At 67.6% G+C, this 41,176-nt stretch carries 39 protein-coding genes and 3 pseudogenes (1 of these 42 running past the window's edge); 21 read left to right on the top strand and 21 right to left on the bottom strand.

Annotated features, from left to right (window positions below; genetic code table 11):
* Positions 1–73 precede the first annotated feature (73 nt).
* Positions 74–793: pseudogene (locus tag G5V65_RS06485) on the bottom strand (sulfotransferase family protein); the annotation flags it as partial.
* A 146-nt stretch (positions 794–939) separates the two neighbouring features.
* On the opposite strand from G5V65_RS06485, the gene G5V65_RS06480 reads away from it, so the two are divergent.
* The 3 genes from G5V65_RS06480 (at position 940) to G5V65_RS06470 (ending at position 3,434) form a co-directional block, all read left to right on the top strand.
* Positions 940–2,517, top strand: a complete 1,578-nt coding sequence (locus tag G5V65_RS06480) for a DUF5928 domain-containing protein (protein WP_165048067.1) — start codon at positions 940–942, stop codon at positions 2,515–2,517.
* 4 nt (positions 2,518–2,521) lie between these two features.
* A complete protein-coding gene (locus tag G5V65_RS06475) occupies positions 2,522–2,902 on the top strand; it encodes an HIT domain-containing protein (RefSeq protein WP_165048066.1) in 381 nt (126 codons plus the stop codon).
* 70 nt (positions 2,903–2,972) lie between these two features.
* Positions 2,973–3,434: a DUF1203 domain-containing protein gene (locus G5V65_RS06470; RefSeq protein WP_165048064.1), complete on the top strand. Its 462-nt coding sequence runs from the start codon at positions 2,973–2,975 to the stop codon at positions 3,432–3,434.
* A 461-nt stretch (positions 3,435–3,895) separates the two neighbouring features.
* Here the strand turns inward: G5V65_RS06470 and G5V65_RS06465 are convergent, their stop codons facing one another.
* The 8 genes from G5V65_RS06465 to G5V65_RS06430 all read right to left on the bottom strand — a co-directional run bounded on the left by G5V65_RS06465 (position 3,896) and on the right by G5V65_RS06430 (position 10,601).
* Positions 3,896–4,255 (bottom strand): MmcQ/YjbR family DNA-binding protein, encoded by a 360-nt coding sequence (locus G5V65_RS06465; protein ID WP_165048062.1) that lies wholly within the window; start codon positions 4,253–4,255, stop codon positions 3,896–3,898.
* On the bottom strand, positions 4,252–4,821 hold the full coding sequence (locus G5V65_RS06460; protein WP_165048060.1) for a YdeI/OmpD-associated family protein: 570 nt from the start codon (positions 4,819–4,821) through the stop codon (positions 4,252–4,254). Before G5V65_RS06460 ends, G5V65_RS06465 begins: the two co-directional genes overlap by 4 nt.
* A 142-nt stretch (positions 4,822–4,963) precedes the next feature.
* Positions 4,964–5,392: a DUF2306 domain-containing protein gene (locus tag G5V65_RS06455; RefSeq protein ID WP_165048058.1), complete on the bottom strand. Its 429-nt coding sequence runs from the start codon at positions 5,390–5,392 to the stop codon at positions 4,964–4,966.
* Between the two features lies 1 nt (position 5,393).
* Entirely contained in the window at positions 5,394–8,228 is a 2,835-nt protein-coding gene (gene polA / locus G5V65_RS06450) for a DNA polymerase I (protein ID WP_165048137.1), read from the bottom strand.
* A 49-nt stretch (positions 8,229–8,277) separates the two neighbouring features.
* Positions 8,278–8,703, bottom strand: coding sequence for a GNAT family N-acetyltransferase (locus G5V65_RS06445; protein WP_165048056.1), 426 nt, complete (start codon positions 8,701–8,703; stop codon positions 8,278–8,280).
* Positions 8,704–9,001: 298 nt separating this feature from the next.
* On the bottom strand, positions 9,002–9,187 hold the full coding sequence (locus G5V65_RS06440; RefSeq protein ID WP_101921354.1) for a zinc-finger domain-containing protein: 186 nt from the start codon (positions 9,185–9,187) through the stop codon (positions 9,002–9,004).
* Between the two features lie 61 nt (positions 9,188–9,248).
* Positions 9,249–10,025 carry a hydroxypyruvate isomerase family protein gene (locus tag G5V65_RS06435; protein ID WP_165048053.1) on the bottom strand — a complete coding sequence of 259 codons (777 nt, stop codon included), beginning with the start codon at positions 10,023–10,025 and terminating at the stop codon, positions 9,249–9,251.
* Positions 10,026–10,601 (bottom strand): DUF1285 domain-containing protein, encoded by a 576-nt coding sequence (locus G5V65_RS06430; protein ID WP_165048135.1) that lies wholly within the window; start codon positions 10,599–10,601, stop codon positions 10,026–10,028.
* 84 nt (positions 10,602–10,685) lie between these two features.
* Between G5V65_RS06430 and G5V65_RS06425 the strand changes: the two genes are divergently transcribed.
* Genes G5V65_RS06425 through G5V65_RS06410 form a run of 4 tightly spaced genes read left to right on the top strand, consistent with a single transcriptional unit; the run spans position 10,686 to position 17,447 of the window.
* Positions 10,686–11,690: an AAA family ATPase gene (locus G5V65_RS06425; protein WP_165048051.1), complete on the top strand. Its 1,005-nt coding sequence runs from the start codon at positions 10,686–10,688 to the stop codon at positions 11,688–11,690.
* On the top strand, positions 11,687–12,574 hold the full coding sequence (locus G5V65_RS06420; RefSeq protein WP_343162825.1) for a DUF58 domain-containing protein: 888 nt from the start codon (positions 11,687–11,689) through the stop codon (positions 12,572–12,574). The genes G5V65_RS06425 and G5V65_RS06420 overlap by 4 nt, the downstream gene beginning before the upstream one ends.
* The gene (locus tag G5V65_RS06415) at positions 12,574–15,372 is read left to right on the top strand and encodes a DUF4159 domain-containing protein (protein ID WP_165048049.1); all 2,799 of its coding nucleotides are present in this window, start codon (positions 12,574–12,576) and stop codon (positions 15,370–15,372) included. Before G5V65_RS06420 ends, G5V65_RS06415 begins: the two co-directional genes overlap by 1 nt.
* A complete protein-coding gene (locus G5V65_RS06410) occupies positions 15,369–17,447 on the top strand; it encodes a hypothetical protein (protein ID WP_165048047.1) in 2,079 nt (692 codons plus the stop codon). Before G5V65_RS06415 ends, G5V65_RS06410 begins: the two co-directional genes overlap by 4 nt.
* Here the strand turns inward: G5V65_RS06410 and G5V65_RS06405 are convergent.
* Positions 17,431–18,120: a DUF599 domain-containing protein gene (locus G5V65_RS06405; protein WP_165048045.1), complete on the bottom strand. Its 690-nt coding sequence runs from the start codon at positions 18,118–18,120 to the stop codon at positions 17,431–17,433. The two genes, G5V65_RS06410 and G5V65_RS06405, sit on opposite strands and share 17 nt — an antisense overlap.
* An 83-nt stretch (positions 18,121–18,203) precedes the next feature.
* Between G5V65_RS06405 and G5V65_RS06400 the strand changes: the two genes are divergently transcribed.
* From G5V65_RS06400 to G5V65_RS06370, 7 genes are all read left to right on the top strand, one after another.
* Positions 18,204–19,637 carry an FAD-linked oxidase C-terminal domain-containing protein gene (locus G5V65_RS06400; RefSeq protein WP_165048043.1) on the top strand — a complete coding sequence of 478 codons (1,434 nt, stop codon included), beginning with the start codon at positions 18,204–18,206 and terminating at the stop codon, positions 19,635–19,637.
* Between the two features lie 104 nt (positions 19,638–19,741).
* Positions 19,742–20,833 (top strand): FAD-binding protein, encoded by a 1,092-nt coding sequence (locus tag G5V65_RS06395; RefSeq protein WP_165048040.1) that lies wholly within the window; start codon positions 19,742–19,744, stop codon positions 20,831–20,833.
* Position 20,834: 1 nt separating this feature from the next.
* Positions 20,835–21,146: a hypothetical protein gene (locus G5V65_RS06390; protein WP_165048038.1), complete on the top strand. Its 312-nt coding sequence runs from the start codon at positions 20,835–20,837 to the stop codon at positions 21,144–21,146.
* 9 nt (positions 21,147–21,155) lie between these two features.
* The gene (glcF, locus tag G5V65_RS06385; RefSeq protein ID WP_165048036.1) at positions 21,156–22,445 is read left to right on the top strand and encodes a glycolate oxidase subunit GlcF; all 1,290 of its coding nucleotides are present in this window, start codon (positions 21,156–21,158) and stop codon (positions 22,443–22,445) included.
* A gap of 277 nt (positions 22,446–22,722) precedes the next feature.
* The gene (locus tag G5V65_RS06380; RefSeq protein ID WP_165048034.1) at positions 22,723–23,514 is read left to right on the top strand and encodes a trypsin-like serine peptidase; all 792 of its coding nucleotides are present in this window, start codon (positions 22,723–22,725) and stop codon (positions 23,512–23,514) included.
* Positions 23,515–23,671: 157 nt separating this feature from the next.
* Positions 23,672–24,145, top strand: coding sequence for an Hsp20 family protein (locus G5V65_RS06375; protein WP_165048031.1), 474 nt, complete (start codon positions 23,672–23,674; stop codon positions 24,143–24,145).
* Positions 24,146–24,333: 188 nt separating this feature from the next.
* Positions 24,334–25,158: a trypsin-like serine peptidase gene (locus tag G5V65_RS06370; RefSeq protein WP_165048029.1), complete on the top strand. Its 825-nt coding sequence runs from the start codon at positions 24,334–24,336 to the stop codon at positions 25,156–25,158.
* Positions 25,159–25,284: 126 nt separating this feature from the next.
* Here the strand turns inward: G5V65_RS06370 and G5V65_RS06365 are convergent, their stop codons facing one another.
* Positions 25,285–25,815: a peptidoglycan-binding domain-containing protein gene (locus G5V65_RS06365; protein ID WP_165048027.1), complete on the bottom strand. Its 531-nt coding sequence runs from the start codon at positions 25,813–25,815 to the stop codon at positions 25,285–25,287.
* A gap of 107 nt (positions 25,816–25,922) precedes the next feature.
* Complete coding sequence (locus tag G5V65_RS06360) at positions 25,923–26,204, bottom strand: hypothetical protein (RefSeq protein ID WP_165048025.1); 282 nt, start codon at positions 26,202–26,204, stop codon at positions 25,923–25,925.
* A 114-nt stretch (positions 26,205–26,318) separates the two neighbouring features.
* On the opposite strand from G5V65_RS06360, the gene G5V65_RS06355 reads away from it, so the two are divergent.
* Positions 26,319–26,945, top strand: coding sequence for a TetR/AcrR family transcriptional regulator (locus G5V65_RS06355; protein ID WP_165048023.1), 627 nt, complete (start codon positions 26,319–26,321; stop codon positions 26,943–26,945).
* Positions 26,946–27,027: 82 nt separating this feature from the next.
* On the opposite strand, the gene G5V65_RS06350 is transcribed toward G5V65_RS06355, so the two are convergent.
* Positions 27,028–28,506, bottom strand: coding sequence for an NAD-dependent succinate-semialdehyde dehydrogenase (locus G5V65_RS06350; protein ID WP_165048021.1), 1,479 nt, complete (start codon positions 28,504–28,506; stop codon positions 27,028–27,030).
* A gap of 120 nt (positions 28,507–28,626) precedes the next feature.
* Here G5V65_RS06350 and G5V65_RS06345 point away from each other — a divergent pair, with 120 nt between their 5' ends.
* Positions 28,627–29,436, top strand: a complete 810-nt coding sequence (locus G5V65_RS06345; protein ID WP_165048019.1) for an alpha/beta hydrolase — start codon at positions 28,627–28,629, stop codon at positions 29,434–29,436.
* A 138-nt stretch (positions 29,437–29,574) separates the two neighbouring features.
* On the opposite strand, the gene G5V65_RS06340 is transcribed toward G5V65_RS06345, so the two are convergent.
* The 4 genes and pseudogenes from G5V65_RS06340 to ubiA all read right to left on the bottom strand — a co-directional run bounded on the left by G5V65_RS06340 (position 29,575) and on the right by ubiA (position 33,537).
* A complete protein-coding gene (locus tag G5V65_RS06340; RefSeq protein ID WP_165048017.1) occupies positions 29,575–29,904 on the bottom strand; it encodes a hypothetical protein in 330 nt (109 codons plus the stop codon).
* A gap of 23 nt (positions 29,905–29,927) precedes the next feature.
* Positions 29,928–30,437, bottom strand: a pseudogene (locus tag G5V65_RS22985) (OmpA family protein); the annotation flags it as partial.
* A gap of 72 nt (positions 30,438–30,509) precedes the next feature.
* A pseudogene (locus G5V65_RS06335) lies at positions 30,510–32,414 on the bottom strand (OmpA family protein); the annotation flags it as partial.
* A gap of 157 nt (positions 32,415–32,571) precedes the next feature.
* The gene (ubiA, locus tag G5V65_RS06330) at positions 32,572–33,537 is read right to left on the bottom strand and encodes a 4-hydroxybenzoate octaprenyltransferase (RefSeq protein WP_165048013.1); all 966 of its coding nucleotides are present in this window, start codon (positions 33,535–33,537) and stop codon (positions 32,572–32,574) included.
* Between the two features lie 12 nt (positions 33,538–33,549).
* Here ubiA and G5V65_RS06325 point away from each other — a divergent pair, with 12 nt between their 5' ends.
* The 4 genes from G5V65_RS06325 (at position 33,550) to G5V65_RS06310 (ending at position 36,957) form a co-directional block, all read left to right on the top strand.
* Complete coding sequence (locus tag G5V65_RS06325; protein WP_165048011.1) at positions 33,550–34,272, top strand: 16S rRNA (uracil(1498)-N(3))-methyltransferase; 723 nt, start codon at positions 33,550–33,552, stop codon at positions 34,270–34,272.
* Positions 34,269–34,811 carry a hypothetical protein gene (locus G5V65_RS06320; RefSeq protein ID WP_165048009.1) on the top strand — a complete coding sequence of 181 codons (543 nt, stop codon included), beginning with the start codon at positions 34,269–34,271 and terminating at the stop codon, positions 34,809–34,811. The genes G5V65_RS06325 and G5V65_RS06320 overlap by 4 nt, the downstream gene beginning before the upstream one ends.
* A 96-nt stretch (positions 34,812–34,907) precedes the next feature.
* Positions 34,908–36,254 (top strand): glutamate--cysteine ligase, encoded by a 1,347-nt coding sequence (locus G5V65_RS06315; protein ID WP_165048006.1) that lies wholly within the window; start codon positions 34,908–34,910, stop codon positions 36,252–36,254.
* Positions 36,255–36,615: 361 nt separating this feature from the next.
* Positions 36,616–36,957 carry a DUF6693 family protein gene (locus G5V65_RS06310; RefSeq protein WP_165048004.1) on the top strand — a complete coding sequence of 114 codons (342 nt, stop codon included), beginning with the start codon at positions 36,616–36,618 and terminating at the stop codon, positions 36,955–36,957.
* A gap of 28 nt (positions 36,958–36,985) precedes the next feature.
* Here the strand turns inward: G5V65_RS06310 and plsY are convergent, their stop codons facing one another.
* The 4 genes from plsY to G5V65_RS06290 form a co-directional block, all read right to left on the bottom strand.
* Positions 36,986–37,597, bottom strand: coding sequence for a glycerol-3-phosphate 1-O-acyltransferase PlsY (plsY, locus tag G5V65_RS06305; RefSeq protein WP_394352231.1), 612 nt, complete (start codon positions 37,595–37,597; stop codon positions 36,986–36,988).
* Positions 37,598–37,602: 5 nt separating this feature from the next.
* Entirely contained in the window at positions 37,603–38,874 is a 1,272-nt protein-coding gene (gene pyrC, locus G5V65_RS06300; RefSeq protein ID WP_165048000.1) for a dihydroorotase, read from the bottom strand.
* Complete coding sequence (locus G5V65_RS06295; protein ID WP_165047998.1) at positions 38,871–39,251, bottom strand: hypothetical protein; 381 nt, start codon at positions 39,249–39,251, stop codon at positions 38,871–38,873. The genes pyrC and G5V65_RS06295 overlap by 4 nt, the downstream gene beginning before the upstream one ends.
* Before the next feature lie 109 nt (positions 39,252–39,360).
* On the bottom strand, positions 39,361–40,323 hold the full coding sequence (locus G5V65_RS06290) for an aspartate carbamoyltransferase catalytic subunit (protein ID WP_165047996.1): 963 nt from the start codon (positions 40,321–40,323) through the stop codon (positions 39,361–39,363).
* Between the two features lie 135 nt (positions 40,324–40,458).
* Between G5V65_RS06290 and G5V65_RS06285 the strand changes: the two genes are divergently transcribed.
* Positions 40,459–41,176 carry the 5' portion of a uracil-DNA glycosylase gene (locus G5V65_RS06285; protein ID WP_165047994.1) on the top strand. Its footprint extends 143 nt past the window's final position, so only the first 718 of its 861 coding nucleotides appear in the window; it begins with the start codon at positions 40,459–40,461; the stop codon falls past the right edge of the window.

Genomic DNA, 41,176 nt, shown 5'->3' with positions numbered 1-41,176 from the left:
GGTGGCCACGGCTGCGTTTGCACTTGTGTTCGAGAAGCACAGCGCGGGCGAGGTTGCCTCACCAGGCGGATATCTGCTTGTAGATTTCCCACATCAGGTGGTGGGACAGATCGTCGAAGTAATCCTCGACCGGGTGCAACCGTTTCGGACCGTGCCCTTCGCTTTCGTTGAATTTCGGGATCTTCTTCAGGTTGATCTTGTGGCGGGTCTTGATGTTGTTCAGCACGACCTGCATGCCGTCATCGAACTTTTCGGTGAAGAAAATGTGATCGTAGCGCCCGCCATTCACGATGAAGGTGGAGATATGGCCTGACATGGCGGACCAGTGGATGTCCGGCTCCATCGGCTTCTTGAAGCGGATGGTGTCGCGGGCGAAGAGCAGGAAACGGCGGAACGAGGCGATCTGGTCGAAGTCCTGCTTGCCGTCATCGCCGCCGACCTGAACCCCGTATTTCTGCACCAGCATGGGCACGAGGTTGCCGCGATAGCGTTTGCCGTTGCGCTGGATGCCGCAGATCTTGTCGAAGAAGGAGGACAGGATGCGCGTATAGGGGTTGCGCACGCAGGTGAAGGCAAAGGATTTGTGCGCCTTCACATTCGTCTCGATCAGCTTCTGGCTTTCGTCCTGCGCCCATTTGTGCAGGCCGGTGGTCGAGTCATGGATGTCGCCATCGTAGAAACGCCCGTGATCGGAATAAAACATGATCTGGCCGATGGAAGAGCAGGCGCATTTCGGCACCACGCGATAGACCACGCTTTCGCTTTCCGTCATCCAGGTTCCAGGGAAACCCATTTTACAAACTGCCTCCGACACCGGGCGATCTGACGTGCCCTTGACCCAACGGCCACAAAAAAGCAAAGAAATCCTGTCTATTCAATGACCGTTGATGTTATTTGTCCAGTCAGTGACACATAGCGCACCGTAGGGCACCCGGTTCCATGGCAAAGATCGCCTATATTCTTTTGTGTCACAAGGATCCCGAAGGCATCATCGCCCAGGCGCAACGCCTGACGGCGACGGGGGATTTCGTGTCGATCCATTTCGATGCCCGCGCCCCGCGCGAGGCGTTCGAGGCCATTCGAACGGCCTTGGCGGCAAATCCTTCGGTGACTTTCGCGCGCAAGCGGATCAAGTGTGGCTGGGGGGCATGGTCGCTTGTGGAGGCGACGCTGCTGGCGGTGCAATCGGCGGTGGATGCCTTTCCGCATGCGACGCATTTCTACATGCTTTCAGGGGACTGCATGCCGATCAAGTCGGCCGAGTTCGCCCATGCCTTTCTGGACAGGGAAGAGGTCGACTATATCGAAAGCTTCGATTTCTTCACCTCGGACTGGATCAAGACGGGGATCAAGGAAGAGCGGCTGATCTACCGGCACTGGTTCAACGAACGCACGCACAAGCGGCTTTTCTACGGATCCATGCATCTGCAGCAGAAGCTGGGCCTGGCGCGGCAGATCCCTTCGGACATCCAGATGCAGATCGGCAGCCAATGGTGGTGCCTGCGGCGGCGCACCGTCGAGGCGGTGCTGGATTTCTGCAGGCTTCGAAAGGATGTGATGCGCTTTTTCCGGACGACCTGGATCCCGGATGAGACATTTTTCCAGACCCTCGTGCGCCATCTGGTGCCAGAGGCGGAGATCCGGTCGCGGACGCTGACCTTCCTGATGTTCACCGATTACGGGATGCCGGTGACATTCTATAATGATCACTATGACTTGCTGGTCAGCCAGGATTATCTTTTCGCGCGGAAGATCTCGCCGGATGCGAAGGATCTGAAGGAGCGGCTTGGCAAGCTTTATGCGGCCAGGGGCGTGCGGTTCACCATATCGAACGAGGGGCGCAGCCTGTTCCGGTTCCTGACCGGGCGGGGGCGCGTCGGGCGGCGGTTCGCGCCGCGCTTCTGGGAGCGGGAGTCGACGCTGGGGCGCGAGCGGACGCTGATGATGGTGACCTGCAAGAAGTGGCATGTCGCCAAGCGTCTGGTGGAGCGGGTGCGGGATGTCACGAACCTGCCCGCGATGGACTATCTGTTCAACGAAGGATCGACCCCGCTGCCCGATCTGGGCGGCATCCAGACGACCCTGGAAAAGCGGACGCGGCACCGGCGGGCGCTGGTCAGGATGCTGTTCGATTACTGGCAATCGGACCGGCTGTTGTTCTGCATTGATCCGGCGAATGTGGATCTGATGCAGGATTTCTATAACGACAAGGCGCAGGTTCGATTGCTGGAGATCGAATGCGATTTCACCGATGACTATCTGGTCGGCCATGCGCGGCGCGTTGGTCTGGCGGGGGACCGGACGCCGAAGGAGACCATCGACCGGCTGCTGCCCACGATCCGCTATGACGTGAAGTTCGAAAGCGACCGGATCCGGGATGCGAACTTCCCCGGCTTCCACCGCATCCGGCAAAGCGCGAGCGTGGATGAAAACACCCTGCCTTTGGCGGAATTCCTTGATATTCCTGTCGAAAAGGCGCGAGAGATCGCGGCGACAGGACACCTTTTCGTGGATTGAGACCATGGCCCATAGCTACGACCAGACCAATATCTTCGCCCGCATCCTGCGCGGCGAGATCCCCAACAAGACGCTGATCGAGACCGAGCATACGCTGGCCTTTCACGACATCAACCCGCAGGCGCCGCAGCATGTGCTGGTGATTCCGAAGGGGCCCTATGTGACCTTCGATCACTTCTGCGCCGAGGCCAGCGATGCCGAGATCGTGGATTTCCACCGCACGGCGGCGAGTGTCTGCGCGATGCTGGGGGTGAGCCTTGGCGATGGCGGGGCGGGGTATCGGGGGATCACCAATGCGGGGGGGCATGGGGGGCAGGAAGTGCCGCATTACCACCTGCATATCCTGGGTGGGGCGCCCCTGGGGCGGATGCTGTCGCGCGATTGAAAGCGCAAGGAACGGGTCGCCAGAGCGGCGGTCCGGGCGGCAGGGTGGGGCCTTCCGGAGGGAGGTTCCAATGCCGAGATTTGTTCCGATACCGACCGAGATCGTCCGCGCCTATCAGGCGGATGGCGTTGATTCCTATGGGCTTTTGCCAGAGCGGCGGGTGTCTGAGGGGGGTGGCAATCCCTGCCGGCATTGCCTGCGGATGATCCCGGAAGGGGCGGCGATGCTGGTGCTGGCGCACAGGCCCTTTGCCAGCTTGCAGCCCTATGCCGAGACGGGGCCGATCTTCCTGTGCGCAGCGCAATGTGAGGCGGGGGGTGGGGCGGAACTGCCTGAAATCCTTGCTTCTTCCGATTACATCGTCCGGGGCTACGGGGCGGATGAGCGGATCGTCTATGGCACCGGGGGCGTGGTGGAGACGGCGCGGATTCCGGCGCGGGCGGCGGAGTTGCTGGCGCGGGCGGATGTGGAATTCGTGCATGTCCGGTCGGCGCGGAACAACTGCTTTCAGCTGCGCGTCGAGCGGGACTGAGGGGCCTGTTCGCGCCGTCCTTCCCCCCGGAACGGCGTGCAGCGCCCGGTGCAGACGGGCAGTGCAGCAGGGCGTATGCACGCAGCGCGCGCCGGGGAGAGGGGGCGTTCATCTTTTGGGAACATCTTCTCGTGGCGCATGTCACCCGCCCGGAGGCGAGGCGGGGAGCCTGTCTGGTGCGGGGCTGTGGGGGGATGGCGGAGGTCCCGGGTCAGGCCCGGGACGGGGGGGCGCGGGACGGGCGGCGTTGCGCGGGGTGGGGATGGGGCAGATGGGTATTTGGGCCAAGATGAAGGGGCAGGGTCAGGGCTGCGGGTGGCGGGGCGTTTGGGTGGTGCGGGTGCTGTGGGGGGATGGGGGAGGTCCCTTGTCAGGCCCGGGATGGGGGGCGCGGGACGGGACGCGTTGCTCGGGGAGGCGATGGGGCAGATGGGTATTTGGGCCAAGATGAAGGGGCAGGGTCAGGGCTGCGGGTGGCGGGCGTCCCAGGCCTTGAGCCAGCGCTTCGGGGCGGCGTCGCGCCATTGGCGGATGAGGCGGGCGCGGGCCCAGTCTTCGTCGATCCGGCCCGCGCGGACGAGGACGAGGGGGTGGGGGGCGTAGTGCGGGTGCAGGAAGAAGGTGTCGGGATCGGCCTGCATCAGCATTTCGCGTTCGTCCCGGTCGGCCTTGAAGACGGCGGCGTCTTCATAGGCGGACCAGTAGCACCAGAGCCTGCCATGGGCCTTGAGCGCCTCATGCCCCCAGGGGGTGGCGAGGGTGACCTCGGGGAGGGAGAGGCCGAGGGCGAAGGCGCGGAGGTCGGGCCAGGTGTGGATCATCGGGGCGGGGTCGTGGTGAGGGAGGCGATGAATTCGGCGATGCGGCGGGCGCGGGCCTTGGGCGACTTGGCGGTGGCGAGACGGAAGGCCAGCGCCGCGCGGGGTTTGGGCGGCAGGGCGGTAAAGGCGGCCTGTGCGGCCTCGGGTGCGGCGGCGAGGGCGGTGAGGAAATCGTCGGGGATCTGGCTGGGTGCTTCCGCCGCATGGGCGGCGTCCCAGCGGCCATCGGCCTGGGCGCGGGTGACTTCGGCCAGACCCGGCGCTTCCATCCAGCCGCCCGCGATCAGCCGTTCCGCCGTGGCGCGGGCCTTGGGTGACCAGGGGCTGGCCGGGCGGCGCGGGGTGAAGCGGTGGAGCATGTGATGGGGGCCATCGGGTTTCGACTGCGCATCGACCCATCCCCAGACCAGCGCCTCTTCCAGGGCCTGGTCACGGTCGATGGAGGTTTCGCCCGCGGATTTCTTCGGCAGGCGCAGCCAGACCTCGGCCGCCTTGTCATGGCGCATGGAGAGCCAGAAGTTCCATTCGTCCTGCGTGGCGAAGGTGAGGGGGGCGGGGTGTTTCATGGCAGACCTGCCCGGTTGCGGCCCTGATCGGCAATGGCGGTGAAGGGGGAGGGACGGGTGGCGGACAGCACGGCGTCTGGCGCGCGGTGGATGCGGGAGGGGCCGGGACAAGGCGGTCCTGATTTGGCAAGGGGCGGGTGGATCACGATCCCCCCAATTGGCAGATCGTGCCGGGGGCGGTTAAGGCCACGCAATGCATGAGGCGGCCCGGCAAGAGGGTGAAGGCCCCGGTGATGACGAGCGCAGCAATGAAGAGCCAGAGGGCGGCGCTGCGATGGGCCGCGATCCGGCCCGTCCGGGCGGCGCGCACCAAGCCCGCGAGCGAGACGAGCGTCACAACGGAGAGGATGTGGATGGGGCCGAGCCCGTCGAAGCCCGGACCCCAGACGAAGACGAAGGAGGAGAGCGCGGCGAGCGTCATCAGCGCGACCCAGAGCCAGCCCGTCGTGCGATGGGGCAGCGTCCCCTTGGGGGCAAGCAGCTGGACCGTGCCGAGGGCGAGGGCGGCGAGGGCGGCCAGCGCATGAAGCTGGACGGCGAGCGGAGCGGCGAGGAAGGCCGCGCCATTCATGTCAATGCGCCTCGGCCCAGGTGCGGCCCTGGCCTGCCTCGACAATCAGGGGAACCTTGAAGTGGACGGCGGGGTGGGCGGCGGATTCCATCACCTCTTTCGCGCGGGCGGCGAGGGTGGGGGCGGCGTCTTCGTCCACTTCGAACAGGAGTTCGTCATGGACCTGCAGCAGCATCCGCGCGGGGAGGCCTTCAATGGCTGTGGGCATGCGGATCATGGCGCGGCGGATGACGTCTGCCGCTGTCCCCTGGATCGGGGCGTTGATCGCGGCGCGTTTGGCGAAGCCTGCGGTCGGCCCCTTGGCGTTGATTTCGGGCGTGTGGATCTTGCGGCCAAAGAGCGTGGTGACGAAGCCGCGCGCCTGCGCGTCCTTGATCGTGCTGTCCATGTAGCCCTTGATGCCGGGGAAGCGCTGGAAGTAGCGGTCGATGAAGCCCTGCGCCTCGGCCCTTGGGATGCGGAGGTTGCGGGCGAGGCCGAAGCCGGAAATGCCGTAGATCACGCCGAAGTTGATGGCCTTGGCCTGACGGCGGATGTCCGGGGTCATCTGGTCGAGCGGGACGTTGAACATTTCCGATGCGGTGAGCGCGTGGATGTCGAGCCCGTCGCGGAAGGCCTGTTGCAGTTCGGGGATGTCGGCGATGTGGGCGAGGATGCGGAGTTCGATCTGGGAGTAGTCGAGAGAGACGAGGAGGCGGCCTTTGGGCGCGACGAAAGCCTCGCGGATGCGGCGGCCTTCTTCCGTGCGGACGGGGATGTTCTGCAGGTTGGGGTCGGTGGAGGAAAGGCGGCCCGTCACCGCCCCGGTTATGGAATAGGAGGTGTGGACGCGGCCCGTTTCGGGGTGGATGTGGTCCTGCAGCGCGTCGGTATAGGTGGATTTCAGTTTCGCGATCTGCCGCCAGTCGAGGACGAGGGCAGCAAGACGCGCGGCCTGCGGGTGGGTGTCTTCGAGTGTCGTGATGTCTTCGAGGATGTCGGCGCCGGTGGCATAGGCGCCCGTCTTGCCCTTGGCCCCGCCGGGAACCTGCATCCGGTCGAAGAGGATTTCGCCCAGTTGCTTGGGCGAGCCCACGTTGAAGGGTTCGCCTGCGATTTCTTGGATTTCCGCCTCCAGCCCCGCCATCTTTTGCGCAAAGGCGTTGGACATGCGGGACAGCGTGTCGCGGTCCACCTGCACGCCTGCCATTTCCATTTCGGCAAGGACGGGGACGAGGGGGCGTTCGAGGGTTTCGTAGACGGTGGTGACAGCCGCGCGGTGGAGTTGCGGTTTGAAATGCTGCCAGAGGCGGAGGGTGATGTCGGCGTCTTCGGCGGCGTATTTCACGGCATCGGGAATGGCGACGCGGTCGAAGGTGATGGCGGATTTGCCCGTGCCGAGCAGGGATTTGATCGGGATGGGCGTATGGCCCAGATGGGTTTCCGACAGCGTGTCCATGCCGTGGGAGTTCAGGCCCGCGTGAAGCGCCGAGGACATGAGCATCGTGTCGTCGAAGGGGGTGATGCGGATGCCGTGGCGGGCGAAGATCTTCCAGTCGTATTTCATGTTCTGGCCGATCTTGAGGATCGCGGGGTCTTCCAGAACGGGTTTCAGCGCGGCCAGCACGTCATCCAGCGGAAGCTGGCCGGGGGCGAGTTGCGAGGTGCCGAAAAGGTCGTCCGTGCCGGAGCGGTGGGTGAGGGGGATATAGGCCGCCTTTCCGGGCGTGACGGAGAGGGAGATGCCGACGAGTTCGGCGCGCATTTCGTCGAGCGAGGTGGTTTCGGTGTCTACCGCCACGGTGCCGTGGTCGCGGATCGCGGTGATCCATGCGTGAAGAGCGTCGGGGGTGGTGACGGGTTCGTATCCCGCATGGTCGAAGGGCAGGCGGTCGGGGGCGGTGGGTTCCGGGTGGTTGGGGTTGGTGCCTGCGCTTTCGGGCAGGGGGGCGGGGGGCGCGATCTTCAGGCTGTCGGCCACGCGGCGGGTGAGGGTGCGGAATTCCATGCGGTTGAGGAATTCCATGATCCTGTCGGGTTCGGGGGTGCGGACTTCGAGATCGTCGAGCGTGACGTCGAGCGGGGTGTCGGCCTTGAGCTGCACGAGCTGGCGCGAGATGCGGATCTGGTCGGCATTGTCGATCAGGGATTCGCGGCGCTTGGGTTGTTTTATTTCGCCGGCGCGGGCGAGGAGGGTGTCGAGGTCGCCATATTCCTGGATCAGCAGGGCGGCGGTCTTTATCCCGATGCCGGGCGCGCCGGGGACGTTGTCGACCGAGTCACCGGAAAGGGCCTGCACGTCGACGACGCGGTTGGGGGCGACGCCGAATTTCTCGAACACCTCATCCGGGCCGATGGCGCGGGATTTCATCGGGTCGAACATCATCACGCCGGGGCCGACAAGCTGCATCAGGTCCTTGTCGGAGGAGATGATGGTGACGTCGCCGCCTGCTTCGGTGGCGCGGGCGGCGAGGGTGGCGATGATGTCGTCAGCCTCATACCCCTCGGTTTCGATGCAGGCGATGTTGAAGGCGCGGGTGGCGTCGCGCGTCAGGGGGAATTGCGGGCGCAGGTCTTCGGGCAGTTCGGGGCGGTTGGCCTTGTAGAGCGGGTAGATGGCGTTGCGGAAGGTTTCCGACGAATGGTCGAAGATGACGGCGACATGGGTGGGGGCGTCTCGCTTCGTAGAGGTGATTTGGCTCCACAGCATGTTGCAGAACAGTTGGACCGCACCGGTCGGAGTGCCGTCAGAACGATATCGGTACTTCATCTCCATTCCGGATGCCTGATGATAGGCGCGGAAGATATAGGCCGATCCGTCGATCAGGTGCAGGTGGCAGCCCTTGCCGAAGCCCATGGTCATCCTCCGTCGTCGCGATGGGGGTGGTATGGCATGATCGGCCGCCTCAGGCCAGAGCGAGGGGAAGGGCGCGGGCGGCGCCGAGGGTGGTGGTGAGCGCGGCCATGCCCGGGGTGATGGTGAGGGTGGCGCGGCCTTCGGCCTGGGCCAGCAGGCGGGCGGCGCCGATGAGGCGGCGGCCGAGGCCGCGGTTGCGGTGGGGGCCCGCGACGAAGAGGTCGGTGATTTCGTAGCCGGAGGCCCAGGTGATGGGGTCGCGGGTCAGGCGGAGGAGGATGTAGCCCAGGGTTTCCGTGCCGGCGCGGGCGACGAGGGCGCGGGTGCCGGGCAGGATGAAGGCGTCGCGGTGCAGGGTTTCGATATCGCGGGGCGCTTCGCCCAGATGCGCGGCGAGGCGCTGCGACATGGGGTGCAGGGCGGGGAGGTCGTCGGGGGTGGCGAGGCGGATTTCGGGGCGGATTTCGGTGTTCATTCTGTCATCTCCCGCCGCCGCTGCGGGAAGATGTTTGACCGACCACCCGCAGGGGCGGCCTATCTGGTCTGGTTTGGGTAAGAAACGCTGACCGGCCGCCTATGAAGCGTCGGTAAAGTAATAGGAGGCGATGGCGATACGGTTCAGCATGGCGCGAGGCTGCACCGGCGCGGGGGGCGCGTCAAGCGGGCGGGCAAGAATTTTCTGCGAAAATTCTTAAGGGCGATTTTTCTGCGAAAAATCGGGGCGATCCTTCGCAGAAGGATCGTGCGGAAGAAATTTCGGAGAAATTTCTTCTTCAGTGGTCGTCGTGGGCGTGGTCGCGGTCGATCACGTAGCGCTTGTCGCAATAGCCGCATTCGACCCAGCCGGTATCGCGGGGAATGGTCAGCCAGACGCGGGGATGGCCCAGCGCGCCTTCGCCCCCGTCGCAGGCCACTTTCCAGGTGGTGACGACTTCGGTTTCGGGGGCGTCGATGGGCATGGGGGCAACCTTTCCTGCAAGCGCCCCCATTCTAGCCGTTGGGGCGGCAGGGGCAAGGGGGCTAGGCCCCGATCAGCCGCGCGCGGCCCTTCAGGGCCTGAAGCCACATCAGGCCATGCACGGTGGCGCGGGCGGGCAGGTATTCGGCCGAAACCCAGCCGGGATAGGCGCTGCGGTCCAGTTCGGCGCAGAGGCCGGTCAGATCGAAGCCGCCCCCGCCCGGTTCGTTGCGCGAGGGGAAGCCCGCGATCTGGACATGGTTCACGCGCGCCTTGTGCCGCGCCCAGACGGCATCGGCATCGCCATGGATGCGGGCGGCGTGCCAGAGATCGAACTGGATGCCCAGATTGGGCAAGGCGAGATCGTCGATGATGCGGGCGGCCTGATCGAAATCGTTCAGGAAATAGCCCGGCATGTCATCGGAGTTCAGCGGCTCGATCGTGATCGTCGTGTCGGGGGCCTGTTCGGCCGCCCAGGCGAGGTTTTCGCGATAGGTCGCCTCGGCCTGTTCGCCGCGGGCGACGCCTGCCATGACATGGATCCGCCCGGCGCCAAGGAGGGCTGCCAGATCGGCGGCGCGCTGGAAACTGGCGCGGAAGGTATCTTCGGCCCCCGGGACGGCGGCATGGCCGCGGTCGCCCGCGGCCCAGTCGCCGGGATGGGTGTTGATCAGCGCAAGCGGCATGCCCGCCAGTGCGGCCTGCCAGTCGCGGGCGGGGTGATCATAGGGAAACAGCACCTCGACCCCGTCGAAACCCGCCTCGCGCGCCAGATCGGGGCGCGCCAGCATGGGCACTTCGGTGAAGAGCATCGTCACATTCGCGGCGAAACGGGGCATTCAGGGGAGGTCTTCCGAGGGAATCATCGGGAAGAACCTGCCCGATGACCAGAGGCCAAACCAGTCTTTTCCGGCGACGCGGTGATGAACGCAGAGTTCCACGAGGCGATAGAAGGATTTCCGGTCGATCAGCGCCTCGAGCCCGGCGCGGACATGGATATAGGGCGCGGGTTCGCCGGTGGCGGGATCGCGGGTCACGCGCAGGCCGTGGTCGGCATCGGCGGTGACGACATCGCCGACATGGGTGGTGAAGGTGACGGACTGATCGGGGCCGTTCCCCGCGACGTCGAAATCGACGGCCAGGAAGGGCGCGTCATCGACGGTGATGCCCACCTTTTCCACGGGGGTGACGAGGAAGTAGCTGTCGCCTTCCTTTTTCAGGATGCCGGAGAAGAGTTTCACGAGGCCCGGCCGCCCGATGGGGGTGCCGAGATAGAACCATGTGCCGTCGCGGGCGATGCGCATGTCGATATCGCCGCAGAAGGGCGGGTTCCAGAGATGGACCGGGGGCGGCCCCTGCTTCGCGGCGGCCTGTGCCGAGGCGGCGAGCCCTTCGGCAGACGGTTTCACGATCATTTGTCCGCTCATTGTTTTTGCCATTTGTGCCGGACGGGATAGTTCGGTCTAATGCGATCATATAACGGCGCGAGGAGCAAAGTCATGGCGGAAGCAAGCGATCTTGTCGCGCGGATCGAGGATCTGGGTGGCAAGCTGGGGGCGGCCAAGGCATCCATCAACCGCCGCTTCATCGGGCAGGAGACGGTGGTCGATCTGGTGCTGGCGGCGATGCTCTGCGGGGGGCATGCGCTGCTGGTGGGCCTGCCGGGGCTGGGCAAGACGCGGCTGGTGGATACGCTGTCCACCGTGATGGGGCTGAAGGGCAACCGCATCCAGTTCACCCCTGATCTCATGCCAGCGGATATCCTTGGGTCCGAAGTGCTGGAGACGGCGGCGGATGGCAGCCGGGCGTTCCGCTTTCTGGAAGGGCCGATCTTCTGCCAGTTGCTGATGGCCGACGAGATCAACCGCGCCAGCCCGCGGACGCAATCGGCGCTGCTGCAGGCGATGCAGGAGCGCGAGGTGACGATTGCGGGCCAGCACCGCCCGCTGGGGCGGCCGTTCCATGTGCTGGCGACGCAGAACCCGATCGAGCAGGAGGGCACCTATCCGCTGCCCGAGGCGCAGCTGGACCGGTTTCTCGTGCAGGTGGATGTGGATTATCCCACGCGCGAGACGGAGCGCGACATCCTGATCGCCACCACCGGGGCCGAGGAGGCCGAGGCGCATCAGGTCTTTACCGCCGGGGAGTTGCTGGAGGCGCAATCGGTGCTGCGGCGGATGCCGGTGGGGGATCAGGTGGTGGAGGCGATCCTGGATCTGGTGCGCTCCTGCCGGCCCGGGGAGCCGGAGGGGCGCGATCTGGCGGAGTCCTTGAGCTGGGGTCCGGGGCCGCGGGCGGCGCAGGCCTTGATGCTGACGGTGCGGGCGCGGGCGTTGCTGGACGGGCGGCTGGCGCCTTCGGTGGCGGATGTGGCGGCGCTGGCGCGGCCGGTGCTGACGCATCGGATGGCGCTGTCCTTTGCCGCGCGGGCGCGGGGCGAGAGCCTGGCCGGGATCATCGAGCGGACCGCCGGGCGCAAGCTGGGGCTTGAGGCGGCGGCGTGACGGAAGCCACGGACCTTTCCGGCGGCGATCTTCGGCCCAGGGCCGAGACGCTGGGCCAGTCGCTGCCGCCCTTGCTGGCGGAGGCGGAGATGCTGGCCTCGACCATCATGCTGGGCGAGCATGGGCGCAGGCGGGCCGGGCAGGGAGATGAGTTCTGGCAGTATCGCCCCACGCATGCGGGCGACAGCGCGCGGATGATCGACTGGCGGCGGTCGGCGCGGTCGGACGCGACCTTTGTGCGCGAACGGGAATGGCAGGCGGCGCAATCGGTGACGCTGTGGGTGGATCCGGCGAAATCCATGGCCTTTTCCGGCGCGAAGGGGCGGGCGGAGAAGGGGGATCGCGCGCGGCTTCTGGCGATGGCGCTGGCGGTGCTTTTGCTGCGCGGGGGCGAGCGGGTCGGGCTGGCGGGGGGCGGCGTGCCGCCACGGCCGGGGCGGGGGCAGTTGCTGCGGCTGTTGATGGCGCTGGAGGCGTCGGGCGAGGCAGATTACGGCACGCCCGATGCCACGGGCATAGCGAGCCATGGGCGGGCGGTGTTCCTGTCGGATTTCATGGGCGATCTGGCGGGCGTCGAGGCGGCGCTGGGTCGGGCTTCGGACCGGGGCGCGCGGGGGGTGCTGCTGCAGGTGCTGGACCCGGCGGAGGAGGATTTCCCCTTCGACGGGCGGACGATCTTTGAAAGCATGGGCGGCACGCTGCGGCATGAGACGCTGCGCGCGGGCGATCTGCGGGGGCGATATCTGGCGCGGCTGGCAGAGCGGAAGGATCGGCTGGCCAGCCTCGCCCGTGCGGTGGGCTGGCATTACCACTGCCACCATACGGGCGATGCGGCGCAACCGGCGCTGCTGTGGCTGTATCGCGCGCTGGAAGGGGGCCGGTGATGTTCATGCTGGGCCCTGTCGGCTTTGTGACGCCGGTGCTGCTTTGGGCGCTGGTGGCCTTGCCGGTGCTGTGGCTGCTGCTGCGCGCGGTGCCGCCCGCGCCGATCCGGCGGCGGTTTCCGGGGGTGGCGCTGCTGCTGGGCCTGCAGGACGAGGATAACGAGACGGATCGCACGCCCTGGTGGCTGCTTTTGCTGCGCATGGTGGCGATCGCGGCGGCGATCATCGCCTTTGCCGGGCCGATCCTGAACCCGCGCGAGCGGGGGCCGGGGACGGGGCCGCTGCTGGTGGTGCTGGATGGCGGCTGGGCCGATGCGCGCGACTGGGGGCGGCGGATCGAGCGGGCGGGCGCGCTGGTGGAAGAGGCGGGGCGCGACGGGCGGGCGGTGGCGGTGCTGCGGCTGACCGATGCGCCGGAAGCGGTGGTGTTTCAGGCGGCGGATGCCTGGGCCGGGCGGCTGGCGGCGATGGAGCCGCAGGCCTGGTTGCCGGGCGACCTGGCGGCCTGGGCGGCGGTTCTGCCGGATGAGGGGTTTGATACCTTCTGGCTTTCGGATGGGCTGGACCGGGCAGGGCGGGGCGATCTTTTCGCCGCGCTGGACCGGGCCGGGGATGTGACCGTCTTCCAGAGCCCGCGCCCGGTGCTGGCGCTGCATCCGGCGGGATTTGCCGATGGGGCGGTGCAGATCGCGGCAAGCCGCCTGCCGGTGGCGGGGCCGCTGGAGGTGGAGGTTGTGGCGCGCGGGCCGGATCCGGCGGGGATCGAGCGGGAACTGGCGCGGGTGACGCTGGCCTTTGCGGCGGGCGATGCGCGGGGCGAGGTGGCGCTGGCGCTGCCGCCGGAACTGCGCAACCGGATCACCCGGTTCGAGATCGTGGGCCAGCGGTCGGCCGGGGCGGTGAGCCTGACGGATGACAGCCTGAAGCGGCGCAAGGTGGCGCTGATCGGCGGGCGGGCCGACAATGCCGAGGGGCTGCAACTGCTGTCGCCCACGCATTACCTGCGGCAGGCGCTGGAGCCGGTGGCGGATCTGATCGACGGGTCGCTGACGGATGTGCTGCTGGCGAACCCGGATGTGATCGTGCTGGCCGATGTGCCAGCGCTGACGCAGGAGGAACAGGATGCGGTGCTGGGCTGGCTGGATGGGGGCGGGCTGCTTTTGCGCTTTGCCGGGCCTTTGCTGGCGGCGTCGGACGTGTCGCGCCTGTCGGAAGACCCGCTGATGCCGGTGCGCCTGCGCGAAGGCGGGCGGACGGTGGGCGGGGCGATGAGCTGGGGCGAGCCCAAGACGCTGGCCCCCTTTGCCGAAGGGTCGCCCTTCCATGGGCTGCCGGTGCCGGACGAGGTGCAGGTGACGGCGCAGGTCCTGGCGCAGCCCGATCCGGAGCTGGCCGCGCGGACGATTGCCGCGCTGGAGGATGGCACGCCCCTGGTGACGCGCAAGGAAGTGGGGCAGGGGCAGGTGGTGCTTGTCCATGTGACCGCCAATGCGGAATGGTCGACGCTGCCCCTGTCGGGGTTGTTCGTGCAGATGCTGGAGCGGCTGGCCGTGTCGACACGGCCCGCCCTGCCGGGGGCCGAGGATCTGGCGGGGCAGGTCTGGGTGCCGGAGGTGCTGCTGGATGCCTATGGCGCGGCGCGCGAGGCGGGCGAGATGGCCGGTGTCGAAGGGGCGGCGCTGGCGGCGGGCATGACCGGGGGGCCGGGGCCTGCCCTGCCGCCAGGGCTTTATGCCGGGGCGGATCGGCGTGTCGCGCTGAACGCGGTGGGGGCGGAGACGGTGCTGGAGGCGGCAAGCTGGCCTGCGGGGACGCCGGTCGAGGGGCTGGATGTGGCGCAGGAGCAGCTGTTGAAGGGGTGGGTCCTGTCGGTGGCGCTGGCGGCGCTGATGATCGACATTCTGGCGGCGCTCTGGCTTTCGGGGCGGCTGTCGGGGCTGCGGCGCGGGGTGGCGGTTCTGGCGGTGGCGGTGCTGGCGCTGGGCGGTGCCGCGCCCGAAGTGCGGGCGCAGAGCGAGGCCGGGGCTGCGGATCCGGCAGAGGAGGCGCTGGCGCTGGAGGCGACGACGGCGGTGGTGCTGGGCCATGTCCTGACGGGGGATGCGCGGGTGGACGAGGTGGCCGAGGCGGGGCTGCGCGGTCTGGGCGAGCGGCTGTGGGAGCGCACCTCGATCGAGCCGGAGGCGCCCATCGGCGTGGATATCGAGCGGGATGAACTGGCGTTCTTTCCCTTTCTCTACTGGCCGGTGACGGCGGGGCAGACGCTGCCTTCGGCCAATGCCTATCGCAAGCTGAACGATTATCTGCGGACGGGCGGGATGATCCTGTTCGACACGCGCGACAGCGATGTGGCCCGCGCGGGGGGCAGCACGCCCGAGGCGCAGCATCTGCAGCGGATCGCGGCGGGGCTGAACATTCCGCCGCTGGAGCAGGTGCCGCTGGACCATGTGCTGACGCGGACCTTCTATCTGTTGCAGGATTTTCCGGGCCGTTTCGGCGGCGCGCCGGTCTGGGTGGAGGCCGCGCCGCCCGATGCCGAGCAGGTGGAGGGGATGCCGTTTCGCAACCTGAATGACGGGGTGACGCCGGTGGTGATCGGCGGCAATGACTGGGCCGCCGCCTGGGCGGTGGATGCGATGGGGGTGCCGATGTTCCCGGTCGGGCGCGGCTTTGCCGGGGAACGCCAGCGCGAGATGGCGAACCGTTTCGGGATCAACCTGATCATGCATGTGCTGACGGGGAATTATAAGTCGGATCAGGTGCATGTGCCGGCGCTGCTGGAAAGGCTGGGGCAATGACGGCGGCGCTGATCCTTGATCCGCTGGTGCCCTGGCCGGTGCTGTGGGGGCTGGCGGGCTTTGCCGCCGTGCTGCTGGCTGTGGCGCTGTGGCGGGGCCTGTCGGGATGGTGGCTGCGGGGGCTGACGGCGCTGGTGGTGCTGGCGGCGATTGCCAATCCGTCCTTGCAGGAGGAGGAGCGCGCGGCGCTGTCGGATATCGTGCTTCTGGTGGTGGATGAAAGCGCGAGTCAGGGCCTGGGCGACCGCGCGGCGCAGGTGGAGGCGGCGATTGCCGGGGTCGAGGCGGAGGTCGCGCGGCTGGAGAATACCGAATTGCGGGTGCGGCGGTTCACCGATGCGCCGGAGGATGGCGGATCGCTGGCGATGACGGCGCTGGCGGAACTGCTGGCCGAGGAGCCGCGCGCGCGGGTGGCGGGTGCGATGATCATCACCGATGGGCAGGTGCATGATGTGGAACTGGCACCCACCCTGCCCGCGCCCCTGCATGTGCTGCTGACCGGGCGCGAGGCGGATTGGGACCGCCGCCTGATCGTGAAGAACGCGCCTGCCTTTGCCATCCTGGGCGAAGAGGTGATGCTGACCCTGCGGATCGAGGATCAGGGGGCCGCGCCGGGGGAAAGCGCGGTGGACCTGACGATCGCGGTGGATGACAGCGAACCGCAGACTTTTCGCGTGCCGGTGGGCGAGGATCTGGATCTGCCCGTAACGCTGCCGCATGGCGGGATGAATGTGCTGCAATTCTCTACGCCCGCGGCGGAGGGGGAACTGACGGATCGCAACAATGCCGCCGTGGTGCAGATCAACGGGGTGCGCGACAGGCTGCGGGTGCTGCTGGTTTCGGGTGAGCCGCATGCGGGGGAGCGGGTGTGGCGGAACCTGCTGAAATCCGATGCCTCGGTTGACCTTGTGCATTTCACCATCCTGCGGCCGCCGGAAAAGCAGGACGGGATCCCGGTAACGGAGCTTTCGCTGATCGCCTTTCCGACGCGGGAACTGTTCGTGGAAAAGATCGAGGAATTCGATCTGATCGTCTTTGACCGATACAGGATGCGGGGCATCCTGCCGATGTCATACCTGGAGAATGTGGCCCAGTATGTGCGCAATGGCGGCACGGTGCTGGTGGCGGCGGGGCCGGAATTCGGGGCGGTGGATTCGCTGTGGCGGTCGCCCTTGGCCGATGTGCTGCCGGTGGAGCCGACGGCGCGGGTGATCGAGGGCGGGTTCCGCCCGGCGCTGACGGATCTGGGGCGGCGGCATCCGGTGACGGAAGGGCTGGAGGCGCTGGCGCCCGAAGGCGGCTGGGGCCGCTGGTTCCGGCAGATCGACGTGGTGCCGCGCGCGGGGCAGGTGGTGATGCAGGGCGCGGATGAGCGGCCTTTGCTGGTGCTGAACCGGGTGGGCGAGGGGCGGGTGGCGGTGCTGGCCTCCGATCACGCCTGGCTTTGGGGGCGGGGATATGAGGGTGGCGGGCCGCAACTGGAACTGCTGCGGCGGCTGGCGCATTGGATGCTGAAGGAGCCGGAACTGGAGGAAGAGGCGCTGACTGCCACGACCTCGGGTCAGGAATTGACGGTGCGGCGGCGGTCCATCGCGGAAGAGCCGCCGGGGGATGTGACGATCACCGGGCCGGATGGCGCGGTGGTGGTGTTGCCGATGCCCGAGGTTTCGCCGGGGCGATATGAACTGGTCTGGCAGGCGCCGATGATGGGGCTTTACCGGTTGGAGCAGGGCGAGTTGACGCGGGTGGTGGCGGTGGGTCCATCGGCGCCGCGCGAGTTTGTGGAGACGATTGCCAGCGGCGCGGTGCTGGAGCCGGTGGTGGTGCCGACGAATGGCGGGATCGCGCGGCTGGAAGAGGGGGTGCCGGACATTCGCACGGTGCGCGAGGGGCGGCCCGCGGCGGGGCGCGGCTGGCTGGGGATCACCCCGCGCGGGGCCTATGTGACGCAGGATCTGACGATTGCGCCCTTGCTGCCGGGCTGGCTGTGGCTGCTGCTGGCGGCGGGGCTGGCGATTGCGGCCTGGCTGATCGAGGGGCGGCGCGGCGCGAAGCGGATCAGCGCTTCAGCATGACATCGCGGGAATGCGAGGCGAATTCGCGGCGCATCAGGACAGCGGCGCTGGCAAGGCCGGCAAGCAGAAGGCCATAGGGGCCGAAGAGCCAGCCCAGCGCGCCGAGCGCGAAATAGATCGACCGCAATCCGCGATTGAAGCTGCGCGCGCCGGTGATGTTGATCTCGGCCGCCTGTGCGGCGCGGGGGCGGGCCTTGGGATCGGCGGGATCGTTCGGGACGGCGGCCATCAGGATGGAGCAATAGCCGAAAAGCCGATGCGCCCAGATGAACTTCAGCAGCGCATTGGCGAGGAAGGCGATCACCAGGATGATCTTCATTTCGACCTGCGCGCCCGCCTGATCCAGTGTCAGGTCGGCGGCAAGCCCCCTGACGCGGTCGGAATTGCCGATCAGCGCCACGCCGCCGCCGATGGCGATCATGCAGGCCGAGGCGAAGAAGGCCGTGCCCTGACGCAGGCTGTCGATCAGGGTGGCGTCGAAGATGCGGGGCTGGCGGGTGACGAATTCCCCCATCCAGTCGCGGCGGTAATCCTGCATCAGGATGGTGACGGATTGGCGCCGGGCAGGCGGATGTTCGATCAGCCAGCCGCAGCCGACCCAGAGCAGCAGATAGGCCGCGACAGCGATCAGGTCGGCACTGCCGAGGCTGCCGATATGCAGGGGCATGGTCATGGCTGATGGTTATGCGCGGGAATGGCGCTTGTCATCTGGGATAATTGGTTATATGTTTTTACCAATTGAAGGGAGGGATCGTCATGGAAATGCCCCAGCCAGATCCGGCGATCCTGGCGCGGCGCGAGCGGGTGCATGCCCGCCTGGCCGGGCTCTTGCCGCCTGATGCCCTGATCACCGACCCGGCCGAGACGCGCGCCTATGAATGCGACGCGCTGACGGCCTATCGCTGTTTGCCGCTGGCCGTGGTGCTGCCGCGCACGACCGAAGAAGTGGCCGCCGTGATGCGGGCCTGCCATGACGAGGGGGTGAAAGTGATCCCGCGGGGGGCGGGAACCTCGCTCGCGGGCGGGTCGCTGCCCACGCCGGATGCGGTGGTGCTGGGTGTGGCGCGGATGAATGCGGTGATCGAGACGGATTACACAAACCGCTTCATCCGGGTGCAGGCGGGGCGGACCAATCTTTCGGTGACGGGCGCGGTAGAGGCGGAGGGGTTCTTCTATGCGCCGGACCCCTCCAGCCAGCTGGCCTGTGCGATTGCCGGGAATATCGGGATGAATTCCGGGGGCGCGCATTGCCTGAAATACGGGGTGACGACGAACAATCTGCTGGGGGTGACCATGGTCACGATGGCGGGTGAGGTGGTGCAGGTGGGCGGGCCGTTCATGGATGCGCCGGGGCTGGACCTGCTGGGCGTGATCTGCGGGTCCGAGGGGCAGTTGGGCGTGGTGACGGAGGCCTGGCTGCGGATCCTGCCCAAGCCCGAGGGGGCGCGGCCCGTGCTGATGGGGTTCGCCGCAAACGAGGTGGCGGGGGCCTGTGTGGCCGACATCATCAAGGGCGGGCTGTTGCCGGTGGCGATCGAGTTCATGGATCGGCCCTGCATCGTGGCGACGGAGGCCTTCGCCAAGGCGGGCTACCCCGATTGCGAGGCGCTGCTGATCGTGGAGGTGGAGGGAAGCCCCGCCGAGATCGACGAGCAACTGGCGCGGATCAAGGCGATTGCCGCGCGGCACGATCCGGTGGCCTATCGCGAGGCGGCAAGCGAGGATGAGGCCAAGCGCATCTGGCTGGGCCGGAAATCGGCCTTTGGCGCGATGGGGCAGATGGGGGATTACATCTGTCTGGATGGCACGATCCCCGTTTCGGAACTGGCCTTCGTGCTGCGCCGGATCGGGGAGTTGACGGAAGGCTACGGGCTGCGCGTGGCGAATGTGTTCCATGCGGGGGATGGCAACATGCATCCGCTGATCATCTTCAACGCCAACCAGCCCGGCGATCTGGAGAAGGCCGAGGCGCTGGGCGCGGATATCCTGAAGCTGTGTGTCGAGGTGGGCGGCTGCCTGACCGGCGAGCATGGGGTGGGCGTGGAGAAGCGCGACCTGATGTCGGTGCAGTTTTCGGATGATGACATGGAGGCGCAGTTGCGCGTGAAGGATGTGTTCGATCCGGGCTGGCTGCTGAACCCGGCGAAGGTGTTTCCTTTATACGTGACGGCCTCGCGTCGCGCAGCGTGATGCGGCGGGACCGGGGGTTTTGCACCCGTCGCCACTGGGCTTGAACCAGTGGCGCACCAGTGGCGACCCCCGCAGGATATTTGGGAACAGATGAAGGGGCAGGCATGCGTCCTGTGGATGAGGCGGAACTGGCGGGGATCGTGCGGGGGGCGAATGCGCCCCTGATCCTGCGCGGGGGCGGGACGCGGGGGATCGGTGCCGCCGTGCCGGGGGAGGTGCTGGAGACGGGCGGGTTGTCGGGGGTGCGGCTCTATGAGCCCGGCGCGCTGACGCTGGTCGTTGGGGCGGGGACGCCCTTGGCCGAGGTGGAGGCCTTGCTGGCGGGCGAGGGGCAGCGGCTGGCCTTTGATCCGCCGGACATGCGGGGATTGCTGGGGCGTGAGGGGGTGTCCACAATCGGCGGCGTGGTGGCGGTGAATGCCAGCGGGCCGCGGCGGGTGCAGGCGGGGGCGTGCCGGGATTCGTTGATCGGCGTGCGGTTCGTGGATGGGACCGGGACGGTGATCCGCAATGGCGGGCGGGTGATGAAGAACGTGACGGGGATTGATCTGGTCAAGCTGATGGCGGGGTCGCATGGCACGCTGGGGGTGATCACCGAGGTGGCCTTCAAGGTGCTGCCCGCGCCGGAGGCGGTGGCGACGCTCTGCCTCGCGGGGCTGGAGGATGCGCGGGCGGTCGAGGCGATGGCGGCGGCGCTGGGATCGCCCTTCGACGTGACGGGGGCCGCGCATTGGCCCGGGCGGGGGACATTCGTGCGGGTGGAGGGTTTCGCGACATCGGTCCGCTATCGCGCGGGAGAGTTGCGCCGCCTGCTGGCGCGCTTCGGGGCGGTGGAGGAGGTCGGGGCCGAGGTCTGGGCGGCGGTGCGGGATGTGGTGCCGTTTCATGGGCTGTCGGGGGATGTCTGGCGGCTTTCGGTGAAGCCGTCGGATGCGCCGGGGCTGGTGGCGCGGGCCGGGGCCGAGGCGGTGATGTATGACTGGGGCGGCGGGTTGGTCTGGCTGGCGGTGGCGCCGGGGGTGGATCTGCGGGCAAGGCTGGGGGTGTTTCAGGGCCATGCGACGCGGGTAAGGGGGGAAGGGCCGGGTGCCTTTCACCCGGAGCCTGCGGCGGTGGCGGCCCTGTCGGCGGGGCTGCGGGCGAAGTTCGATCCGAGGGGGCTGTTCAACCCCGGCCTGATGCAGGGGGCGGCCTGACATGGCGCTGATCTTCCTTGGGTTTCCGCTGGCGATCTATCTGTCGCTTTGTCTTTTGCCGAAGGGGCGCGAGGGTCTGGGCATCGGATTGGCGGGGGCGGCGCTGGCGCTGGTCTGGGTGACGAATGATCCGGCGACGGATGGCGGGTTTGCCCGGCTGATGGTGCAGATCGGGGCGGCGGCGGTGGCGCTGGCGGCGCTGGCGCAGGGGCTGCGCCGGGCGATCCCCGCCGGGGCGGCGGGCTGGATCTGGCCTGCGCTGATGGCCGGGTTGGCGGTTTCGGCCGTGATGATCTTTCTGGTCCTGCTCTGAGGGGATGCGATGCAGACGAATTTCACCCCCGAGCAACTGGCGATCCCTGCGCTGGCGCGGTCGAACGAGATCCTGCGATCCTGCGTGCATTGCGGGTTCTGCACGGCGACCTGCCCGACCTATCAGGTGTTGGGCGATGAGTTGGACAGCCCGCGCGGGCGGATCTACCTGATCAAGGAGATGCTGGAGACAGGCCGCGCAGCGGATGCGCGGGTGGTGAAGCATATTGATCGCTGCCTGTCCTGCCTGTCCTGCATGACGACCTGCCCGTCGGGGGTGCATTACATGCATCTGGTCGACCATGCCCGCGCCCATATCGAGGCGACCTACAGGCGCCCCTTCACCGACCGGGCGCTGCGCTTTGTGCTGGCCAAGGTGCTACCCTATCCGATGCGGTTCCGGCTGGCGATCGGGCTGGCGAAGATGGGCAAGCCCTTTGCGCGGCTGATCCCGGATGCGCGGGTGCAGGCGATGCTGGACATGGTGCCGAAGCGCGTGCCACCGGTTTCGCGCAATGACGATCCGCAGAGCTTTGCGCCTCTGGGGGCGCGCAGGATGCGCGTGGCGCTGATGACGGGCTGCGCGCAGAAGGCGTTGAACACGGATATCAACGATGCGACGATCCGCCTGCTGCGGCGGTTGGGCTGCGAGGTGGTCGTGCCTGCGGGCATGGGATGCTGCGGGGCGCTGACCCATCACATGGGCCGCGAGGGCGAGGCGCATGGGTTTGCGGCGGCCAATATCCGCGCCTTCATGGCGGAGATCCGGGGCGAGGGGCTGGATGCGGTGGTGATCAACACCAGCGGTTGCGGGACGACGGTGAAGGATTACGGGCATATGTTCCGCAACGATCCCCTGGCAGAGGATGCGGCGCGGGTGGCGGGGCTGGCCTGCGACATATCCGAACTGCTGGCCCGGATCGGGGTGCCGGAGGGCGCGGCAAAGGGTCTGCGCGTGGCCTATCACGCGGCCTGTTCGCTGCAGCATGGGCAACAGGTGAAGACCGCGCCGAAGGAGTTGCTGAAGCGGGTGGGCTTTGAGGTGGTGGAGCCTGCGGACAGCCATCTGTGCTGCGGCTCGGCGGGGACATACAACCTGTTGCAGCCCGAGATCTCGCGCGAGTTGAAGGCGCGCAAGGTGCGGACGCTGGAGGCGAAGGCGCCGGATGTGATCGCCGCCGGAAATATCGGCTGCATGATGCAGATCGGATCGGGCACGGCGGTGCCGGTGGTGCATTCGGTGGAACTGCTGGACTGGGCGACAGGCGGGCCGAAGCCCCGGGCCCTTGCGGAAGGCTGATGCGGGGCGGGGGAAAATTCTGACACAGAATCTTGCGCGATTTCTGTGTCAGAAATCGCGGGGCCGGGTGGCGGAGCAGGGATCCGCTTTCGGCCGTGGCGCGGGTTGGCCGGTGTCGATTGGGTATTTGGGCCAAGATGAAGCGGCTTTGGCATGGACGAGGGACCGGTCGGTTCGGGCCTTGATCCCTGTCCGGCTGGACAGCGGTCGGGGGGCCTGCCAAACTTTCGCCGGAAAGCCGGGCTAGGCAGGCCGGGCCGATGCCCGAGGATGTTGAATGCGTCTTGTCGCGATCCTGTTCCTGCTGATGCTGTCACCGGCCCATGCCGAGGGGCCGACGATCCGGTCGCTGCAGACGGGCGACGATGGCAAGGGATGGCAGGCCGTGGGCCGGATCGAACTGGGCGAGCGGGGGTTCTGCACGGGCGCGCTGATCGCCGAGGATCTGGTGCTGACGGCGGCGCATTGCCTGTTCGACAAGGTGACGGGCGCGCGGATCGGCGAGGGCGAGTTGCGCTTTCTGGCCGGGTGGCGCAACGGGCGGGCGGAGGCCTATCGCGCGGTGGCGCAGGCGCTGGTGCATCCGGGCTATCAGTTCGACGTGGCCGAGGAATTGGGCAATGTGGGGGTGGATGTGGCGCTGTTGCGGCTGGACCAGCCGATCCGCCTGCCGCAGGTGACCCCCTTCGCCACCGATCCCGCCCCGATGATGGGCGAGGAGGTGGGGATCGTGTCCTATGCGATGGACCGGTCGGAGGCGCCGTCGCTGCAGGAGGTTTGCGAGATCATGGCGCAGCGGAGCAATCTGATGGTGCTGTCCTGCGCGGTGGAATTCGGGGCGAGCGGCGCGCCGGTCTTTGCGATGCGGGATGGCGAGGTGCGGATCGTGTCGGTGATCTCGGCCAAGGCGCAGGTGCAGGGCGAGGCGGTGTCGCTGGCTGTGCCGCTGTCGGAGCCGCTGGCCGTGCTGAAGGCGGAACTGGCGGCGGGCGCGCCGCGGGCGGCGACGGGGGCGCGCGTCCTTTCGGGCGGCGGGGGCGGGGCAAAGTTCCTGAAGGTTGCGCCCTGAGGCGGTGGCTTGCGCCCTGCGCTGTGGCGGGGGCTTGAAAGCGGCGTGGTTCATTCCCAAATCCGGGTTGTGCCGGATGCCTGTGACAGGGCCGGTGCATCGCCGCCCGTCCGATGAGGAGGGCATGACATAGCATCGCTCACTGGAGGATGACCCCATGCGAACCCTTGATTTCGCCCCGCTTTACCGCGCGACCGTCGGTTTTGACCGGATCGCCGACCTCATGGATCGTGTGCTGACGACCGATGTCGCCCAGCCGACCTATCCCCCCTACAATATCGAGAAGACCGCCGAGGACAGCTATCGCATCTCGATCGCCGTGGCGGGTTTCACCGCCGAGGAACTGGCTGTCGAGGTGAAGGATGGCACGCTTCTGGTGACCGCCCGCAAGGCCCCGGAGGCCGAGGGCAAGACCTATCTGCATCGCGGCATCGCCACCCGCGCCTTCGAGCGGCGCTTTGCGCTGGCCGATCATGTGCGCGTGACGGGGGCTGTGCATGAGCTGGGCATGCTGCATATCGACCTGACGCGCGAGACGCCCGAGGCGCTGAAACCCCGCCGGATCGAGATTGCCAGCGCGGCGCCGGGTGTCGCGCCGGTTCTGGAAGGGACCACCGCGAAGGCCAACTGAGCGGGCCGGAGTGGATGACATGATCGAAGGGGCGCCCGGTGGGGTGCCCCTTCTTCGTTTGCCGGATCAGGCGGTCATTCGGTGCCTGGGCCATCGCCCCGAGACTTGCGTGGTCGCGCCGCAGTTCCGCCGGGTTCCTCTGTCACCTTCGCCGCGTGATCCGTGGGGCGTAAGGGTGGAGGTGGTGGATGCGTGGCGTTCTGGTCTGGCTGGCCCTTCTGGCGCAACCGGCGCTTGGCTGGGATGGAAACCTTCGCCCGCTTGAGACCGGGGTGGTCGCCGGGCGATGGGCCGCGGTGGGGCGGATCGACCTGGGATCGAGGGGGTTTTGCAGCGGCACGCTGATCGCGCCGGATGTGGTGCTGACGGCGGCGCATTGTCTTTTCGACAAGGCGACGGGAGAGCCGTATCGCGCTTCGGAACTGACATTCCTGGCCGGATGGCGCGATGGCCGGGCCGAGGCGGATCGCGCGGGGGCGATGATCCTGCCGCATCCCGGCTATCGCCCCGGACTTGAGGAGGGCAGCATGGCGCATCGGGACCAGATCGGAAGCGACCTTGGCCTGATCAAGCTGGGTGAGCCGATCCTGCTGCCCTCGATCACGCCGGCGGCGACCGGATCCTTTCCGCGGGGTGGGGATCGGGTGGAGATCGTATCCTATGCGCGGGACCGGTCAGAGGCGGCGTCGATGCAGGATGCCTGCGCGGTTCTGGGGACCGAGGGCCGTATGGTCGTGCTGGATTGCGTGACGGATTTCGGCGCGTCCGGAGCCCCGGTGTTTCGCGACACGGCCTATGGGTCTGAGTTGGTGTCGGTCATTTCCGCCGGGGCCGAGGTGAATGGCAGGCCCGTCACCATTGCCGTTCCTGTGGAAGGTCTGCTGGATGATCTGATGGCCGAGCTGGACCGCGCCTGGCGGGCAGCGGCGCCGGGGGCGCGGAGGGCCTCTGTCCAGAGCGGTGGCATGGGCGCGGGGGGAGCCAAGTTCCTGAAGGCCGGTGAAGGGCCCTGATCGGGGCGCGGGCCCGGCCTGCGCGGTGCAAGCGGGGGCGTCGGTGAGGTGCCAAGGCCGATTGGGCCGGGCTGGCGTTGGGGAGATGCAGAGAGGGGCGCCCGGTGGGGCGCCCCTCTTGCAGGATCAGTAGATCAGGCTGTCATAGACGGTATAGGCCCCCGAGGCGCTGTCGATGCGGCCGCTCAGGCCACGATCCACGGCATAGCTGCTGAGGGCGCGGTAGGTGGCGGGGCCGAAGACGCCGTCGATCGCGCCGTAGTAATAGCCCTGCCGGGACAGCTGGCGCTGGATCGCGCGGCGCTCGGTGGGGCTGTAGCTTTTGAAGGCCTGGGCGGCGGCGCTGGTTGTCAGGCCGTGATGGGCCTGGGGGACGAAGTTCGTCTGCTGGTTGCGCGACGGCGGGACATAGTATTGCGGCTGCTGATAGGCAGGCTGCTGGTAGTAGCCGCGCGGCGTCTGGGCCTGGGCGCGCTGCTTGTTCATGTTCTGCAGCACGGTGCCCACGATGACGGTGGCGGCGACGCCCTTGAGAAAGTCGCGTTCCCGCTGGCCGGCCTGAACCGGGGCAGCCGCCGTGGCGGCGAGGGCGAGGGCCGCGATTGCGGCGGTGGAGAGGGTGCGGAGGTTCGGCAGCATCTGCATCGGTCCTTTCATGATCAGGCATCATGCCTTGGTCCCGATGTGGCAGGCGCGGCGCTGCTAGGCAAAAGCGCAAGGCTGATATGCGATAACAACGGCTATGCGGCCCGGCTGGGGCCGTGCTAGGGCGCGGCCTTCGCCCTTTGCTGCGCCGGTTGCTGCGCCGACTGCTGCCTTGCCCGTTCCAGCCAGCCGGTAAGCCAGGCCACACGGCGGAGGGCCTGACCCTGGGCTTCGATATCGCCCTGGGTCACGGGTTGCAGGGTCACGGCATCGGCGAGGCGGTAGAGTTCGGCCGCGATGTCGCGGCGTTCGTCGGCGGTGAGGTTGAGCAGACCATCCTCCATCGCCCGTCGGGCGAGGTGGTGCAGGCGGTCGGACAGGCTGTCCACGGGCTGGATCATCGGGGTTCCATCGGATTAATTCATTTTACATTGTAAATTGAATTAGGAGGGATGACCCGAAAGCGCAAGACAATGTCTTTGACATTTTCTGCATACCCGCTACACCGCCACGTCATGACCCGCAGCTATACCCTTTCCGAACCTGCCCGCGCCCGACGTGCGGCGCAGAAGCACGCCACCCGCGCGGCGCTTCTGGAGGCCGCCCGGGCCATCGCGGCGGAGCGCGGGGTAGAGGCGATCTCGGTGGTGGAGGTGGCGCGGCGGGCGGGCGTTTCGCACAGCCTGATCAACGCCTATTTCGATGGCAAGGCGGGGCTGATCGCGGCGCTGGTGAAGGACGTGCATGCGGCGCTGCTGGCCCGGACGGAGGTGGCGGCTGCCGGGCCGGGCAGCCCCGAGGCGCGGCTGCGCGCCATTCTGGTGGATTGGGCGGCGACCGACCTTGGCGATCCGAAGCTGCTGCGGGTGCTGCAGGCCCATGGCTGGACATGGTCGCCCGAGGCGGAGGCCGAGAGCCGCGCGGATCGGGCGGCGTTTCTGGCCCCGCTTGCAGAGGTGATCCGCGCCGGGCAGGCGACCGGCGCATTCAGGGCCAATGTCGCGTTGGAGGATGCGCTGGCCGCAATCTGGGCGATCTATACGCTGGGGATGCGCGAGGCGGTCTTTGCCCCGGACTTGCCCCCGCCAGATGCGGCAATCGCCGCGATCTGGGGCCAGATCGCGGCGGTTCTGCGCAGTTAGATCAGCGGCACCAGCGGGATGCCCCCGCCGCAGGCGGCGAGGGTGAGGGTGCAGAGGAGCGGGAGCGCGATGCGGAGGCGCATCAGACGCTCAGGCAGATGTATTTCATTTCCAGATAGTCCTCCATCCCGTGGCGCGATCCTTCGCGGCCAAGACCGGATTGCTTGACCCCGCCGAAGGGGGCGACCTCGGTCGAGATGAGGCCGGTGTTCACGCCGACCATGCCGTATTCCAGCGCCTCTTGCACGCGGGTGATGCGGCCGATGTCGCGGGCGTAGAAATAGGAGGCAAGGCCGAAGATCGTGGCGTTGGCGAGCGCGATCACCTCTTCCTCGGTCTCGAACTTGAAGAGGGGGGCGAGGGGGCCGAAGGTTTCTTCGTTGGTCACCAGCATGTCGGTGGTGACGCCCGTCAGGATGGTGGGTTCGAAGAAGGACCCGCCGAGCGCGTGGCGCTTGCCGCCGGTTTCGACGCGGGCGCCCTTGGTGAGGGCGTCGGTGATGTGTTCCTCGACCTTGGCGACGGCCTTGTCGTTGATCAGGGGGCCGAAGGTGACGTCTTCGGACAGGCCGTCGCCCACTTTGGTTTTCGCCACTGCCTCGGCCAGTTTCTTCGCGAAGGCGTCATAGACGCCGGCCTGCACGTAGATGCGGTTGGCGCAGACGCAGGTCTGGCCGTTGTTGCGGAATTTCGAAACCATGGCACCGGCGACGGCGGCATCGAGATCGGCGTCGTCGAAGACGATGAAGGGCGCGTTGCCGCCAAGCTCCATCGAGCATTTCATCACCTGATCCGCCGCCTGACGCAGCAGAATGCGGCCGACTTCGGTGGAGCCGGTGAAGGTCAGTTTCCGGACGGCGTGGTTTTCGCAGAATTCCTTGCCGATGTCTGAGGAGCGGATGGAGGTGATCACCGAGAAGATCCCCGCCGGAAGCCCCGCGCGTTCGCCCAGCAGGGCCATTGCCAGCGCCGAGAGCGGGGTTTCGGCGGCAGGGCGGGCGACGAAGCCGCAGCCTGCGGCGAGTGCGGGGCCGACCTTGCGGGCGATCATGGCATTGGGGAAGTTCCAGGGCGTGATGGAGCCCACGACGCCGATGGGCTGCTTGATCACCGTGATGCGCTTGTCGCGCTGGTGGCCGGGGATGGTTTCGCCATAGACGCGTTTCGCCTCTTCCGCGAACCATTCGATGAAGGAGGCGCCATAGGCGACCTCGCCCTTGGCTTCGGCCAACGGCTTGCCCATTTCGGCGGTCAGGATTTTGCCAAGGTCATCGACATTGGCCATCATCAGATCGAACCATTTGCGCAGGACGGCGGCGCGTTCCTTGCCGGTGCGGGCGGCCCAGTCCTTCATCGCGGCCTCGGCCGCGGCGATGGCGCGGGCGGTTTCCGCGCGGCCAAGGTTCGGCAGGGTGCAGATCACGTCGCCCCGGGCGGGGTTGGTGACATCGAAGCGGGTGCCGTCGTCGGCGTCGATCCATTCGCCGGCGACATAGGCCTTGGTGACCAGAAGTGTCGGATCCTTCAGGAGCGACGCGAGATTGGTGACGGAATCGAGCATGTGGGCCTCCGGCGTTTCGGGTTAAGGATGGATGCATCCGCGAGGGGGGGCTTGTCCAGTTCCGGCAGGGCAGATTCCGGATGCGGTGTGCGAAATTTTGATCAAATCGGGGCGTTGGGCATGGGCAAAGGGCAGGAATGGCGGTCGGAGGCGGATCGCGCCTATGCGAACGGGGCCTTCATCGCGGGGGCGGAGGGGTATCCGCCCAGGTGGGAGGCGGCAGCGGCGGGGTTCCGTGCGGCGATGGGGGCGCGGGCGCGGCTGGGGCTGGCCTATGGGCCGGGCGCGCGGCAGCGGTTCGATCTGTTCCTGCCCGAGGGTGAGGCGCGGGGGCTGCTGGTCTTTGTGCATGGTGGCTATTGGCTGGCCTTCGGGCGCGAGACATGGTCGCATCTGGCGGGCGGCGCGGTGGCGCGGGGATGGGCCTGTGCGATGCCGTCCTACACGCTGGCGCCCGAGGCGCGGATCGCGGGGATGACGGCCGAGATCGCGCGGGCCTGTCTGGTGGCGGCCGAGGCGGTGCCTGGGGTGCCGGTGGTGGTGGCGGGGCATTCGGCGGGCGGGCATCTGGCGGCGCGGATGGCTTGTGCGGATCAGGCGGTGCCGGGGCTGCGGCGGGTGGTGCCAATCTCGCCCCTGTCGGAACTGGCGCCGCTGATGGCGACGGAGATGCAGGACAAGCTGCGGCTGGACGCGGCGGAATGCGCGGCGGAAAGCCCGGCGCGGCTGGCGCGGGCGGCGGGAGTGGAGGCCCATGTCTGGGTGGGCGGGCAGGAGCGGCCCGCCTTCCTGTGGCAGGCGCGTCTGTTGGCAGAGGAGTGGGAGTGCCCATGGACGGTTGATCCGGGGCGGCACCATTTCGATGTGGTGGAGGGGTTGGCGGAGCCGGGTTCGGGCCTGGTGGAGGCCTGTCTGGGCGGGTTGGGGTAGGGGTGTCGAAGGGCGGGGAGAGCCTTGCGCCCTATTGAGGCGACGGGTGGCGGGGAGACCCCCGCCCTACGGGACGGCGGGTGACGGCAGACGTCCCGGACCCGTCATGCAAGCATCGGCGATGAAATGCGGGGGCCGTCAGTTGGCGGCGTGCATGCGTTCGATATAGGCGCGCATCTCTTCGGCCTCGTGCCGGGCGTCGCGCAGGCCTTCCATGGCGGCGCGGAGTTCCGCCTCGGTCTGGGCGATCTGGTTCATCAGTTCGGCCTCACGCTCTTCCAGATAGATCAGCGCGTGATCGCGGGCCTCTTCCGCCTCGTGCAGGGCCTGGGCGAGATTGTCCATCTCGGCCACGTCGCCGCCGGCGACGCGGGTGAAGCGGTGCAGGAGCCAATAGGTGAACCAGCCGAGCGCAAAGGCGAGAAGCAGGATGACGGCGGTTGCGGTGATGAATTCCTGGCGGTTCATTGGACCCTGGTCTGTTCGCGTGCCTAACCGTTATTCGCGGGACGGGCGGGCGGACGCAAGGTCTTTTCCTGCGGGGCGATCGAGGGGCTGGTGTCACCGGAGAAATCGGGGGTTGCCGTGGCGGGCGTGGGGGGGGTGGCCGGTTGCGCCTGATCTGCCTGATCCGCCTGATCCGGCTGGGCCGGAGGGGGGGCGGCGGTTGCGGGCGCGGGCGTGCTGGGCGTGCTGGGCGGGGTGAGAAGGACGAATTCGATGCGGCGATTGGCCTCGCGCCCGTCTTCGTTGGCATTGTCGGCGATGGGTTTCTCTTCGCCATAGCCAACGGCCTTGAGCGTGGAGACATCGACTCCGCGTTCGGCGAGCGCGACCAGAACGGCCTTGGCCCGGTTTTCGGAGAGGGTGCGGTTGTTGCGTTCGGTGCCTTGGGAATCGGTGTGGCCTGCCACCTCGATCGGGACGCCGGGGCATTGCTTGAGCAGGGTCGCCAAGGCATCGACAAGGCCGGAGGAAGCGCTGGAGATGACGTCGGAGCCGGGGTCGAAGGTGATCTTGTCGCGGGCCAGAAGGGCCGTGATGTTGCCGACGCAGGAAGCCGCATCGGTGGGCGGGGCGAGGGCGGGGATCACCACCCCTTCCCCTGCGGTGGCGGTCTGCGGGACCGGTACAGAGGCATCGGCCGTTTCGGCCGTGGCCGGGGCGGCAGGCGCGCCGATCAGGGTGAATTCGATGCGGCGGTTGGCTTCGCGGCCCTCTTCGGTTTCGTTGTCGGCGATGGGCCGGGCTTCGCCATAGCCGACAGCGCGCATTTCCGACACTTCGACCCGGCGGCCCTGAAGGGCAAGGAGAACGGCATCGGCGCGGGCCTGCGAGAGGGCGCGGTTGCCCTCTTCCGAGCCCTGGGAATCGGTGTGACCGGAGATTTCCAGCGGCAAAGCGGGGCATTCGTTCAGCGTATCGGCGAGGCGCGTCATCAGCTGGCCGGTGGCCGCGTCGATTTCGGCGGAGCCGGGGGGGAAGGTGATCTTCTGGCTGTCCAGCAGGCTGTCGATCCGGGCGAGGCATTCTTCCGGCGTGGGCAGGGCAGCCAGCGGATCGCGGGCTTCGTCATAGCGGACGGAGACGCGGAATGTCTTTCCCTGGCCGAGCTTGTCGGAAAGGATCTGGCTGATCCGGTCGCGCGCGCTTTGCGAGCCGGTGATGCCCGACACCTCGACCGTGTCGGCGCGCACGAGAAGGCTGCCTTCGTCGAGTTCGCCCAGCGCCTCGATCCCGGCGAGGACACGGACGGGCCAGCCATCGGGCAGTTCGGAATCGAGCCTTGTGGCATTGTAGACCTTGCCGACGCCGAATTCCGCCTGGGCGAAGCTGTCGACGACGGCGCGTTGCAGATCGTCGGTCAGGCGACCGCGCAGTTCGACGCGGCCTTCGGGGGCGAGCGTGGCGGTGAATTCGGCAGGGCCCGCCGTGGCATTGGCCGCCTTGGGGAGCGTGGCATTCAACGAGAAGACCTGCGGCAGCGCGGCCTTGAGTTCGCCCACGGCGCGGTCATAGGCGGCCTGATCGGTGCCTTCGGCGGCGACGAGCGAGATATCGGCATCCGAGAAGGTCACGGTGCCCTGGCCCATGGCGGCGATGGCGCGGATGGCGGCTTCGACGGCTTCGCCCCAGCGCGGGCTTGGCACGCCGAGGCCGACGGTGCAGCTGCCCTTGCCCTCCATCCCGGCGGCGATGGCCGCGGCGAGGATGCGGTTGCGCGCGGCGTCGGTATCGGCCGAGCAGGCATCGAAGCGGGCGCCCTCGGCATCCTTGACGAAGCGGAGGGTGAAGGGGGTGATGACGGGGCGGGGGGCGGAGATGTCGATCACAAGGGCGAGGCCTTCGGGGCGCAGGCGGGCGAGTTCGCTTTCGAGGTTGCGCTTTTCGGCATCGCTGGTGGCGATGGCCGTCACCTCGACCCGGTCGGCGGCGACGGAGATCTTGGAGCGGGGAAGCAGGCGCAGCGCGTTCAGGCCGAAATCGAAGGCCGCCTGCCAGCTTGCGGGCGCGGGATAGGCCGCGGTTTCCAGCATGTCGGCCACCGGCACGCCCTGGGCCAGTTCGGCGGCGGCGGCGGCGAGGGTGGGTTCGTCGCTGCCTTCGGGCAGCAGGCCGATGAGCTGGATCCCGTCATCGTTGCGCAGCATCTCGACCGAGAAGCGGGGGGCTTCGATCTGGGTGACGGGGGTGACGGAAAGTTCGTCCCGGACGCGGCCGCTGTCGATGACGGAGCCTGCGATGTTGACGGCGCGGAAGCGGGCGGCCTCGTTCGGGGCGGTGCCGGAGAGGGTGACGAGCATGCCATCGGCGCTGGCCTTGACCCAGGTGATCCCCTCATTCGCCATGGCCCAGTTGATCGCCTTGACGGAGCGGCGTTCGATCACCGCGGCGGCCGTCATCGCGATGAAGAGCGCGAAGGCCCCGGCCACGGCGAAGGCCAGAAGCGCGGTGAGGCCCGGCGGCAGGCGCCGCAGACGGGCGAGGCGGAAATCGGCCCTGCGCAGGTTGGGCAATGACAGCTTTGGCAGGCGCATCGGGCAGCTTTCCTTGGGCGATTCGTGCCGGGGGCAGGCCCGGGCGGGGATTCTGCGACGGCCTGCCGTGATTACGTCGGCAGGGGGGAAGGATCAATCAAACCAGTGCCGCAGCGGCAATAAACAGCGCAGGGATCAGCCCGGCATCGCGGTTGGAGCGGAAGACGGACAGGCAGGCGGCGGGATCGTCGATATCCACGCGGCGCATCTGCCAGAACATGTGGGCGCCCATGGCCCAGGCCCCCGCCAGCGCTACGAGAAGCGGCAGGGGCGAGGCCAGCGGCAGCAGGGCCAGGGTGGCGGCGGCGGCCATCAGGAGGACCGTCAGGACAAGGAACAGGGCCAGCCATTTGCCGGTATGCGCGCCAAAGAGGCGGGCGGTGGAGCGGACGCCGATCAGGGCGTCGTCTTCCTTGTCCTGGTGGGCGTAGATCGTGTCGTAGAAGAGTGTCCAGACGAAGCCAGCCGCATAGAGGAGGATGGGGGCAAGGGTCAGGCTGCCGGAATGCGCGGCCCAGAGCAGCAGCGCGCCCCAGTTGAAGGCGAGGCCGAGAAAGGCCTGCGGCCACCAGGTGAAGCGCTTGGCGAAGGGGTAGATGGCGACGAGTGCGAGGGAGCCCACGCCAAGGGCGATGGCGAGGGGGTGGTAGGTGAAGAGGATGAGCGCGGCGACGAGGGCCTGCGCCACCATCCAGACAAGCGCCTGTTTCACGGTGACCTGGCGCGAGGGGATGGGGCGCGAGCGGGTGCGGGCGACGGCGGCGTCGAAATCGCGGTCGGTGATGTCGTTCCAGGTGCAGCCCGCGCCGCGCATCAGGAAGGCCCCCACGGCCGAGGAGGCGACGAGCCAGAGGTCGAGCCAGGTGAAGCCGCCGGTGGACGCGGCGGCAAGGGCGATGGCCCAGAGGCAGGGGATGAGCAGGAGCCAGGTGCCGATGGGCCTGTCGGCGCGTGACAGGCGCAGGTAGGGGCGGGTGGCGGCGGGGGCCAGCGTATCGACCCAATTGCCGCGCGGGGCATCGGCAACGATGCCGGCCTCTGGAATTACGGGCGGTTGGGTCATAGGGTGCGGGCCATGGATGCGAAGGTTCGTCTTTATGTAGATCAGCCCCTTGGGCAGGGGCAAGCCGTGGCCTTGGGCGCGGATCAGGCGCATTACCTGTTTTCGGTGATGCGCCTGGCCAAGGGGGCGGCGGTTGCGCTGTTCAACGGGCGCGACGGGGAATGGCGGGCCGAGGTCGCGGAAGCCGGCAAGCGGGGGGGTGTTCTGGTCTGCGACCGGCAGACCAGGGCCCTGCTGATGCCGCCGGACCTGTGGCTGCTGTTCGCGCCGATCAAGAAGGCGCGGACGGATTTCATCGTGGAGAAGGCGGTGGAGATGGGCGCGCGGCGGATCCTGCCGGTGCAGACCCGGCATACCAATTCCGAGCGCATCCGGCAGGACCGGCTGCAGGCCCATGCGGTAGAGGCGGCGGAGCAATGCGGGGGCACCTATGTGCCGGAGGTCGCCGATCTGGTGGCGCTGGAGCGGCTGCTGGCGGGCTGGCCCGAGGGGCGGCGCATCCTGTGGTGCGATGAGTCTCTGGTGGGGGCCGCGCAGGGTTTGGCGGGGGCGGAACCGGGGCCCTGGGCCATATTGATCGGGCCGGAGGGCGGGTTTTCGGAAGGAGAGAAGGCGAAGCTGAGGGCGATGCCTGCGGTTCTGCCCGTCAGCCTTGGGCCGCGCATCCTGCGGGCGGATACGGCGGCGGTGGCGGCGCTGGCGCTGTGGCAGGCGGCGCTGGGGGATTGGCGGTGATCCGGCCGGAACTGCGCGCGGCGTTCTGGCAGTGGCGCGAGGTGATCGGGGCCGGTTCGGTGCTGCTGCTGGGCCTGTGGATCGCATCGCTTGGGGGATGGCTGCTGGTGCCGGTCGGGCTGATCCTGGCGGGGCTGGCGGCGGGGCTTGCCTTGCAGGGCTGGCGGCGGCTGCGCTTTGCCCAAGGGGCGGCCGCGCCGGGCGTGGTGAGCCTGGATGAGGGGCAGATTTCCTATATGGGGCCGCAGCTTGGCGGGTTCGTCAGCGTGCCGGAGCTGGATGAGGTGCGGCTGATGTCGTTGCGCGGGCGGCGGCTGTGGCGGCTGCGGCAGGCGGATGGGCAGGTTCTGCTGGTGCCGGTGGATGCAACGGGGGCCGAGGGTCTGTTTGATGTCTTTGCCGGGCTGCCGGGGATGGAGATGTCGATCCTGCTGGCGGCCCTTGGTCCGCAGGGCGACGGGCAGGGGCGCGGCCTTGCCCCGGCAGAACAGTCGCGGCTGATCTGGCGGCGGGCCGGGCGGGGCGTATCACGCCTGTAACGGCGCGCGGGCGGGCGGCTTCGGCCCCTTGACTTGCCCCGTCAGGCGAAGCACGAGTCGGGGCCTTGAACCAAGACACGCAGCGGAGCCTTGAAGATGTCCATTCCCCAGTCCGGTGGCGGGCCGATCGAGAGCTTTGCGCAGCTTGCCGAGTTCATGGAATCGGGCTGCAAGCCCAAGGCCGACTGGCGCATCGGGACCGAGCATGAAAAATTCGGCTGGCTGACCGACACGCGCCAGCCCCTGCCCTATGACGGGGCGCGGTCGATCAGTGCGCTTTTCGCGGGGTTGCAGGCGCAGTTCGGCTGGGAGCCGGTGCGCGAGGGCGACAACGTCATCGGGCTGACGCGGAACGGGGCGAATATCAGCCTGGAACCGGGCGGGCAGTTCGAGCTTTCGGGTGCGGCCTTCGCCGGGCTGCGCGAGACGGAGGCGGAACTGCGCCAGCACCTCGATGAGGTGCGCGCCCTGGCCGAGCCGCTGGGCATCCGCTTCATGGGGATCGGGGCGGCGCCGGAATGGCGGCACGAGGACATGCCGGTGATGCCCAAGGGGCGCTATCGGCTGATGACGGATTACATGGGCAAGGTCGGCACCCATGGCACGCAGATGATGTATCGCACGTCGACGGTTCAGGTGAACCTCGACTATGCGTCGGAAGCGGACATGGTCAAGAAGATGCGGGTGGCGCTGGCGCTGCAGCCGGTGGCGACCGCGCTTTTCGCCTCATCGCCGTTTTTCGAGGGCAAGTTGAACGGGCACAAATCCTGGCGGTCGCGCATCTGGCGGGGGCTGGATGACTCGCGCACGGGGATGTTGCCTTTCGCCTTTGATGAGGGGTTTGGCTTTCAGCGCTATGTCGACTGGGTGCTGGATGTGCCGATGTATTTTGTCTATCGCGACGGCAGATACATCAATGCGCTGGGCCAGTCCTTCCGAGATTTCCTGAAGGGCGAACTGCCCGCGCTGCCGGGCGAGAAGCCGACGCTTTCGGACTGGGCGGATCACATGACGACCGTGTTCCCCGAAGCGCGGGTGAAGCGGTATATCGAGATGCGCGGGGCCGATTGCGGGGATTTCGCGCATATCGTGGCGCTGCCGGCCTTCTGGGTGGGGCTGATCTATGACCAGACGGTGCTGGACGCGGCATGGGACCTTGTGAAGGGGCTTGATGCGGAGACGCGCGAGGGGCTGCGGGTTGCGGCCTCGGTCGAGGGGCTTGCCGGGCAGGCGGGCGGGGTGCGGATCGCCGATCTGGCACGGGCCGCGGTGGCGCTGTCGCAGGCGGGGCTGGCGGGGCGCGGTCTGGGGGAAGAGCGCTATCTGGCGCCGCTGGTGGAAGCGGTGGAAACCGGCCTGACGCAGGCGGATCGCTGGCTGTCGCAGTATCGCGGGGCCTGGGGGGGCGACTTGGCCCCGATCTATGAGGCCGCGAGTCTTTAGGGCCACGACGGCAGTCAATTTCCCGTGCCGCAGCCTGTGCCGCACTCTGTGGGCACGCAGCGGGCGGCGAGTTCAGGTATCGGCAAGGCTGCGTCCAAGGGTGCGCCATGGCGAAGCCAATTGGGATCAGGCCTGAACGAGGTTGGCCCCGAAGCGGCTGGGGCCTGTGACTCTGCACAAGTCGAAGAAGCCGATCAGCCTTTCGGCACGCTGCGGGCGGCGCGTAGGGTTTTTGTGCAGGCTGTGCCGGAGCGCACAGTTTGGACATATTTCTTTCATGGTTTAAGGCTTCGTTATTGTTCAGTGAAGTGAGGGGCAGTTCACTGAGGCTTCGGTTAACAATTTGAAAGGAAATGTTAAAATGAATTCCCTTATTCCGTCGGGGCACAAACTGAAGTGCGATTTCACTGTTTCTGAAGGTATTGGGACGGTAATAATCTGGGTGCTTCTGACCATCGTGACACTTGGTCTTGGTCTATTCATCGCACCCTATTACATCTTCAAGGCGCCGATCAACCGGACGAGCCTTGTTGCCCCGGACGGGCGCGTCGTGGGTAAATTGCATGTGGAGGTTGGCCTGGGAGAGATCATCGGACACGCCGTGATCTGGCTTCTCCTGTCAATCATTACATTGGGTCTTGCAGCGATTGTCTATCAGTTTGCCGTTTTGAAGCGCTTGCTGAACGGTGTTGAAATCCGCTGACGGCAGGCTGTCGCTTGCCTGGGCGATTTCAAGCGGTCTTCTTTCCGATCCGCGGCTCTGTTCCGTCCCGCATGCGGCGGATATTGGCGGCGTGGCGGATCCAGACCAGCGCGGCAAGCAGCAGGGCCAGAAGCACCAGATCGGAATAGCCCGCGAAGGCGAGGAAGCCGGGGCTGAGCGCCGATGCAGCCAGCGCCGAGGCCGAGGAAATGCGCGTCAGCGCCGCGGCCACGGCCCATGTGGCGCAGGCCATGAGCCCGACGGGCCAGGCCAGCGCTAGCAGGATGCCGAGGAAGGTGGCGACGCCCTTGCCGCCCTTGAAGCCCAGCCAGACCGGGTAAAGGTGGCCGAGGAAGGAGGCGAGTGCCGCGATCTGTGCGGCATCTTCCCCCACCAGTGCCCGGGCGATCAGCACGGCGATGCCGCCCTTGGCCGCGTCGAGGATCAGGGTCGCGGCGGCGGCGGGTTTGCTGCCTGTCCTGAGGACATTGGTTGCGCCGATATTGCCCGATCCGATCTGGCGCAGGTCGCCAAGGCCCATGGCGCGGGTGATCACCACGCCGAAGGGGATGGACCCCGCAAGATAGGCCAGCAGGGCCACAAGGCCGAGGGCCAGCGGGGCAGAGGTGATTTCGGGCAGGAAGATCATGCTGTGTGGACCCGGGTTCCGTTCACGAAGGTGGCCAGCACCTTACCCTCCATCCGCTGTCCGTCAAACGGGGTGTTCTTGGATTTGGACTGCAACTTGAAGCGGTCCATCAGGAAGGGGGCGTCGGGATCGAACAGCACCAGATCGGCGGGGGCGCCGATGGCCATGCGGCCTTGGGGCAGGCCGAGGCGTCTGGCCGGGTTCAGCGAGAGGGCGCGGAAGAGGGTGGGCAGGTCGATATGGCCTGCATGGTATAGGCGCATGGCGGCGGGGAGCAGGGTTTCGAGGGCGACGGCGCCTGCGGCGGCCTCTTCGAAGGGGAGGCGCTTGGATTCCTCGTCGGCGGGGGTGTGCATGGAGGAGATGCAGTCGATGGTGCCGTTTGCCACGGCTTCGACCAAGGCGAGGCGGTCTTCTTCGGAGCGCAGGGGGGGCGTCAGCTTGAAGAAGGTGCGGTAGTCGCCGAGGTCGATCTCGTTCAGGGTCAGGTGGTGGATGGAGGTGCCTGCCGTGACATCAAGGCCCGACTCCTTGGCGCGTTGCAGCGCGGGCAGGGCGTGGGCGGTGGTGATCTGGTCGGCGTGGTAGCGCACGCCCGTCATTTCGACCAGCGCGAGGTCGCGTTCGAGGCCCATGCGTTCGGCAAGGGGCGACACGGCGGGCAGGCCGCGGAGCGAGGCGAACTTGCCCGAGGTGGCGGCGGCGCCTTTGGAGAGACCCGGATCCTGCGGGTGGCCGATCACCAGCGCGCCGAGGGAGCGGGCATAGGTGAAGGCGCGGGAGAGAACCTTGGCGTCCTGCGTCACGGCGAAGGCGTCGGTGAAGGCGATGGCGCCTGCGTCGAGGAGGAAGCCGATCTCTGTCATCTCGCGCCCTTCGCGGCCCTTGGTCAGGGCGGCCATGTGGCGGATGCGGACGGGAGAGGCGTCAAGCGCGCGGCGGGTGACGAATTCCAGCGTTTCGGGTGTGTCGATGGCGGGGGCGGTGTCGGGGCGGGCGATCAGGGTTGTGACGCCACCTGCCGCTGCCGCGAGGCCTGCGGAGCGGAAGCTTTCGCGGTGGCGTTCGCCGGGTTCACCGATCTTGACGCCGATATCCACGATGCCGGGGGCGAGGTGGTGGTTGCCGCAGTCGATTTCCGTCGCGCCCTTGGGTTTCGGGCCGTTGATGGCGGCGATGACGCCTTTCGCCAATGTGACGGAGCCCTGGGTAATCGTGCCTGCCTCGGGGTCGATGATCCGGGCATGGGTAAGGTGCAGCGTGGTCATGTGCGGGGTCCGGACTGGATGGCGCGCGCGGCGGCGGCAGGATCGGGAAGGTAGCGGATCAGGTGCTTGTCGCCCGAACGGGTGACGATCTGGACCGCGCCGAGGAAGGGGCGGGCCTGCACGATCTGGTCTCGCGGGATGGAACGGCCGCCGGGGCCGGTGAGGTGCGTGCCGGTGAGGTGCCAGACTTCGCCCATCGCTTCGGACCGGACATAGGCGGCGCGGATGCCGATGGCGAGAAGGGCGGCGACAGGGCCGACCCAGGGGTCGGAATTGCCGAGCGCGACAAGGACAAGGCCCGCGGCGATGCCGCCGACGAGGGCCATGATGACATGGGCGCGCAGGTAGGCGGCGGGATCGGGGCGAAACTCCATCATCCCACCACGAAATAGATGGTGAAGAGGGCGAGGAAGATCAGGACAAGGGCCGCGACCTTGCCGCCCTGCTTCATCTCGTCCTTCGTGGGTTTGCGGTCGGGGTCGGGTGTCATACCATCGTTCCCACGATCTTGCGCCCGCGTTCCAGCCGCAGGTTGCGGGCGAGCAGGTCCATGCAGGCCATGCGGACGGCGACGCCCATTTCGACCTGATCCTGGATGACGGAGCGGTTGATGTCGTCCGCCAGATCGCCGTCGATTTCCACGCCGCGGTTCATGGGGCCGGGATGCATGACGATGGCATCGGGCTTGGCATGCGAAAGCTTGTCGGCGTCGAGGCCGTAGCGGTGGTAGTATTCACGTTCCGACGGGATGAAGCCGCCATCCATGCGTTCCTTCTGAAGCCGCAGCATCATCACCACATCCGCGCCTTCGAGGCCCTTTCGCATGTCGTCATGGACCTCGACCCCGAACTCGCCGATGCCTGATGGCATCAGGGTGGGGGGGCCGATCAGGCGGATGCGGTTTTCCATCTTGCCCAAGAGGATCAGGTTCGACCGCGCCACGCGGGAATGGGCGATGTCGCCGCAGATGGCGACGGTCAGGCGCTGGATGCGGCCCTTGGCGCGGCGGATGGTAAGGGCATCGAGCAGCGCCTGGGTCGGGTGTTCGTGGCGGCCGTCGCCCGCGTTCAGCACCGCGCAGTTGACCTTGGAGGCCAAGAGGTTGACCGCGCCGGATGCGCCGTGGCGGACCACCAGCAGATCGGGATGCATGGCGTTCAGCGTCATGGCGGTGTCGATCAGGGTTTCGCCCTTCTTCACCGATGACTGGGCGACGGACATGTTCATCACGTCGGCCCCCAGCCGCTTGCCCGCCAGTTCGAAGCTGGCCTGCGTGCGGGTGGAGTTTTCGAAGAACATGTTGATCTGCGTCATCCCGGCCAGCACGTCGGATTGTTTGACGGTGCGGCGGTTGAGATCGACATAGCGGTCGGCCAGATCGAGGACGGTGGTGATTTCGAGGGGCGCGAGATGTTCGATGCCGAGGAGGTGGCGCGCGCGGAAGGTCATTCTCATCCTCCTTCGGGGTTTCCTGCGGCTTATAGGGGGGGGCAGTGGATCGGGCAAGCCGCGCGGCGGGGTCCGGTTTCGCGCGGGAAAATTTGGCGGTGGCGCAGGGCCGGGGGCGGGCCTAGTTTTGCGGGCATGGGAATCGATCTGGACATCTCCACGCCCGAAGGCTGGCAGGCGGCGCTGGCGGCGCTGCGCTGGCAGATGGAACTGGGTGTGGACGAAGTCATCGGCGAGGATCCGGTGAATGCCTATGACCTGCCCGAGCGCGGGGCATGGCAGGCCGCACCGGCCAGTGCGGCCCCCTTGCCGCAGAAGGGGCCGGAGGCGCGCGCGGCAGAGCCCTATGTGCCCCAGATCAGCGCGGCAGAGCGCGCGGCGCAGGCGGCGGATGCGGCGGTGGCCGAGGCGGTGGCGCGGGCGGCGGCGGCCGGCACGCTGGCGGCGCTGCGCGAGGCGCTGGCGGGATATGAGCATTGCGAGTTGAAGAAGGGCGCGCGCAACCTTGTCTTTGCCGATGGGCGGGCGGGGGCAAGGGTCTTGATCCTGGGCGAGGCGCCGGGGCGCGAGGAGGATCTGGAGGGGCGGCCCTTCGTGGGGGCGGCGGGGCAGCTTCTGGACCGGATGTTCGCGGCCATCGGACTGGGCCGCGACAATCCCGATACGGAGCGGGCGCTGTATATCACGAATGTCATGCCCTGGCGGCCCCCGGGCAACCGCGATCCGCTGCCCGAGGAAGTGGCCATGATGCGGCCCTTTGTCGAGCGGCATGTCGAACTGGCCCAGCCTGAGGTGATCGTGCTGATGGGGAATGTGTCCTGTTCGGCGCTGCTGGGGGCGAAGGGCATCCTGC

Origin of the sequence: Paragemmobacter kunshanensis, from assembly GCF_011059185.1 — a bacterium.
In the GTDB taxonomy this organism is placed as follows: domain Bacteria; phylum Pseudomonadota; class Alphaproteobacteria; order Rhodobacterales; family Rhodobacteraceae; genus Paragemmobacter; species Paragemmobacter kunshanensis.
This window is presented reverse-complemented; position numbering and strand designations above follow the sequence as displayed.

Bases quoted from the DNA above. Each gene is read 5' to 3' on its own strand.
- G5V65_RS06355 (WP_165048023.1), top strand. From the start codon at position 26,319: ATGACCCGCAGCTATACCCTTTCCGAACCTGCCCGCGCCCGACGTGCG.
- G5V65_RS06365 (WP_165048027.1), bottom strand. From the start codon at position 25,815: ATGAAAGGACCGATGCAGATGCTGCCGAACCTCCGCACCCTCTCCACC.
- G5V65_RS06445 (WP_165048056.1), bottom strand. From the start codon at position 8,703: ATGAACACCGAAATCCGCCCCGAAATCCGCCTCGCCACCCCCGACGAC.
- G5V65_RS06410 (WP_165048047.1), top strand. From the start codon at position 15,369: ATGACGGCGGCGCTGATCCTTGATCCGCTGGTGCCCTGGCCGGTGCTG.
- G5V65_RS06340 (WP_165048017.1), bottom strand. From the start codon at position 29,904: ATGAACCGCCAGGAATTCATCACCGCAACCGCCGTCATCCTGCTTCTC.
- G5V65_RS06350 (WP_165048021.1), bottom strand. From the start codon at position 28,506: ATGCTCGATTCCGTCACCAATCTCGCGTCGCTCCTGAAGGATCCGACA.
- G5V65_RS06390 (WP_165048038.1), top strand. From the start codon at position 20,835: ATGGCGCTGATCTTCCTTGGGTTTCCGCTGGCGATCTATCTGTCGCTT.
- glcF (WP_165048036.1), top strand. From the start codon at position 21,156: ATGCAGACGAATTTCACCCCCGAGCAACTGGCGATCCCTGCGCTGGCG.
- G5V65_RS06480 (WP_165048067.1), top strand. From the start codon at position 940: ATGGCAAAGATCGCCTATATTCTTTTGTGTCACAAGGATCCCGAAGGC.
- G5V65_RS06405 (WP_165048045.1), bottom strand. From the start codon at position 18,120: ATGACCATGCCCCTGCATATCGGCAGCCTCGGCAGTGCCGACCTGATC.
- G5V65_RS06460 (WP_165048060.1), bottom strand. From the start codon at position 4,821: ATGAAACACCCCGCCCCCCTCACCTTCGCCACGCAGGACGAATGGAAC.
- G5V65_RS06475 (WP_165048066.1), top strand. From the start codon at position 2,522: ATGGCCCATAGCTACGACCAGACCAATATCTTCGCCCGCATCCTGCGC.
- G5V65_RS06380 (WP_165048034.1), top strand. From the start codon at position 22,723: ATGCGTCTTGTCGCGATCCTGTTCCTGCTGATGCTGTCACCGGCCCAT.
- ubiA (WP_165048013.1), bottom strand. From the start codon at position 33,537: ATGACCCAACCGCCCGTAATTCCAGAGGCCGGCATCGTTGCCGATGCC.
- G5V65_RS06435 (WP_165048053.1), bottom strand. From the start codon at position 10,025: ATGCCCCGTTTCGCCGCGAATGTGACGATGCTCTTCACCGAAGTGCCC.
- G5V65_RS06360 (WP_165048025.1), bottom strand. From the start codon at position 26,204: ATGATCCAGCCCGTGGACAGCCTGTCCGACCGCCTGCACCACCTCGCC.
- G5V65_RS06425 (WP_165048051.1), top strand. From the start codon at position 10,686: ATGGCGGAAGCAAGCGATCTTGTCGCGCGGATCGAGGATCTGGGTGGC.
- G5V65_RS06440 (WP_101921354.1), bottom strand. From the start codon at position 9,187: ATGCCCATCGACGCCCCCGAAACCGAAGTCGTCACCACCTGGAAAGTG.
- G5V65_RS06315 (WP_165048006.1), top strand. From the start codon at position 34,908: ATGTCCATTCCCCAGTCCGGTGGCGGGCCGATCGAGAGCTTTGCGCAG.
- G5V65_RS06325 (WP_165048011.1), top strand. From the start codon at position 33,550: ATGGATGCGAAGGTTCGTCTTTATGTAGATCAGCCCCTTGGGCAGGGG.
- G5V65_RS06310 (WP_165048004.1), top strand. From the start codon at position 36,616: ATGAATTCCCTTATTCCGTCGGGGCACAAACTGAAGTGCGATTTCACT.
- G5V65_RS06345 (WP_165048019.1), top strand. From the start codon at position 28,627: ATGGGCAAAGGGCAGGAATGGCGGTCGGAGGCGGATCGCGCCTATGCG.
- G5V65_RS06295 (WP_165047998.1), bottom strand. From the start codon at position 39,251: ATGATGGAGTTTCGCCCCGATCCCGCCGCCTACCTGCGCGCCCATGTC.
- G5V65_RS06395 (WP_165048040.1), top strand. From the start codon at position 19,742: ATGCGTCCTGTGGATGAGGCGGAACTGGCGGGGATCGTGCGGGGGGCG.
- G5V65_RS06370 (WP_165048029.1), top strand. From the start codon at position 24,334: ATGCGTGGCGTTCTGGTCTGGCTGGCCCTTCTGGCGCAACCGGCGCTT.
- polA (WP_165048137.1), bottom strand. From the start codon at position 8,228: ATGGGCTTCGGCAAGGGCTGCCACCTGCACCTGATCGACGGATCGGCC.
- G5V65_RS06290 (WP_165047996.1), bottom strand. From the start codon at position 40,323: ATGACCTTCCGCGCGCGCCACCTCCTCGGCATCGAACATCTCGCGCCC.
- pyrC (WP_165048000.1), bottom strand. From the start codon at position 38,874: ATGACCACGCTGCACCTTACCCATGCCCGGATCATCGACCCCGAGGCA.
- G5V65_RS06415 (WP_165048049.1), top strand. From the start codon at position 12,574: ATGTTCATGCTGGGCCCTGTCGGCTTTGTGACGCCGGTGCTGCTTTGG.
- G5V65_RS06375 (WP_165048031.1), top strand. From the start codon at position 23,672: ATGCGAACCCTTGATTTCGCCCCGCTTTACCGCGCGACCGTCGGTTTT.
- G5V65_RS06430 (WP_165048135.1), bottom strand. From the start codon at position 10,601: ATGATCGTGAAACCGTCTGCCGAAGGGCTCGCCGCCTCGGCACAGGCC.
- G5V65_RS06470 (WP_165048064.1), top strand. From the start codon at position 2,973: ATGCCGAGATTTGTTCCGATACCGACCGAGATCGTCCGCGCCTATCAG.
- G5V65_RS06465 (WP_165048062.1), bottom strand. From the start codon at position 4,255: ATGATCCACACCTGGCCCGACCTCCGCGCCTTCGCCCTCGGCCTCTCC.
- G5V65_RS06455 (WP_165048058.1), bottom strand. From the start codon at position 5,392: ATGAATGGCGCGGCCTTCCTCGCCGCTCCGCTCGCCGTCCAGCTTCAT.
- G5V65_RS06400 (WP_165048043.1), top strand. From the start codon at position 18,204: ATGGAAATGCCCCAGCCAGATCCGGCGATCCTGGCGCGGCGCGAGCGG.